This is a genomic window from Massilia mucilaginosa (assembly GCF_011682145.1).
GTDB lineage: Bacteria > Pseudomonadota > Gammaproteobacteria > Burkholderiales > Burkholderiaceae_D > Telluria_A > Telluria_A mucilaginosa.
Map to the genome: position 1 here is coordinate 1 of NZ_WHJH01000030.1, position 55,283 is coordinate 55,283.

General features: G+C 65.2%; 56 protein-coding genes, 1 tRNA gene and 1 pseudogene (1 of these 58 running past the window's edge). 38 read left to right on the forward strand and 20 right to left on the reverse strand.

Annotated elements, in window-relative coordinates:
* Together F2P45_RS21130 and F2P45_RS21135 are read left to right on the forward strand one after the other, a co-directional pair.
* On the forward strand, positions 1-1,748 hold a 1,748-nt coding region (locus F2P45_RS21130; RefSeq protein WP_308613669.1), incomplete at its 5' end, for an RHS repeat-associated core domain-containing protein.
* Positions 1,736-2,164, forward strand: a complete 429-nt coding sequence (locus tag F2P45_RS21135) for a hypothetical protein (RefSeq protein WP_166879600.1) — start codon at positions 1,736-1,738, stop codon at positions 2,162-2,164. The genes F2P45_RS21130 and F2P45_RS21135, both read left to right, overlap by 13 nt.
* 344 nt (positions 2,165-2,508) lie before the next feature.
* Here F2P45_RS21135 and F2P45_RS21140 read toward each other — a convergent pair.
* Positions 2,509-2,593, reverse strand: a tRNA-OTHER gene (locus F2P45_RS21140).
* 63 nt (positions 2,594-2,656) lie between these two features.
* Entirely contained in the window at positions 2,657-2,866 is a 210-nt protein-coding gene (locus F2P45_RS21145) for a DUF3460 family protein (RefSeq protein ID WP_229505207.1), read from the reverse strand.
* Positions 2,867-2,977: 111 nt separating this feature from the next.
* Here F2P45_RS21145 and F2P45_RS21150 point away from each other — a divergent pair, with 111 nt between their 5' ends.
* From F2P45_RS21150 to F2P45_RS21165, 4 genes are all read left to right on the forward strand, one after another.
* On the forward strand, positions 2,978-3,400 hold the full coding sequence (locus F2P45_RS21150) for a hypothetical protein (protein WP_166879607.1): 423 nt from the start codon (positions 2,978-2,980) through the stop codon (positions 3,398-3,400).
* Positions 3,401-3,433: 33 nt separating this feature from the next.
* Positions 3,434-4,243 carry a transporter substrate-binding domain-containing protein gene (locus F2P45_RS21155; RefSeq protein WP_166879610.1) on the forward strand — a complete coding sequence of 270 codons (810 nt, stop codon included), beginning with the start codon at positions 3,434-3,436 and terminating at the stop codon, positions 4,241-4,243.
* Positions 4,244-4,258: 15 nt separating this feature from the next.
* Entirely contained in the window at positions 4,259-4,924 is a 666-nt protein-coding gene (locus tag F2P45_RS21160) for an amino acid ABC transporter permease (protein WP_166879611.1), read from the forward strand.
* A gap of 163 nt (positions 4,925-5,087) precedes the next feature.
* Entirely contained in the window at positions 5,088-7,340 is a 2,253-nt protein-coding gene (locus F2P45_RS21165) for a putative bifunctional diguanylate cyclase/phosphodiesterase (RefSeq protein WP_166879614.1), read from the forward strand.
* Between the two features lie 51 nt (positions 7,341-7,391).
* Here F2P45_RS21165 and F2P45_RS21170 read toward each other — a convergent pair whose 3' ends face one another.
* A complete protein-coding gene (locus tag F2P45_RS21170) occupies positions 7,392-9,068 on the reverse strand; it encodes an electron transfer flavoprotein-ubiquinone oxidoreductase (RefSeq protein ID WP_187367199.1) in 1,677 nt (558 codons plus the stop codon).
* 162 nt (positions 9,069-9,230) lie between these two features.
* Between F2P45_RS21170 and F2P45_RS21175 the strand changes: the two genes are divergently transcribed.
* Positions 9,231-10,007 carry an SDR family oxidoreductase gene (locus tag F2P45_RS21175; protein WP_166879616.1) on the forward strand — a complete coding sequence of 259 codons (777 nt, stop codon included), beginning with the start codon at positions 9,231-9,233 and terminating at the stop codon, positions 10,005-10,007.
* A gap of 221 nt (positions 10,008-10,228) precedes the next feature.
* Here the strand turns inward: F2P45_RS21175 and F2P45_RS21180 are convergent, their stop codons facing one another.
* On the reverse strand, positions 10,229-11,521 hold the full coding sequence (locus F2P45_RS21180) for a WD40 repeat domain-containing protein (protein WP_166879619.1): 1,293 nt from the start codon (positions 11,519-11,521) through the stop codon (positions 10,229-10,231).
* A gap of 101 nt (positions 11,522-11,622) precedes the next feature.
* Positions 11,623-12,183, reverse strand: coding sequence for a PAS and helix-turn-helix domain-containing protein (locus tag F2P45_RS21185; RefSeq protein WP_166879622.1), 561 nt, complete (start codon positions 12,181-12,183; stop codon positions 11,623-11,625).
* Between the two features lie 153 nt (positions 12,184-12,336).
* On the opposite strand from F2P45_RS21185, the gene F2P45_RS21190 reads away from it, so the two are divergent.
* From F2P45_RS21190 to F2P45_RS21255, 14 genes are all read left to right on the forward strand, one after another.
* On the forward strand, positions 12,337-13,035 hold the full coding sequence (locus F2P45_RS21190) for a CoA transferase subunit A (RefSeq protein ID WP_166879624.1): 699 nt from the start codon (positions 12,337-12,339) through the stop codon (positions 13,033-13,035).
* Positions 13,036-13,052: 17 nt separating this feature from the next.
* Positions 13,053-13,703, forward strand: coding sequence for a 3-oxoacid CoA-transferase subunit B (locus tag F2P45_RS21195; protein WP_166879626.1), 651 nt, complete (start codon positions 13,053-13,055; stop codon positions 13,701-13,703).
* A gap of 312 nt (positions 13,704-14,015) precedes the next feature.
* A complete protein-coding gene (locus tag F2P45_RS21200) occupies positions 14,016-14,657 on the forward strand; it encodes a response regulator (RefSeq protein ID WP_166879629.1) in 642 nt (213 codons plus the stop codon).
* Between the two features lie 326 nt (positions 14,658-14,983).
* Complete coding sequence (locus tag F2P45_RS21205; RefSeq protein WP_166879633.1) at positions 14,984-17,101, forward strand: ATP-binding protein; 2,118 nt, start codon at positions 14,984-14,986, stop codon at positions 17,099-17,101.
* Positions 17,102-17,118: 17 nt separating this feature from the next.
* On the forward strand, positions 17,119-17,535 hold the full coding sequence (locus tag F2P45_RS21210) for a response regulator (RefSeq protein ID WP_166879636.1): 417 nt from the start codon (positions 17,119-17,121) through the stop codon (positions 17,533-17,535).
* A gap of 8 nt (positions 17,536-17,543) precedes the next feature.
* A complete protein-coding gene (locus tag F2P45_RS21215; protein WP_229505208.1) occupies positions 17,544-18,683 on the forward strand; it encodes a methyl-accepting chemotaxis protein in 1,140 nt (379 codons plus the stop codon).
* A gap of 40 nt (positions 18,684-18,723) precedes the next feature.
* Positions 18,724-19,092 (forward strand): response regulator, encoded by a 369-nt coding sequence (locus tag F2P45_RS21220; RefSeq protein WP_166879640.1) that lies wholly within the window; start codon positions 18,724-18,726, stop codon positions 19,090-19,092.
* Entirely contained in the window at positions 19,089-19,391 is a 303-nt protein-coding gene (locus F2P45_RS21225; protein ID WP_188130195.1) for an STAS domain-containing protein, read from the forward strand. Before F2P45_RS21220 ends, F2P45_RS21225 begins: the two co-directional genes overlap by 4 nt.
* A 12-nt stretch (positions 19,392-19,403) precedes the next feature.
* Positions 19,404-21,512 (forward strand): chemotaxis protein CheA, encoded by a 2,109-nt coding sequence (locus tag F2P45_RS21230; protein ID WP_166879643.1) that lies wholly within the window; start codon positions 19,404-19,406, stop codon positions 21,510-21,512.
* A 76-nt stretch (positions 21,513-21,588) separates the two neighbouring features.
* Entirely contained in the window at positions 21,589-23,262 is a 1,674-nt protein-coding gene (locus F2P45_RS21235; RefSeq protein WP_166879645.1) for a methyl-accepting chemotaxis protein, read from the forward strand.
* An 11-nt stretch (positions 23,263-23,273) separates the two neighbouring features.
* Positions 23,274-23,804, forward strand: a complete 531-nt coding sequence (locus tag F2P45_RS21240) for a chemotaxis protein CheW (RefSeq protein WP_166879648.1) — start codon at positions 23,274-23,276, stop codon at positions 23,802-23,804.
* A complete protein-coding gene (locus tag F2P45_RS21245) occupies positions 23,805-24,635 on the forward strand; it encodes a CheR family methyltransferase (RefSeq protein ID WP_166879651.1) in 831 nt (276 codons plus the stop codon).
* A 4-nt stretch (positions 24,636-24,639) separates the two neighbouring features.
* A complete protein-coding gene (locus tag F2P45_RS21250) occupies positions 24,640-25,119 on the forward strand; it encodes a chemotaxis protein CheD (protein WP_187367200.1) in 480 nt (159 codons plus the stop codon).
* Positions 25,116-26,195, forward strand: coding sequence for a protein-glutamate methylesterase/protein-glutamine glutaminase (locus tag F2P45_RS21255; protein WP_166879653.1), 1,080 nt, complete (start codon positions 25,116-25,118; stop codon positions 26,193-26,195). Before F2P45_RS21250 ends, F2P45_RS21255 begins: the two co-directional genes overlap by 4 nt.
* A gap of 1 nt (position 26,196) precedes the next feature.
* Here F2P45_RS21255 and F2P45_RS36795 read toward each other — a convergent pair whose 3' ends face one another.
* Positions 26,197-27,462, reverse strand: coding sequence for a M56 family metallopeptidase (locus F2P45_RS36795; protein WP_166879655.1), 1,266 nt, complete (start codon positions 27,460-27,462; stop codon positions 26,197-26,199).
* Positions 27,459-27,842, reverse strand: coding sequence for a BlaI/MecI/CopY family transcriptional regulator (locus tag F2P45_RS21265; protein WP_166879658.1), 384 nt, complete (start codon positions 27,840-27,842; stop codon positions 27,459-27,461). Before F2P45_RS21265 ends, F2P45_RS36795 begins: the two co-directional genes overlap by 4 nt.
* A 222-nt stretch (positions 27,843-28,064) precedes the next feature.
* Between F2P45_RS21265 and F2P45_RS21270 the strand changes: the two genes are divergently transcribed.
* Positions 28,065-28,367, forward strand: a complete 303-nt coding sequence (locus tag F2P45_RS21270; RefSeq protein WP_166879660.1) for a hypothetical protein — start codon at positions 28,065-28,067, stop codon at positions 28,365-28,367.
* A 117-nt stretch (positions 28,368-28,484) separates the two neighbouring features.
* Here F2P45_RS21270 and F2P45_RS36800 read toward each other — a convergent pair whose 3' ends face one another.
* The 6 genes from F2P45_RS36800 to F2P45_RS21295 form a co-directional block, all read right to left on the reverse strand.
* The gene (locus F2P45_RS36800; RefSeq protein ID WP_267877367.1) at positions 28,485-28,610 is read right to left on the reverse strand and encodes a hypothetical protein; all 126 of its coding nucleotides are present in this window, start codon (positions 28,608-28,610) and stop codon (positions 28,485-28,487) included.
* 5 nt (positions 28,611-28,615) lie between these two features.
* Positions 28,616-29,569 (reverse strand): carbohydrate kinase family protein, encoded by a 954-nt coding sequence (locus tag F2P45_RS21275; RefSeq protein WP_166879662.1) that lies wholly within the window; start codon positions 29,567-29,569, stop codon positions 28,616-28,618.
* On the reverse strand, positions 29,566-30,027 hold the full coding sequence (locus F2P45_RS21280) for an RbsD/FucU family protein (protein WP_166879666.1): 462 nt from the start codon (positions 30,025-30,027) through the stop codon (positions 29,566-29,568). The genes F2P45_RS21275 and F2P45_RS21280 overlap by 4 nt, the downstream gene beginning before the upstream one ends.
* Entirely contained in the window at positions 30,020-30,814 is a 795-nt protein-coding gene (locus F2P45_RS21285; protein ID WP_166879668.1) for an ATP-binding cassette domain-containing protein, read from the reverse strand. The genes F2P45_RS21280 and F2P45_RS21285 overlap by 8 nt, the downstream gene beginning before the upstream one ends.
* Positions 30,815-30,816: 2 nt before the next feature.
* Positions 30,817-31,776 carry an ABC transporter permease gene (locus F2P45_RS21290; protein WP_166879671.1) on the reverse strand — a complete coding sequence of 320 codons (960 nt, stop codon included), beginning with the start codon at positions 31,774-31,776 and terminating at the stop codon, positions 30,817-30,819.
* An 82-nt stretch (positions 31,777-31,858) separates the two neighbouring features.
* Complete coding sequence (locus tag F2P45_RS21295; protein ID WP_166879674.1) at positions 31,859-32,863, reverse strand: sugar ABC transporter substrate-binding protein; 1,005 nt, start codon at positions 32,861-32,863, stop codon at positions 31,859-31,861.
* Positions 32,864-33,081: 218 nt separating this feature from the next.
* On the opposite strand from F2P45_RS21295, the gene F2P45_RS21300 reads away from it, so the two are divergent.
* Entirely contained in the window at positions 33,082-33,708 is a 627-nt protein-coding gene (locus F2P45_RS21300; protein WP_166879792.1) for a nucleoside/nucleotide kinase family protein, read from the forward strand.
* A gap of 143 nt (positions 33,709-33,851) precedes the next feature.
* Entirely contained in the window at positions 33,852-35,096 is a 1,245-nt protein-coding gene (locus F2P45_RS21305; RefSeq protein ID WP_166879677.1) for an ROK family transcriptional regulator, read from the forward strand.
* Positions 35,097-35,137: 41 nt separating this feature from the next.
* Here F2P45_RS21305 and F2P45_RS21310 read toward each other — a convergent pair whose 3' ends face one another.
* Positions 35,138-36,466, reverse strand: coding sequence for a maltoporin (locus tag F2P45_RS21310; RefSeq protein ID WP_166879679.1), 1,329 nt, complete (start codon positions 36,464-36,466; stop codon positions 35,138-35,140).
* 528 nt (positions 36,467-36,994) lie between these two features.
* Between F2P45_RS21310 and F2P45_RS21315 the strand changes: the two are divergent.
* Positions 36,995-37,519 (forward strand): annotated as a pseudogene (locus F2P45_RS21315) (IS701 family transposase); the annotation flags it as partial.
* Between the two features lie 140 nt (positions 37,520-37,659).
* On the opposite strand, the gene F2P45_RS21320 reads toward F2P45_RS21315, so the two are convergent.
* Positions 37,660-38,013, reverse strand: a complete 354-nt coding sequence (locus F2P45_RS21320) for an energy transducer TonB (protein WP_166879682.1) — start codon at positions 38,011-38,013, stop codon at positions 37,660-37,662.
* A 184-nt stretch (positions 38,014-38,197) separates the two neighbouring features.
* Between F2P45_RS21320 and F2P45_RS21325 the strand changes: the two genes are divergently transcribed.
* Positions 38,198-38,917, forward strand: a complete 720-nt coding sequence (locus F2P45_RS21325; RefSeq protein WP_166879685.1) for an SIMPL domain-containing protein — start codon at positions 38,198-38,200, stop codon at positions 38,915-38,917.
* Between the two features lie 46 nt (positions 38,918-38,963).
* Here the strand turns inward: F2P45_RS21325 and F2P45_RS21330 are convergent, their stop codons facing one another.
* A complete protein-coding gene (locus F2P45_RS21330) occupies positions 38,964-40,265 on the reverse strand; it encodes a dicarboxylate/amino acid:cation symporter (protein WP_166879688.1) in 1,302 nt (433 codons plus the stop codon).
* Between the two features lie 285 nt (positions 40,266-40,550).
* Here F2P45_RS21330 and F2P45_RS21335 point away from each other — a divergent pair, with 285 nt between their 5' ends.
* From F2P45_RS21335 to F2P45_RS21345, 3 genes are all read left to right on the forward strand, one after another.
* A complete protein-coding gene (locus F2P45_RS21335; protein WP_166879691.1) occupies positions 40,551-40,877 on the forward strand; it encodes a low molecular weight protein tyrosine phosphatase family protein in 327 nt (108 codons plus the stop codon).
* Positions 40,878-41,013: 136 nt separating this feature from the next.
* Positions 41,014-41,526 carry a hypothetical protein gene (locus tag F2P45_RS21340; protein ID WP_166879694.1) on the forward strand — a complete coding sequence of 171 codons (513 nt, stop codon included), beginning with the start codon at positions 41,014-41,016 and terminating at the stop codon, positions 41,524-41,526.
* A 2-nt stretch (positions 41,527-41,528) separates the two neighbouring features.
* On the forward strand, positions 41,529-42,662 hold the full coding sequence (locus F2P45_RS21345) for a hypothetical protein (RefSeq protein ID WP_166879696.1): 1,134 nt from the start codon (positions 41,529-41,531) through the stop codon (positions 42,660-42,662).
* 3 nt (positions 42,663-42,665) lie between these two features.
* Here F2P45_RS21345 and F2P45_RS21350 read toward each other — a convergent pair whose 3' ends face one another.
* Positions 42,666-43,448 (reverse strand): 3-hydroxybutyrate dehydrogenase, encoded by a 783-nt coding sequence (locus F2P45_RS21350; RefSeq protein ID WP_166879699.1) that lies wholly within the window; start codon positions 43,446-43,448, stop codon positions 42,666-42,668.
* A 145-nt stretch (positions 43,449-43,593) separates the two neighbouring features.
* Here F2P45_RS21350 and F2P45_RS21355 point away from each other — a divergent pair, with 145 nt between their 5' ends.
* Genes F2P45_RS21355 through F2P45_RS21385 form a run of 7 tightly spaced genes read left to right on the forward strand, consistent with a single transcriptional unit; the run spans position 43,594 to position 50,186 of the window.
* Positions 43,594-44,481, forward strand: a complete 888-nt coding sequence (locus F2P45_RS21355) for an alpha/beta fold hydrolase (RefSeq protein ID WP_166879702.1) — start codon at positions 43,594-43,596, stop codon at positions 44,479-44,481.
* Positions 44,482-44,489: 8 nt separating this feature from the next.
* On the forward strand, positions 44,490-44,840 hold the full coding sequence (locus F2P45_RS21360) for a RidA family protein (RefSeq protein ID WP_166879705.1): 351 nt from the start codon (positions 44,490-44,492) through the stop codon (positions 44,838-44,840).
* 5 nt (positions 44,841-44,845) lie between these two features.
* Positions 44,846-47,086, forward strand: a complete 2,241-nt coding sequence (locus F2P45_RS21365; RefSeq protein WP_166879708.1) for a RelA/SpoT family protein — start codon at positions 44,846-44,848, stop codon at positions 47,084-47,086.
* A gap of 6 nt (positions 47,087-47,092) precedes the next feature.
* Complete coding sequence (locus tag F2P45_RS21370; RefSeq protein ID WP_229505213.1) at positions 47,093-47,896, forward strand: MlaE family ABC transporter permease; 804 nt, start codon at positions 47,093-47,095, stop codon at positions 47,894-47,896.
* Positions 47,897-47,921: 25 nt separating this feature from the next.
* On the forward strand, positions 47,922-48,872 hold the full coding sequence (locus tag F2P45_RS21375) for an MlaD family protein (protein ID WP_166879711.1): 951 nt from the start codon (positions 47,922-47,924) through the stop codon (positions 48,870-48,872).
* Entirely contained in the window at positions 48,869-49,537 is a 669-nt protein-coding gene (locus tag F2P45_RS21380) for a hypothetical protein (protein ID WP_166879714.1), read from the forward strand. The genes F2P45_RS21375 and F2P45_RS21380 overlap by 4 nt, the downstream gene beginning before the upstream one ends.
* A 22-nt stretch (positions 49,538-49,559) precedes the next feature.
* Positions 49,560-50,186, forward strand: a complete 627-nt coding sequence (locus F2P45_RS21385) for a hypothetical protein (protein ID WP_166879716.1) — start codon at positions 49,560-49,562, stop codon at positions 50,184-50,186.
* On the opposite strand, the gene F2P45_RS21390 is transcribed toward F2P45_RS21385, so the two are convergent.
* Positions 50,187-51,998: a DUF4153 domain-containing protein gene (locus F2P45_RS21390; RefSeq protein WP_166879719.1), complete on the reverse strand. Its 1,812-nt coding sequence runs from the start codon at positions 51,996-51,998 to the stop codon at positions 50,187-50,189. It lies immediately after the preceding gene.
* 72 nt (positions 51,999-52,070) lie between these two features.
* Positions 52,071-53,330: a hypothetical protein gene (locus F2P45_RS21395; RefSeq protein WP_166879721.1), complete on the reverse strand. Its 1,260-nt coding sequence runs from the start codon at positions 53,328-53,330 to the stop codon at positions 52,071-52,073.
* A 257-nt stretch (positions 53,331-53,587) separates the two neighbouring features.
* Here F2P45_RS21395 and F2P45_RS21400 point away from each other — a divergent pair, with 257 nt between their 5' ends.
* Complete coding sequence (locus F2P45_RS21400) at positions 53,588-53,986, forward strand: VOC family protein (protein ID WP_187367202.1); 399 nt, start codon at positions 53,588-53,590, stop codon at positions 53,984-53,986.
* Positions 53,987-54,015: 29 nt separating this feature from the next.
* Here the strand turns inward: F2P45_RS21400 and F2P45_RS21405 are convergent, their stop codons facing one another.
* A complete protein-coding gene (locus F2P45_RS21405; protein ID WP_166879723.1) occupies positions 54,016-54,708 on the reverse strand; it encodes a DUF1349 domain-containing protein in 693 nt (230 codons plus the stop codon).
* Positions 54,709-54,896: 188 nt separating this feature from the next.
* On the opposite strand from F2P45_RS21405, the gene F2P45_RS21410 reads away from it, so the two are divergent.
* Positions 54,897-55,283, forward strand: the 5' portion of a protein-coding gene (locus F2P45_RS21410) for a MerR family DNA-binding protein (RefSeq protein WP_166879726.1). It continues 39 nt past the right edge of the window; 387 of the gene's 426 nt are visible here — the first part of the coding sequence; it begins with the start codon at positions 54,897-54,899; its stop codon lies off the right edge, out of view.

The window sequence follows — 55,283 nt, forward strand, 5'->3', positions numbered from 1 at the left end:
TGTTGAGGAAGGAGCAAACGAACGGAGCGGCTTCCCGGCGCTTTGTGACAGCCTACACCTATGGCAGCACGAGCAGCGCCGTGGGCCACGTGACCTCGATGACCTACCCCAGCGGCAATCGCATCGATATCACCTACGACAGCAATGGGAAACCGTCGGCCCTGGGCCTGACGCGCCCGAATGCTGCGCGCACGACGATTCTGAGCGACATCGCGTACCAGCCCTTCGGCGCTGCGCGCTCCTGGTTATGGGGTAATCACAGCGCGGGCAGTCCCAACAAATATGAGCGCCAGTTCGACATTGAGAACCGGCTGGTCAGCTATCCGCTGGGACACCCGGCCGCTGGCGGTGCGCTACGCACGCTCAGTTACGACGCCGCCGGGCGCATCGTTTCCAGCACACACAAGGGTGGCACGCCGGGCAAGCTGGACCAACGCTATTACTACGATGGACGTGATCGCCTGGTCGGTTTTGACAGCGCCATCGGGGGCCAGCGTTTCGAATACGATGCCAGTGGTAACCGCACTAGATTGAAAACCGGTCCCAACAGCTACCTCAACACGATCGATCCGGGCAGCAACCGGCTTATTTCCACGTCCGGACCAGTGCCGGCCAAACGCAATACGTATGACGCCACGGGCAACCTCGTCAACGACGGAACGATACGCTACGCCTACGGCAACAACGGGCGCCTGAGCAGTACCACAGGTGTCGGCGGCGCGGCTGCCCAATACCGCTACAACGGACTCGGCCAGCGGGCTATCAAGTCGGATGCAGCCAGCGCATCAACTTACTTCGTCTACAACGAGGCCGGACAGATGGTGGGCGAGTACAACAGCGCCGGGACGCCGATACAGGAAACCATCTACCTGGAGGGGATGCCGGTCGCCGTGATCAAACCGCGTGCCGGCGGTGCAGAAGAAAATGCATACTACCTCTATGCCGACCATCTGGCGACAGCCCGGGTCATCACGCGCGCCAGCGACAACAAGATGGTGTGGCGCTGGGATGGTGCAAATCCGTTCGGCGAGGACCAGCCCGACGAAAACCCGAACCGCGTAGAAAACTTCGCCTACAACCTGCGTTTTCCCGGACAATATTATGATCGAGAGACGAATCTCCATTACAACTATTATCGCGACTACGATCCGCAGATCGGAAGGTATGTGCAGAGTGATCCGATCGGGCTTGATGGTGGCATCAACACCTATGGGTACGTGAGCGGAAATCCGTTGTTGTACAACGATCCTTTTGGACTTTTTGAATGGCCATCACTTCCTCAGGGTGCCGTAGATTTCTCGGCCGGGATGGGGGATGCCATTCTTTTTGGACAGGGGCAGCACTTGCGTGATCTTTTTGATGTCAGCGGAGCGATCAATATGTGTTCCCCTGCATATAGTAATGGTGAATGGGCTGGAATGGCCGTTAGCGCGTCGACTGGCCTCGCTGGCGGCGTTAAAGCGGCCGGAACTGCGGGCGTCGGCAAGGAGTTTTCGCACTGGATAGCTGCTCGTATGGGCGGCCCAAGAACAATTTTTAACGGAAATTACGTTTCAATCGTAACACACGCACGATCTGATAAATTTCGATACAATTTCATGCCGCGAGCATGGAAGGATGCTAATTCGCCTATGGGACCAGTCATGGCACAATGGACTCGTTTTCCGAACGTATACAAAGGTGCGGCGGCGGGCGCTGCGGCAGGCGCAGCTGGAGCGGAATTGGCGGGGTGCGAATGTCCTCGCTAATCGGATTGGTGAAAAAACTATTCTGGACCCAAGTAGCCTTTTCACGGTTGGAGACCGCAATTTTCGATGCGGTGCAAGGACAGCTGTCCCCTAAAGATGCCGAACTTTGGGGGAGGCAGCTCAAAGCGGTTCATAAGATTTATCGAAGTCCTGATGGCCGGCATGTAAACTGGTGGGTGATGCGGAACGGAAAATCCGCTTTTCCTCAAGAGCTATGCTTTACCCGGACTGATGAATTTAAAGTGGCTGTGGTCGATCTGACGGCAAAACAAGCCAAGGCGAAGTTGCGAGCTCGAGTTTGGTGTGTAAATGGTCATGTATTTTCAATTGAGTACAAGACTCCTTTCAGGGTTTTCGAACAAGCTGCACAAGGCGAATGGGAAGTAAGTTGCCATATTGTGAGCCATCCGTCCTGATCAAGAGCGGGAAAAAATACCAGGTCCTCAGGCACATGCTGCGGGTGCAATAGCGCGGCGCGCGCGTCAAATGCTCGCTTCATGCGCAGCGCCTCCCTGATCAGGTCGGCGGTCTTGTGGTCTTGTGGTCCTGGCGTCGGTCGGTCATCGGCGTATCCTCCTGCCGAGACTTTACACAACCCCACCTGATTAACTTTGTGCGCGCTCAATGGCGCCAAACAGATGGAAAACTTTGGCGGAAATTTGGCGAAAGTGCCGACCTTTCAGCGCTTTTCCAGACAGCATGAATTCGCTAACCTGTTGATTTCATTCGGTCTGGAGAAGTCTGGAGGCGTTTAATGTAGTGCGTGGTCCAGGAATCGAACCTGGTTATCAGTCATTCGGTTTGAAACGCTCCTGACTGGGCTTTACCGGATAAGCGAACCGCGCACTTTCATCATAGCTCGAAAATTCTATAAAGCAATTAGAATTTACTTCTACTAATGAAATGATTCAATCGTACACATACGGCTTGACCGACACCGCGTTCTCGCGCTGCTGGTCGAGCTCATCGAGATCGACGCGGTGATCCCACCAGATATCCCAGCCACGCCGGCGGTCCTCTTCCACTTCCGGATGGCGCGCCAGAAAGTCGTGCATGAATTGATCGAATTCGGACACATAGGCCCTGCTGGCAGGACCGTATTTCTCGGTGTGCTTCATCATCCCTCCTGTTAACGCTACTATGACCACCCACGCGCGCGTTGGTTCCATGTACGCGCGGCTGAAAATGCCGTACGATACGCGCCGTTATCGCTTAACTCTCAGGACGCAATGAACTCAGAAACACCCGCGCCAGCGCCGGCGCCGCGCTTTCGCCCCCGTCCCTGGACCGCCCTGGAAACCCCGCAAGACGTGGAGCTCTGGATCGACGAGCACAACCAGAGCCTGACCGAACACATCGCCCCGCACGAAACCGGCTACGGCGTTTGCTTCACCCTGGCCGTGGGCGGCAATATCTACATGCAGACCAGCGCCGACGCCGTCATCCTCGATGTCGACGACGATGCCGCATGGATCGCGCCGCTGATCATGGCCGCCACCGGCGTCGACGCGCCGCAGGGCCAGCTGTGGATCCTGCCGGACGACAAACTGGTCCAGCTCATCATCGGCCTGTCGACCCTGGTTGCCAGCACCACCCTGGTGGTCGGACACAATTTTGGCGGACGCCACCGTAAGGCCAGCTATTCGCGCTAAACTGCATTTCTTTTCCATAACGTTGCCGCCTCCATGCCCATCTTCTCCCGTCGCCGCCTCGCACTGACCCTGACCCTCGGACTGATCGGCGCCGCCCTGGCCATGCCGGCCGGCGCGGCCGACCTGCTCGCCACCGTCAAGACGCGCGGGACCTTGAAAATCGCCATGGAAGGCACCTATCCGCCCTTCAATTTCAAGGACTTGAAAGCCAACCAGCTGGCCGGCTACGATGTCGACGTGGCCACCTTGCTGGCGGCGCGCATGGGCCTCAAGCCCGAGTTCGTCACTACCGAGTGGAGCGCGATCCTGGCCGGCCTGGCCGCCGGCAAGTTCGATGTGGTGATCAGCCAGGTCGGCATCAATCCCAAGCGCGAGCAAACCTTCGACTTTTCCGAGCCGTACACCTATTCCAACCCGCAACTGATCGTGCGCAAGAATGAAACGGCGCGCTACGCCGGCCTGGCCGAACTCAAGGGCAAAAAACTGGGCGTGGGGCAGGGCAGCGTCTACGAGCAGCAGGCCAAGGCCGTGCCCGGCATCGAGGTGCGCAGCTACCCCGCCGCACCGGAAGCGCTGCAGGACCTGGCGTTCGGCCGCATCGACGCCGCCCTCAACGACAGCCTGATGGTCGCTTACCTGTTGAATCATTCCAAGCTGCCGATCCAGGCCGGCGCGCGCGTCGGCAATGTCGAGCGCATGGGCATTGCCCTCCGCAAAGGCAACCCGCAGCTCAAGGCCGCCTTGAACAAGGCGCTGGCCGAGGCCCAGGCCGACGGCAGCCTGAAAAAGATCTCGGTCAAGTGGTTCGGCAGCGACGTCAGCCGCCCGGCCGCGCAGCCCTGATCCGGGGCGCTGCCGATGGATTGGGCCGGGCTGGCCGAACTGCTGCGCGATGCCGCGCCGTCGATGCTCAAGGGTACCGGCTACACGGTACTCTTTGCGCTGGCCTCGATGGTCGGCGGCCTGCTGCTGGGCTTTCCCACGGCCCTGATGCGCCTGTCGCGCTGGAGGCTGGCACGCGCCCCGGCCGAACTGTACGTCAGCGCCATGCGCGGCACGCCGCTGCTGGTGCAGCTGTATGTGATCTATTACTGGCTGCCCAGCATCGGCATCGACTTCCCGCCGGTGGTGGCGGGCGTGCTGGCGCTCTCGCTCAATGCCGGTGCGTTCCTGTCGGAGAGCATCCGTGGCGCCGTGCTCGGCGTGAGCCAGGGCCAGTGGCGCGCCAGCTTCAGCCTCGGCCTCGGTTACTGGTCGACCCTGTACTACGTGGTGCTGCCGCAAGCCCTGCGCGTGGCCGTGCCGTCGATGAGCAATACCCTGATCAGCCTGATCAAGGATACCTCGCTGGTCTCGGTCGTCACCATTAGCGAGCTCATGCTTGCGACCAAGGAAGCGGTCGCCGGCAGCGCCAATCCCCTGCCGCTGTATATGACCGCGGCCGTGATCTACTGGTGCCTGAGCCTGCTGTTCGAAGCGCTGCAGCGCTATCTGGAACGGCGCCTGAACCGCGCACACCGCTGATCGCCGCGCCGCGCGAATATGCGGCGCGATCGCGGGTGGCGCTCGACATGCCGCCCAAGCCCATGCTAGTCTTGTCGACAGTGCTTCCACCTCCCGCTGTGCGCTGCTTGCGTGCCGCTGCGTGGCAGCTGTCCGCTGGCGTGTGCAATGGGTGCGAGGTGAGATGGACAACGATCACGATCCGGCGGCACAGGGCAACTCCCCGCAAGCGCGCGCCCGCCGCGCCGAGCGCGCCTTGCCCGGCAGCGCTTTCGGCGTCCATGCCGGCCAGCCTGCGCCTGTTCCCGCCGATGCTGTGATCGCGCTGCGCGGCGAGGCGCTGGCGCCGGTCCTCGATATCAACAGCGGCGTGACTGTCGAGCGCCTGCGCCACGAGCAAGACCTGGCGCGCTCGGGCGACCTGTACCTGCTGGCTCCGGTCGGCTACTTCCTGCTCGCCTTCGACACGACCGTGCTGCAGGTGAACCTGGCCGGCGCCACCATGCTCGGGGTGGCGCGCGCCAATCCCGGCCTGCACCATTTCCGCACGTTCGTGGCACCCGCCTTCCTGACCGATTTCGACGGCTTTTTCGCCCGCTCCCTCAACAGCGGCAAGGGCGAAACCTGCCGCATGCGGCTGCGCATGCCGGACGATGGCGGGCTTGACGTCACCCTGCACGGCAGCGCCGACGGCAGCGGCCAGGCCTGCCGCCTCATCGTCGAGCGCGCCGAAGGCAAACAGGCCGCGCTCGAACGCAGCGAAGAACGCTTCCGCCGCATCGTCCACAGTGCCGGCGAAGGCATCTGGGAGATCGACGCCAGCGCCAGCACCACCTTCGTCAACCCGCGCATGGCGCAGATCCTCGGCTACAGCATCGAAGAAATGCTGGCGCGGCCCTTGCTCTCGTTCATGGACGGCGCGGGCATGGCCATGCTCGAGCAATGCATCGCCGAACGCGCCGAGGGCGTGCCGGTGCCCTGGGAATACCGCTTCATCGGCAAGGATGGCAGGGAAGTCTGGACCACCGTGTCGACCAGCCCCATCCTCGACGCCGACGGCGCCTGCCTGGGCGTGCTGGCGCTGGTCACCGACATCACCGAGCGCAAGCAGTCAACCGAGCTGATCTGGCATCAAGCCAACTACGACACCCTCACCGCGCTGCCCAACCGCCACATGTTCATGGACCGGCTCGCGCACGAAACGCGCAAGGCCGATCGCGGCGCCGCCTTCCTGGCGCTGCTGTTCATCGACCTCGACCGCTTCAGGCAAATCAACGAGCGCCTCGGCCATGCGCGCGGCGACCTGGTGCTGGTCGAAGCGAGCCGCCGCATCGCCAGCTGCGTGCGCTCGAGCGATACCCTGGCGCGCTTCGGCGGCGACGCGTTTGCGGTGATTTTGTCCGGCCTCGACCATATCGGCAGCGTCGAGCGCATCGCCCACGCCATGGTGGCCGCGCTGGCCCTGCCGTTCGAGGCGGGCGGCGACAAGGCCTTCCTGTCGGCCAGCATCGGGATTGCCCTGTATCCGCCGGACGCGCGCGACACCGGCCAGCTGGTCGCGCGCGCCGACCGCGCCATGCTCGCCGCCAAGAATGCCGGCGGCCACCAGTTCAGCTATTTCACCCCGGATCTGCGACAGGCGGCGCAGGCGCGCCAGAGCATTGCCGACGACTTGCGCGCGGCCATTGCGCTGCGCCAGTTCGAGATCGTGTACCAGCCGATCGTGTCGCTCCAGAGCGGGGCCGTGCACAAGGCCGAAGCGCTGCTGCGCTGGCGCCATCCGACGCGCGGATTGCTGGGGCCGGCCGAGTTCATCCCGTTTGCCGAGTCGAACGGGCTGATCGTCGAGATCGGCGACTGGGTGTTCCGCGAAGTGGCGCAGCAGGTGCAGCGCTGGCAGCACAGCATCGACCCGTCGTTCCAGATCAGCGTCAACAAGTCGCCGGTGCAATTCCGGCGCGACGCCGACCTGTACCTGAGCTGGCTCGATTATCTGAACGAGCTCGGTTTGCCGGCGCACAGCATCGTCATCGAGATTACCGAAGGGGTGCTGTTCGAAGGGGCGACCCAGGTCATCGAGCGCCTGCGCCAGTTCCGGGCCATGGGGCTGCAGGTGGCGCTGGACGACTTCGGCACCGGGTATTCCTCGCTGTCGCACCTGAAGCGTTTCGATCTCGATTACGTGAAGATCGACCAGTCGTTCGTGGCCACCCTCGAAAACGACGTTGGCGACCTGGCGCTGTGCGAAGCGATCATCGTCATGGCGCACAAGCTGGGGCTCAAAGTCGTGGCGGAAGGGGTGGAAACCAAGGTGCAGCGCGCGCTGCTGGTCGACGCCGGCTGCGATTACGCGCAGGGCTATGTGTTTGCCAGGCCGATGCCGGCGCAGGAGTTCGAAGCGATGGCGGCAGCGGGCGTGCCGCGCTTGCCGCATTGACACACCGCCACCGGTTCCGCCGCCTGCGTGCGGAACCGGTGGCGGGCAGGCTTACATCCCCGGATAGTTCGGGCCGCCGCCGCCTTCCGGCGTGACCCAGACGATATTCTGGGTCGGATCCTTGATGTCGCAGGTTTTGCAATGCACGCAGTTCTGCGCATTGATCTGCAGGCGGTCCTTGCCGTCGTCGGTCTTCACATACTCATACACGCCCGCCGGGCAATAACGCGACTCCGGGCCGGCATACTGCGCCAGATTGACCGACACCGGAATGCTGTCGTTCTTGAGCGTCAGGTGAATCGGCTGGTCTTCCGCATGGTTGGTGTTCGAGATAAACACCGACGACAGGCGGTCGAAGGTCAGCTTGCCATCCGGCTTCGGATACGCGATCGGCGCATAATTGGCCGCCGGTTTCAGGCACTCATGGTCGCCATAATCGCGGTGCAAGGTCCACGGCGCCTTGCCGCGCAAGATCAACTGGTCGATGCCGGTCATGATCGAGCCGAGGTACAGGCCTTTCGACAGCCACGGCTTCACATTGCGCGCCACGTGCAATTCCTCGTGCAGCCAGGATTGCTCGAAGGCGGTCGGGAAGGTCGACAATTCATCGTGCTGGCGCTGCTCGCCCAGCGCCGCGAAGGCCGACTCGGCCGCCAGCATGCCGGTCTTGATCGCCGCGTGGCTGCCCTTGATGCGGCTCATGTTCAGGAAGCCCGCCTCGCAACCGATCAGCGCGCCGCCCGGGAACACCAGCTTCGGCAAGGCTTGCAGGCCGCCGGCGGTGATCGCGCGCGCGCCGTACGAAATGCGCTTGCCGCCTTCGAAGAAGGTGCGGATTTCCGGGTGCGTCTTGTAGCGCTGGAATTCTTCGTACGGCGACAGGTACGGATTCTCGTACGACAGCCCGATCACATAGCCGACCATGACCTGGTTGTTTTCCATGTGATACAGGAAAGAACCGCCATAGGTATCCGACTTGAGCGGCCAGCCGGTGGTGTGGATCACCAGGCCCGGCTTGTGCTTGGCCGGATCGATTTCCCACAATTCCTTGATGCCAATGCTGTACGACTGCGGATCCTTGCCCTTGTTCAAGTCGTACTTGACCATGAGCTGCTTGCCGAGGTGACCGCGCGAACCTTCGGCGAACAAGGTGTACTTGGCATGGAGTTCCATGCCGAGCTGAAAGGCTGGCGTCGGCTTGCCGTGGCGGTCGACGCCCATATTGCCGGTTGCCACGCCCTTGACCGAGCCGTCCTCGTTGTACAGGATCTCGGCGGCAGGGAAGCCCGGGAAGATTTCCACGCCCAGCGCTTCGGCCTGCTGGCCCATCCAGCGCACCACATTGCCCAGCGAAATCACGTAATTGCCGTGGTTTTCGAAGCAGGCAGGCACCATGAAGCCCGGCGTCTGATACGCCTTGCTTTCTGTCAGGAACAGGATGCGGTCTTCCGTGACGGCGGTATTCAGCGGCGCACCGAGTTCTTTCCAATTTGGAATGAGTTCAGTCAAAGCGCGCGGGTCCATCACGGCGCCGGACAGGATATGGGCGCCGATTTCGCCGCCTTTTTCCAGTACGCACACGGATACTTCCTGGCCCTTGTCGGCCGCCATTTGTTTCAGGCGGATGGCGGCGGCCAGGCCGGCGGGACCGCCGCCGACGACGACAACGTCGTACTCCATTGCTTCGCGCGGACCGTATTGTTCGAGGATATTAATAGGCTCTGTCATGGTCTCTTCATGGGATAGAAAAATTTAAGCACGAGTGTGCGGCTTTTTGTCGAGGATTGCAAACTTTGCGCCATTTTACGGACAATATTAGACGCTGCCATCTAATACTGGCAATTTGTGACATCATTATGCTTTCGCAAGACCACCGCACAGGAGCCGATCGTGGGTATTGAAGTAAATTTCGAAGGAAAAATCGCACTCATTACCGGCGCCTCGAGCGGGCTGGGCGCGCGTTTCGCCAAGGCCCTGGCCGGTGCCGGGGCCCAGGTCGTGCTGGCCTCGCGCCGCACCGACCGTCTGAAGGAGCTGCGCGCCGAGATCGAAGCCGACGGCGGTGCCGCGCACGTGGTCACGCTCGACGTGACCGACCTGGCAAGCATCAAGTCGGCCATTGCGCACGCCGAAACCGAAGCCGGCCCGATCGATATTTTGGTCAACAACTCGGGTGTATCGACCACCCAGCGCCTGGTCGACGTCACGCCGGAAGACTACTCCTACGTCATGGACACCAATCTGCGCGGCGCATTTTTTGTCGCGCAACAAGCCGCCAAGCGCATGATCCAGCGCGCCAAGGGCGACCCGAAAAAACAGCACCGCATCATCAACATTGCCTCCGTGGCCGGCCTGCGCGTGTTGCCGCAAATCGGCGTGTACTGCATGAGCAAAGCCGGCGTGGTACAGATGACCAAGGCGATGGCGGTCGAGTGGGGCAAATACGGCATCAATACCAACGCCATCTGCCCCGGCTACATCTCGACCGAAATCAACGAAGAATACTTTGCGACTGAACAAGGCCAGAAACTGATCGACATGCTGCCGCGCAAGCGTCCTGGCAAGCCGGAAGACCTCGATGGCCTGCTGCTGCTGCTCGCCGCCGAGGAAAGCCACTTCATCAACGGCGCCATCATCACCGCCGATGATGGTATGACCGCGCAATAATGTAAAAGTTCGTCAACCCCGGCGCAGCAAACCTCCCCTCCCAGCCGGTGTCTCCCCCCCGGTGTCAGGTCTGACATTGTCAGACCTGACACCGGGGGAGAATGCGCGCCTGGCCGGCCTGTCGCGCGATGACGCCGGCTTTGCCGATACCCGGCGCAGGGCGATCACGGGCGTGCAGCACCGCTTCGGAGCAGGCGGCCAAACCGGCCGCAGCGGTCCGTCTACCAGAGCAGCGGCCGCCCGAAACTGGCCCAGAACAGCCAGCGTTGCAGCTCGCGGTGGCCGCCGGTGCCGATCTGCCACGGCGCGGCCTTGCCGGCGTCGAGCCGGATGGTCGAGATGAACCCGGCGCAGGTCGACACCACCAGGGTGTTGCCATCGGCCGAGATATCCATCGCCATGACGCTCGAGCCGACGAAGTGCTGCCAGTGCTTCCTGCCGTCCGGGCCGAAGGCGCGCAAATATCCCTGCGCGTCGCCCACGATGAACTCGCCCTGGCGGTGCACCGCCGCGTACACGCGCGCGCCTTCCTGCACGGTCGGGGTGCGCGGGTCGTCGTCGTAGAAATCGGTGTCCAGGCCGGGGAAATCCTTCACGTTCACGGCCAGGGTGGCGCCTTCATAAAAATGGCAGGCGTTGAAGATCGCCATCTGGCTGTCGCCGCTGAACGCGGCGTAGTGCGGATACTCGCCCACCGGGCCGATGCTCGATACCATGTTCAGTTCAGCATCGAAGACCTGGTGCGCGCCGTCCTGTCCGCCCACCGCGATCCACTTGCCGTCCGGCGAAATGGCGCCGTGCTCCATGTCGAGCCGCACCGGCAAGCCATCTTCTTCCAGCGACTCGGCGCTCGGCCACAGGCGCCGCGCGCCCCCGGCCGCCAGCACGTAGATGCCGACTGCGCTCACCAGCAGCACGCGCTGGCCGTCGGGGAAGGGGATCAGGCGGGTCGGGCGCGGGCGCTCTTCCAGGTCCTCGCCCGCCAATCCCTCAGGCAGGTCTTCGTGCCCGGTTGGCCACGCCAGTTCGATCACCTTCGGGCCGAGCCAGCCGTCGGTGACGGTCACGCCTTCGTCATTGCAGGTGGCAAAATAGCGCCGGCCCGGGCAGCGCCCGATGAAGTCGATGCCGTCGACATCGGTGCAGGTGGCGCCCTGCAAATGCAGCACCGGTCCATCCTGGTACGGGGCGCCGGCGCGCAGCAGCATGCTGCCGTCGTCCAGCAAAAGCAGTTCCGAACTCTTGATGCCTTGCGCGTCGAGCAGCTCGACCAGCGGCGCGTGCGCCGGCGGCCAGGCCTTGCGGAAGGCGTCGTGCGCGGCCTGGTCCTTGCCGGGCTGGTTGACTTCGCGCAGCGCTTCCAGCCAGTGCGGCAATAGATGCGCCATCGGCGGCATGGACGGCTCCTCGCCGGCCTTGTCCCAGCCGTCGGCCAGGCCGATGCGCACATAGTCGTTGATCGCGCCGGCGTAGCCGAGCACGTGTTTTTGCCATTCTGCCTGGGGAGAAGTCATGCGGTCATTCCTGATTGTGAGCGGATAAGATAAGCTGAAAATATTGGCAAGAAAATATTGCCGGAAATATATTAACAGAAATCCTGCCGGCAACAAAAGTGTCAGCGGCTCACGCCCACCAGTTTATGCACCAGCTCGGAGGAGGTGGATGCGGAGAATTTGCGCATCAGCTTGGCGCGATGCATTTCCACGGTGCGGGGGCTGAGGTCGGTTTCGCGCGCGATCACCTTGCTGGTCTTGCCCTCGACCAGCAGCGCGGCGATTTCGCGTTCGCGCGGGGTCAGTTCGGCCGTGACCGGGCGCTTTTCGCTGACATCTTCGAACGTCCAGACCCCGGCGCCGAGCGGCTCGCGCGCATCCAGGGCGCGCCCGCTCACGTGGCACCAGAACAGTTCGCCGCCGGCGCGGCGCATGATGCGCTCGTCCGAATACACGCCGCGCGCGTTCATCACCGGGATGATGCGGTCGCCCGTGCGCAGGAATTCATCCATGGTCGGATACAGCACCTGGAACGATTCGCCATCGAGCGCGCCGTGCGGGTAGCCGAACATCGAGGTCAGCGCATCGTTGCTGGACTGGATGACGCGGTCGATCGAAATGCACATGCCCACCGGCGCGTGGCGAAAAATGGTTTCGTAATCGATGGCGTATGATGCGGTCATTGGCGGTGTTCAGGGATTCGGCGGCGGTCAACATGGCGGAAAGCAGCCCGTAGTTCTACGGTATTGTGCTTTTGATCCGCGTATTTTATGCTGAGAATCCACTATGCAGTGGAGTATGGAAGATTTTAGCTTAACTATAAAAAGGGACAGGGAATGAACAAAGTTTATCCTGACGCGGCATCGGCGTTGGCCGGCATCGTGAGCGATGGCCAGACCATCGCAGTCGGCGGCTTCGGCCTGTGCGGCATACCGGAAGCGCTGATCCTGGCCTTGCGCAACAGCGCCGTCAAGCAGCTCACCGTGATCTCGAATAATGCCGGCGTGGACGACTTCGGCCTCGGCCAGCTGCTCACCACGCGCCAGATCAAGAAAATGATTTCGTCTTACGTGGGCGAGAACAAGGAATTCGCGCGCCAGTACCTGGCCGGCGAACTCGAACTCGAATTCACCCCGCAAGGCACCCTGGCCGAGAAGCTGCGCGCCGGCGGCTCGGGCATTCCCGCGTTTTTCACCAGGACCGGGGTCGGCACCATCGTCGCCGAGGGCAAAGAAGTGCGCGAGTTTGACGGGGAACAATACGTGATGGAGCGCAGCCTGGTAGCGGACGTGTCGCTGGTCAAGGCCTACATGGCCGACCGCGCCGGCAACCTGGTGTACCGCAAGACGGCGCGCAACTTCAACCCGAACGTGGCGCAAGCCGGCAAGATCACCATCGTCGAAGTCGAAAAACTGGTGGAAGTGGGCGAGATCGATCCCGACCAGGTGCATACGCCGAGCATTTTCGTGCACCGCATCGTGGTCAACGCCACGCCGGAAAAGCGCATCGAACAGCGCACCGTGCGCACCAACTAAGACCACAGGAGAAGAAGATGGCATGGACTCGTGATGAAATGGCCGCGCGCGCGGCGAAAGAATTGCAGGATGGTTTTTATGTGAACCTGGGCATCGGTTTGCCGACTCTGGTGGCGAACTACGTGCCGGCCGACATGGAAGTGTTCCTGCAGTCCGAAAACGGTTTGCTCGGCATCGGCCCGTTTCCGACCGACGATGAAGTCGACGCCGACCTGATCAACGCCGGCAAGCAGACCGTGACGGCCTTGCCCGGCGCCGCCTACTTCAGCTCGGCCGATTCCTTCGGCATGATTCGCGGCGGCAAGATCAACCTGGCGATCCTGGGCGCGATGCAAGTGTCGGCCAAGGGCGACCTGGCCAACTGGATGATTCCGGGCAAAATGGTCAAGGGCATGGGCGGCGCGATGGACCTGGTGGCCGGCGTCAAGCGCGTGGTGGTGGTGATGGAACACGTCGCCACGGCCAAGGATGGCGCGACCTCGCATAAAATCCTGCCGGCATGCGACCTGCCGCTGACCGGCGTGGGCGTGGTCGACCTGATCATCACCGACCTGGGCGTGATCGAGGTCACCGCGGCCGGCCTGGCACTGGTGGAACTTGCTCCCGGCGTGAGCAAGGAGCAAGTGCTGGCCGCCACCGGCGCCGAACTCGACGTCAGCGCGCTATAAGCGCGCTATAACATACGGCGCCAGCGCGGCGCAAACGCGGTTCAAACGAAACAGCACCGGGGTGAACACCGGTGCTTTTTTTCGTGTGTATGGACGGAATGAACGTAGAATTGCCCAAGGGGTTTTGATTGCATTTCTTTCAGCTTTCATCGCAAAGAAATGTAAGTACTGGTTCATCACCGCGCATTGCGCTGGAGAAAACATTACTTACCCATTCATCACGCACGATCGCGCTTCGCCACGCCGCACGCCCGGCGCGCGACCTTGCGCCCGCAGCCGCCGCGCCCACTGCGCCATCCCGCGCCGCAGCCCATGAGCCGGCCGGTCCGCATCCTCCTCATCGACGACCACATGGTGGCGCGCTACGGCCTGCGCCTGATGCTCGCCGGCGCCGCCGAGTTGCAGGTGAGCGGCGAAGCCGACAGCGCCGCCGCCGCGCTCAATCTGCTGCGTAGCGACAGCTTCGACGTGGCCCTGCTCGACATCAACTTGCCCGACAAGAATGGCCTGGAACTGCTCAAGCAGTTGCGCGAGCTGCATCCGGGCCTCGCGGTGCTGGTCGTGAGCATGTATGGAGAGGATATCTACGCGCTGCGCGCCCTCAAGCTGGGCGCGGCCGGCTACCTGACCAAGACCTGCAGCGCCGACAGCCTGGTCGAGGCGGTGCGCAAGGCGGCCGCCGGCGGCAAGTATGTGACGCCGTCGCTGCTGCAAAAGCTGGCGGGCATGCTCGGCGGCGGCCCCGGCGGCGTGCCGCATGACGCGCTCACCGACCGCGAGCTGGAAATCTTCCGCATGATCGCCTCGGGCGAAAGCCTGGTCGGCATCGCCGCCGCCCTGCACCTGAGCCCGAGCACGGTCACCACCTACCGCGCGCGCATCCTCGACAAGATGGACATGAAGAGCAATGCCGAACTGACACGTTACGGCCTGGACCACGGCTTGCTGGGCTGATAAGCCACTGACGCCCTGTAGTGGATCCACTACAGCGGCCCCGGACAAAGCCCCGACAGACGATCACACAAATCCACGATAGCTAGTTTTTTACCCAGCAGCAATACTTGAACCCAAGGCGTAGTTACACGCAGTATGAATCGGGGGCACGATGTCTGTATTGAGGAAAAACAATGTTCGTGTTGATGTGGCGGGGCGGCAAGCCATGCCGTTCGCCCATGGCGCCGGCTGCGGCCAGGGCATGTGGCGTTGCGTCGAACCGACGCTGAGCGCGCCACACGACAGCGTGGTGGCGATCCGTGACTACCTGCGCTGAGGACGCGTCCATGAGCCAGTCCGACTGCGCGATCGCACCCGCCCTGCTGGCCCTGATGGAGCAGGGCGCCGCCGACCAGTACCAGCAGGCGCCGGTCGGCTTCGTGTGCCTGTCGGTCGATGGCTGGATCGGCACGCTCAACCAGACCATGCTCGACTGGACCGGCTACGCGCGCGACGACCTGGTCGGCCGGATCCGCTTCCAGGACCTGATCGGCGCCGGCGCCCGCATCTTCTTCGACACCCACCACGCGCCGCTGCTGATGATGCAGGGGTTCGTGAACGACATCGCGATCAACCTGCGCGGCAAGGACGGCGCCCTGATTCCGGTGCTGGTCAACTCGGTGCTCAAGCGCGACAGCGACGACCGTCCCGTGATGATCCAGATGTCGGTTTCCAACGCCAGCGAACGGCGTCGCTACGAGCGCGAACTGCTGCAGGCCAAGCGCGCCGCCGAGCAGGCCACCGTCACGCTCGAACAGCGGGTCCGGGAGCGTACCAGCCTGCTGGCCGACGCGCTGGCCCACGCCGAAGCGGCGGTGCAGGCCAAGAACGACTTCCTGGCCAACATGAGCCACGAAATCCGCACGCCGCTCAACTGCATCCTCGGCATGGCGGCGCTGGCGCTGGAAGGCGCGCCCGATGCGCGCCAGCGCAATTACCTCGACAAGATCGGCCAGTCGGGCCAGCACGTGCTCTCCATCGTCAGCGAGATCCTCGACTTCTGCAAGATGGAAGCGGGCAAGCTGCAGATCGAGCAGCTGCCGCTGAACATGAAGAGCGTGATCGCCGAGGTGGCCGCCGGCTTCGGGGCGATGGCGCGCGAGAAGGGACTGCTCCTCACCGTGCGGATCGAAGACAAGGTGCCCGAACGCGCCGTGGGCGACGCGCTGCGCATCGCCCAGATCCTCGGTAATTACATCGGCAACGCCATCAAGTTCACCGAGCGCGGCGAAGTGTCCATCGACGCCTGCCTGATGGGCACCGAACGCGAACGCATGCGGGTGCGGGTCGAAGTGCGCGACAGCGGCATCGGCCTGTCGTCCGAAGAGCAGCAGAATCTGTTCCAGCCCTTCCACCAGGCCGACAGTTCCACCACCCGCAAATACGGCGGCACCGGCCTGGGGCTGGCCATCTGCCGCCAGCTGGCCGACATGATGGACGGTACCGTCGGCGTGACCAGCGCGCGCGGCGTGGGCAGCCTGTTCTGGTTCGAGGTGCGCCTGGCCGCGCCGGCGCCGGCCATGCTGCCGGAACTGTCGCGCAACAGCGATCAGGCCGGCCGCTACGAACCGGTCGAGCGCACCATGGCGCGCCTGGCCGGCAAGCGCCTGCTGCTGGCCGAGGACAATCCCCTGAACCAGGAGCTCACCCGCATCCTGGTCGAACGCGCCGGCGCCACCATGGCGCTGGCCGGCAACGGCGCCGAAGCGCTGGTGGCACTGGCCGGCGGCGATGTCGACTGCGTGCTGATGGACGTGCAGATGCCGGTGATGGACGGCCTGAGCGCGGCGCGCCACATCCGCGCCGACGCCCGCCTGAACCACCTGCCGATCATCGCCATGACCGCGAATGCCTTCAACAGCAACCGCGACGACTGCCTGGCCGCCGGCATGGACGACTTTCTGGTCAAGCCGATCGAAGCCGGCCTGTTTTACCGCACGGTGGCGCACTGGATCGACGGGCGCGACGCGCGCCCGGCGCCGCCGGCGGACGAGGGCGAGGACGCCGGCGCGCCCACGCCGGCCGAATCGGGCGAGACCATGTCGCTCAGCGTGCTCGCCGCGCTGGTCGACAACGACCCCGACACCATGAGCCGCCTGCTGCGCATCTTCCTCGACAACGCGGTCAGCACCGCGGGCGAACTCGAAGCGGCCCTCAAGGCCGGCGCGCTGGGCCAGCTGAAAACCCTCGGGCACCGCCTCAAGTCGTCGGCGCGCGCGGTCGGTGCCATGCGCCTGGCCGATACCTGCCAGGCGCTCGAACAGGTGGCCGGGATCGAACAAGCCGTGGCGCTGGTCGCCGCCTTGCCGGCCATGCTCGACGCGCTGCGGCACGAGCTGGCCGCCAGCCACATGGTGCCGGGCGAACCAGTACAGCGGCGCACTGACGCCATACCATCCAACTAAAAATGCGAGTACAGAACATGACCGCCATCTCCACTCCGACCACGCTCGCTGCGTTGCACGTGCTGCTGGTCGACGACGACCCCTTCATGCTCGAACTGCTGGGCAGCATGCTCAACAAAATGGGCGTCATGCGCGTGTCGCAGGCCGCCGACGGCGAACGCGGCGTCGCCGCCCTGGACGGCGGGCGCAGCATGCCCGACGTGGTCATCTGCGACATCCACATGCCCGGCAAGGACGGCTTCCAGGTGATGGAGGCGATGGCCGCCAGCGGCTACAAGGGCGCGGTGGTGCTGCTGTCGGGGATGGACGCGCGCACCCTCAATTCGGCCGCGCTGATGGCGCGCTTCCACCACCTCAATGTGCTCGGCGTGATGACCAAGCCGGTCTCCAGGGCCGCGCTGTCGGACCTGCTGGCCAGGGTCCGGTCCCTGTAGGAGCGATGATGCAAACCTCGACCCTCGATTTTTCCGATTCCCCCGCGCGCCGCCTGCTGGCCTGGCGCCACCTGCCGGCGCTGGCCGCCTGCGCCGCCGCCGCCCTGCCGCTGCTGGGCGACTCAAGCTGGCTGAAGCTGTCGGCCCTGGCCGGGGTGGCCGCCGCCTGCGCCTGGGGCGCCGTGCGCGCGCCGGCGCCGCCGGCATCGATCGACGTCGCCGCCGCCGCCACGCCGGCCCAGGACGGCGCGCAGCTGGCGGCGCTGCTGGGCGACGTGCTGCCGGTCTGGGAACACCATGTGGCGTCGGTGCGCAGCCAGTCCGAAGAAGCCATCGGCCAGTTGCTTACCTCGTTCTCGTCGATCCTGGCGCGCTTCGACGCCGCCGGCTTCCAGGGCGCGCATGGCGAGAGCGGCGGCGGCGACTCCGCCATCAGCCTCCTGACCCTGTGCCAGCGCGAACTGGGACCGGTGATCGCGGTGCTCCAGAGCGTCATCGACAGCAAGGCGGGCCTGCTGGGCCACGTGCGTTCGCTGTCGGACACCATCGCCGAGCTGAAAGAACTGTCGACCGAAGTGAGCCTGATCGCCGCCCAGACCAACATGCTGGCGATTAACGCCTCGATCGAGGCCGCGCGCGCCGGCACTGCGGGACGCGGCTTCGCCGTCATCGCGGCCGAAGTGCGGCGCCTGTCGTCGTCCTCGTCGGACATCGGCAAGCGCATCACCGACCGCATGAACCTGGCCTCGAGCACCATGCGCACCACCCTGGAAGTGGCGGGGCGCGCCGACGAGAGCGACCGCGAAGCGATGGTCTCGTCGGGCCACGTGATGGAAGACGTGCTCTCGCACGTGCGCGAACTGGCCGCCTCGACCGAATCGATGAAGAACAAGGGCGGCGCCCTGCGCGGCGACGTCGCCGAACTGCTGGTGGCGCTGCAGTTCCAGGACCGCATCCGCCAGATCCTCGAAGTGGTCAGCGCCGACATGCTGCGCATGCGGCAGACCGTGGACGAGGGCGCGGCGCTGCCGGGCGCGCAGCAGTGGCTGGGCGAACTGGGAACCCGCTACACCATGGCCGAGGAGCACCACGCGCACGCCGCGCCGGCCGCTGCCGCGGCGGCCGACGACGAAGTGACGTTTTTCTGATTTCAACAACAGCAAGACAACGATAAGACAAGAGGGAACCATGGCAAAGACAATCATGATCGTCGACGATTCGAGTTCGGTGCGCCAGGTGATCGGCATCACCTTGCGTGGCGCAGGCTATGAAGTGATCGAAGGCTGCGACGGCAAGGATGCGCTGACCCGGCTGGACGGGCGCAAGGTGCACCTGATCATCAGCGACGTCAACATGCCGAACATGGACGGCATCAGCTTCGTCAAGCAGGTCAAGCTGCTGCCCAACTACCGCTTCACGCCGGTGATCATGCTCACCACCGAATCGGCCGAGGAAAAGAAGCGCGAAGGCCAGGCCGCCGGCGCCAAGGCCTGGGTGGTCAAGCCGTTCAAACCGGACGTGCTGCTGGGCGCCGTGCAAAAGCTGATCCTGCCATGAGTGGCGCAGTGGACGCCCGCGTGCTTCGGCTGGAGCCGGAACTGACCATCTACAGCGCGGCCCAGCTCAGGCAAACCCTGATCGACGCGCTGGTGGCGCGCGATCCGCTCACGCTCGACCTGAGCGACGTGTGCGAAGTCGACAGCGCCGGCGTGCAGCTGCTGCTGGCAGCCATGCGCCATGCCGGCGCGCAGGGCATGCCGCTGCACCTGGCCGGCCACAGCGCCGCCGTGCAGGAAGCGTTTGCGCTGCTCGGGCTCGATGCGCAGCTCGCGCCCCGTTTCATCAACGCCAACTGAGGCGAGGCTCGCATGACACTCGATGACGCGCTGGTCACCTTTATCGCCGAATGCGGCGAGCTGCTGCAAGACATGGAGGCGGCGCTGCTGTCGATCGGCGATAGTGGAGCGGGAGCCGATGGCGAAGCGGTCAACGCCATCTTCCGCGCCGCCCACACCATCAAGGGCTCGGCCGGCCTGTTCGGGCTCGATCACATCGTCGCTTTTACCCACGTGGCCGAAAGCGTGCTCGACGTGGTGCGCACCGGCGACTGCCCGCTCGATCCGGACCTGGTGGCGCTGCTGCTGTCCTGCCGCGACCATCTGGGCCTCTTGATGGCCACCGTGCAAAGCGAGGGACTGGCCGAAGACCTGTCCCTGACCGAGGCCGGCAAACCCTTGCTGGTGCGCCTGCAGCGCTATCTGGCGCCGTGCGCGGCGGCGCCGCAGCCGGCCAGCGACCTGTGGCACATCTCCCTGCGTTTCGGCCCGCCGGTGCTGTGCAACGGCATGGACCCGATGTCCTTCCTGCGCTACCTCGGCACCCTGGGCGCCATCGAACGCATCGAGACGCTGGCCGACACGCTGCCGCCGCTGGCCGAGATGGACCCCGAATGCTGCTACCTCGGCTTCGAGATTGGCCTGCGCAGCGCCGCCAGCAAGGCCGACATCGAAGGCGCGTTCGAATTCGTGCGCGACGACTGCCACATCGCGATCGCGCCGCCGGCCAGCACGGTGTCGGACGCGATCCGCCAGATCGAAGCGAGCCCGGACACGCCGGAGCGCCTGGGCGACACCCTGGTGCGCACCGGCAGCGTCACGCGCGCCGAGCTGGCCAGCGCGCTGCACGAGCAGGCCAGCGGCGACGGCAACCGGCCGATCGGCGAAATCCTGATCGCCCAGGGCGCCGCCGCCGCGCCGGTGGTCGAAGCGGCGCTGGCGCGCCAGGGCAAGGCGCGCGACGCCCGTGGCCTCGATGGCAGCAGCATCCGGGTCGACGCCGAAAAACTCGACCGCCTGATCAACCTGGTCGGCGAATTGATCATCACCACCGCCAGCGCCAACCTGATTGCGCGGCGCGCCCGCAACGTGCAGTTCCAGGAATGCAGCTCGACCCTGTCGGCGCTGGTGGAAGAAGTGCGCAACAGCGCGCTGCAACTGCGCATGGTGAAGATCGGCGCCACCTTCAACCGCTTCCAGCGCGTGGTGCACGACGTGGCGCGCGAACTGGGCAAGGACATCGCCCTGCACGTGAGCGGCGAAGACACCGAGCTCGATAAGACCGTGGTCGAGAAAATCGGCGACCCGCTCACCCACCTGGTGCGCAACGCCATGGACCACGGGATCGAGCCGGCCGAGCTGCGCCTCGCGCGCGGCAAGCCGGCGGCCGGCGCCATCGCCCTGCATGCCTACCACGACTCGGGCACGATCGTGATCGAGGTGGCCGACGACGGCGGCGGCTTGAACCGCGAGCGCATCCTGGCCAAGGCCGTCGAGCGCGGCCTGGTCGAAGCGGGCCGCGTGCTGTCCGATCCGGAAGTGTTCGCGCTGGTGTTCGAACCGGGTTTTTCGACCGCCGAGAAAGTCACCAACCTGTCCGGGCGCGGGGTCGGCATGGATGTCGTCAAGCGCAACATCACCGCGCTGCGCGGCACGGTCGCGATCGACAGCATCGAAGGCATGGGCACCACGGTCACGGTGCGCCTGCCGCTCACCCTGGCCATCATCAACGGCTTCCAGGTCGGGGTGGGGCGCTCGGTGTTCGTGATCCCGCTCGACATGGTCGACGAATGCGTGGAACTGCGCGCCGAACCGGGCCACGATTTCGCCGACCTGCGCGGCCAGATCCTGCCCTTGCTGCGCCTGCGCCAGCTGTTCGCCGTCGACGGCGTGCCCGGCCCGCGCCAGAGCGTGGTGGTGGTCAAGTACGCCGGCCAGAGGGTGGGGCTGGTGGTCGACACCCTGCTCGGCGAATCGCAGACCGTCATCAAACCGCTCGGCAAACTCTTTCAAAAGCTCGACTGCATCAGCGGGTCGAGCATTTTGGGCAGCGGCGAAGTGGCGCTGATCCTCGACGTGCCGGCGCTGCTGCGCGCGGCTCCCGCAGCGGCGGCGCCTCAAGCCGAGGCGCTCATGAACTGAGTCAGGCCAGCCGCGTCAACGTGTAGTGAGTGCTCTTTCAAGAGACACCGGAATTACCTAAACAAGGAGTGAGATTATGAAATTTGGAAACCTGAACATCGGCGTGCGCCTGGCCGCCGGATTCGGCCTGGTGCTGGCCCTGCTGATCGCCTGCGTGCTGCTGGCCATGAACCGCATGGCCAACGTCCAGGGCAGCCTGGAACGCATCGTCGAGGTCAATAACGTCGAAATGGCGCTGGCCACCGCGATGCGGGTGACCGTCACCGACCGCATGCTGGCCTTGCGTAACGTGGCCTTGCTCAACGATGCCAACGAGATGGCGCCCGAAGTCGAGCGTATCAAGCGCCAGAAAGACAAATACGACGAGACCGAGGTCAAGCTGGCCAAGATGTTCAACGACCTGGCCGACACCTCGCCCGAGGAAAAAGCCTTCCTGGGCCGCATCAGGGAAGCCGAAGCGGCGATCCTGCCGGTGATGGGCAAGGCGCTGGCGCTGGGCCAGGCCGGCAAGAGCGACGAAGCGATCAAGGTCATGATCCATGACGTCCGTCCTTTGCAGAACAAGTGGCTCGGCGAGTTGAGCGGCTTGATCGAACTGGAGCAAAAACGCAGCGACCAGGCCTCGGTCGATGCGCGCAAAAGCTACGAGTCCGCGCGCACCGAGTTGATTGCCCTGGGCGTCGGCGCCAGCGTCGCCGGCCTGCTGTTCGCCTTCCTGATCACCCGTTCGATCACCAAGCCGATCAACGTGGCCGTCGCCCTGGCCGAAAAAGTCGCCAGCGGCGACCTGACCAGCGACATCGAAGTGAGCACCACCGACGAAACGGGCAAGCTGCTGCGCGCCATGAAGAACATGAACGAGAGCCTGGTGCGCATCGTCACCGAAGCGAACAGCTCGGCCGAAGCGGTGGCCAGCGCCTCCGAGGAAGTGAGCGCCACAGCGCAGGCCCTGTCGCAATCGGCCAGCGAGCAGGCCGCCGGGGTTGAGCAAACCAGCGCCTCGATCGAGCAGATGACGGCCTCGATCAGCCAGAACACCGAAAACGCCAAGGTCACCGACGGCATGGCCTCGCGTTCGGCCGAAGGCGCGGTCGAAGGCGGCGAGGCGGTGAAAGCGACCGCCGGCGCGATGAACCAGATCGCCCAGAAAATCGGCATCATCGACGACATCGCTTACCAGACCAACCTGCTGGCGCTGAACGCGGCGATCGAAGCGGCGCGCGCCGGTGAACACGGCAAGGGCTTTGCGGTGGTGGCGGCCGAAGTGCGCAAGCTGGCCGAACGCAGCCAGGTGGCGGCGCAGGAAATCAGCAGCGTGGCCAGCAGCAGCGTGGAACTGGCGCAGCGCGCCGGCAAGCTGCTCGACGAAATGGTCCCGAACATCAAGAAGACCTCCGACCTGGTGCAGGAAATCACGGCCGCCTCGGAAGAACAGTCGACCGGTGTGAGCCAGATCAATTCGGCCATCGGTCAACTCAGCATGGCGACCCAGCAGAATGCATCGAGTTCGGAAGAACTGGCCGCCACCGCCGAAGAACTGAGCGGCCAGGCCGAGCAGCTGCAGCAGACCATGAGCTTCTTCCGCCTGGCGCGCGACGCCGGCGCCGCCACGCGCAGCAAACCGGTCAAGCCGGCCGCACCGGGCAGGCGCGCCACGGCCAAGCCGGCGCCGACCCGCTTCGCCTCCGGCCTGACCCTGGCGCCGGCGGCGGCCGGTGCGCCCGATGAAGCCGATTTCACCAAGTTCTGAGCGGGGGCAGCATGAATCAACTGATCCAGAATCGGGCCAGGGCCGCGGCCAGCGCGGTGCCAGCGGCGCCCGCGCCGACGCAGTACCTGACCTTCACCCTGGGTGGCGAGACCTTCGCCATCGGCATCCTGGGCGTCAAGGAGATCATCGAGTACACCAGTCTGACCGACGTGCCGATGATGTCTGACTGCATTCGCGGGGTGATCAACCTGCGCGGCTCGGTGGTGACCGTGATGGACCTGTCGGTGCGTTTCGGGCGGCCGTCCACGCCGGTCACCAAGCGCACCTGCATCATCATCGTCGAGATCGAAGAGGACGGCGAGCGCCAGGTGATCGGGGTGGTGGTCGACGCCGTCAACGCGGTGCTCGAGATCGCCGCCAGCGACATCGAACCGCCGCCGGCCTTCGGCGCCCATATCCGCAACGACTACATTGCCGGCATGGGCAAGATCAACGGCCGCTTCGTGATCCTGCTCGAAATCGGCCAGGTGTTCGCCGGCCTGCAGACCGACGATGCGGCGCTGGCCGCGCCGGACCAATAGATGGCGGCCCACTCGCACCAGCTTGCGCGGCCCGGCATCAGCCAGGCCGAATTCGTCCAGTTCCAGCGTTTTATCTACAACGCCGCCGGCATCACCCTGTCGGACGCGAAAAAGGCGCTGGTCAGCGGACGCCTGGCCAAGCGCCTGGCGCACTGCGGCGTGGCCAGCTACGGCGAGTATTTTCGCCTGCTCGACAGCGGGGCGCACAAGGACGAGGTGCAGGAAGCGATCGACCTCCTGACCACCAATGAGACCTATTTTTTCCGCGAAGCGAAGCATTTCGACCTGCTGCGCGAACGCGCCCTCGGCACGCAGCGCCCGCGCGGCGACACGTTCCGGGTGTGGAGCGCGGCCTGTTCGAGCGGCGAGGAATGCTACAGCATTGCCATGGTGCTGGCCGAGTGCCTGGGCGAGCGGCCGTGGGAAATCATGGGCTCGGATATCTGCACCAAGGTGCTGCACAAGGCCCGCATCGGCCACTATCCGATGGAGCGCGCGCGCCATATTCCGCAGCCGCTGCTGCGCAAGTACTGCCTGAAAGGCCAGGACACGCAGGAAGGCACCATGCTGGTCGAGGCGAGCCTGCGGCGGCGCGTGCGGTTTGGCCAGATCAACCTGAACACGGCGCTGCCGCAACTGGGCCAGTTCGACATGGTCTTTTTGCGCAACGTGATGATCTATTTTAACGGCGACACCAAGCGCCAGGTGGTCGACCGCATCGGTGCCTTGCTCAAACCGCACGGCTGCCTGGTGATCGGCCTTGCCGAGTCGCTCAGCGACACCGGGGCCATGGTCAAGTCGCTGGCCCCGTCGATCTACGTGAGGGCGTGAATGCATGCTTGAGGCGAGCGTGATCGACATCTTTTTGCAGCCCGGTGATTTTTTCGTCGGCGATGCGGAGTGTCGCGTACGGACCCTGCTCGGCTCGTGCGTGTCGATCACCTTGTGGCAGCCGCAAGCGCGCATCGGGGCGATGTCGCATTTTTTGCTGCCGGGCCGCAGCAAGGGAACGGAGCCGGACGCCCGCTACGGCAACGATGCGCTCGACCTGATGCTCGCCGGGCTGCGCGCGCAGGGCGTGGAGGGCAGCGCATGCCAGGCCAAGATTTTCGGGGGAGGGAACATGTTCCCGAGCCGCCGGTCGGCGCATCCCGCCATCGGCATGCAAAACGGCGCGGAAGCACGCGCGCTGCTGGCCGGGTACGCGATCCCGGTGCTGTCGGCCTGTCTGTACGGCGTCGGCCACCGCCAGATCATCTTCGACATCGCCAGCGGCGACGTCTGGTCGCGCCAATTCGAGAAAGTGGAGCAATGAACCGCATCAAGGTATTGATCGTCGACGATTCGGCGGTGGTGCGCCAGGTGGTGGCCGGAGTGCTTGGCGCCGACCCGCGCATCGAGGTCATGGGCGCGGCGGCCGACCCGATACTGGCGATCGAGTACATGCGCCGCCAGTGGCCGGACGTGATCGTGCTGGACCTGGAAATGCCGAAGATGGATGGCCTGACCTTTCTGCGCAAGATCATGACCGAGCGGCCCACGCCGGTGATCATCTGCTCGACCCTGACCGAGGCCGGGGCGCGCGTGACCATCGACGCGCTGGCCGCCGGCGCGGTGGCGATCATCCAGAAGCCCAAGCTGGGCCTGAAGTCGTTCCTGAGCGCGGCGTCGGACGACCTGACCAGCGCGGTGCTGGGCGCGGCGCGGGTCAATGTGGCGGCGCTGGCCGGACGCCGTCCGCCGGCGCCGGCCGCGCCCTTGCAGCCGGCGGCCAAGCTCAATGCCGATGCGGTGATCGCGCCGGGCGCTTCCGGCACCTTGATCCAGACCACCGAACGGGTGGTGGCGATCGGCACCTCGACCGGCGGCACCCAGGCGCTCGAAGTGGTGCTGGCGGCGCTGCCGCGCACCGCGCCCGGCATCGTGGTGGTCCAGCACATGCCCGAAAAATTCACGGCGGCCTTCGCCGAGCGCTTGAACAGCGTGTGCCGCATCACGGTGGTGGAAGCGGCGCACAATATGCGCGTGCTGCCGGGGCAGGCCCTGATCGCGCCCGGCGGCAAGCACATGCTGATGCGGCGCAGCGGCGCGCAATACGTGGTCGATGTGGTCGATGGCCCGCTGGTGAACCGTCACCGGCCGTCGGTCGATGTGCTGTTTCGCTCGGTGGCCAAGTGCGCCGGGCCGAATGCGACCGGGATCATCATGACCGGCATGGGCGACGATGGCGCCGCCGGCCTGTTCGAGATGCGCAGCGCCGGCGCGCGCACCATCGCCCAGGACGAGGCGAGCTGCGTGGTGTACGGCATGCCCAAGGAGGCGGTCAAGCGCGGCGGCGTGCAGCACACGGTGGCGCTGGACGCGATCGCGCGCTCGATCACGGCGGTTTAGGCTACTTGAGGCTCCACACGTATTGCATGTCCATCCAGGATGGCACCGGCTTGCCCTTGTGCGTGCCGGCGCTGAACTGGCATTTCATGATGCCCTCGCGCGCGGCTTCGTCGAGCAGCGCATGGCCGCTCGATTGCTTCACGCGCGAGGCGGTCACGCGGCCGTCGGTGCCGACCTTGAACGAGAGCGTGACCGTGCCAGTATGTTCAGCCAGGAGCGACGCCTGCGGCCATCGCGGCTTGGCGCAGCTGGAAAAATCGGCCACCGGCTTGACACTTGCCAGCACCGGTTGGAGGCTGGCGCGCTCGGTGCTGGCATGCGCGTACAGGCTGAAACAGGCGGCGGCCAGTCCCAGCGCGGGCAGGGCGGCTTTCCAGTCGAGCGCCTGGCGGTGCGGCTTGACCAGGCGCCGCACGCGCGCCACCAGGTCGCCGCCGCTGGCCGCCACGGCCAGGTGGTGTCCCGAGAACTGCAGGCGTTCGAGTTCCGACAGGGCGCGCGCCAGGCGGCGCGGTTCGCCCAGGTGGCGCGCCGCCAGGTCGTCGGCGATCTGTTCGCGTTCGACCCGGATGCGGCCCGAAATCCACCACACCGCCGGGTGATAGAACAGCACGATCTCGGCCGCGTTCTGGCCCAGGTTGACCAGGTAGTCGAAGCGCCTGACGTGCGCCATTTCGTGCGCCAGCAGCGCTTCGAGCAGGTCGGCCGGCATGCCGCTCATGAGCGAGGCGGGCATGAGCACCAGCGGACGGAGCGAGCCGATGGTCAGCGGGCTGTCCAGGTTCCCGAGCACGCGCACGCGCACCGTGCGCGTGACGCCAAAGGACGCGGCCATGCGCCCCGCGCGCGCCTGCCATTCGGGGCCCGCCAGCGGGGCGCCGGTGGCGTGCCGGATCCATGCCAGCCCGGCCGCCATGCGCAGCGCCAGCAGCGCGGCGCACACCGACCAGAAACCGACGATCCACAGCAGCTGATCCTGCAGCCATGCGGCCAGGCCGGCGTCGCCGCCGCGCGCGGCAGCACTCATCCGATCGCTGAAACGCATGCTTGCCACGCCGGCGCCGCCGTCCTGCAGGCGCAGCGTCAGTTCGGCGGCGGGCCACAGCACGCAGGCCAGCAGCGCCGCGCAGGCGAGGTTGTAGCGGTATTCGGGCCGGCTGTTGCGCATCAGGGCCAGCAGGATGGCGCAGGTAGAGCCGATCAGCAAGCCTTGCCAGGTGAAGTGAAGCAGGGTCCAGCCGATGCTGTCGATCAGGGACGCCGTCATTTGTCTTCTTCCTTGAGCATGTTTTCGATCTCTTCGCGCTCTTTCTTGCTGATGCCGCTGCGCAGGGCGGCCATGACCAATGCCTTGGCCGAGCCGGAAAAGGCTTTCTGGATCAGGTCCTTGAGCAGGTTGGTCTGCAGCGAATCCTGCGCCTGCGCCGGCGCGTACACGTGCGAGCGCTCGCTTTCGTCGCGGATCAGCAGGCCCTTGGTGTGCATGATCTGCATCAGGCGCAGCACCGTTGCGTAAGTCACGTCGGGCCGTTCCTTGAGGATGGCCTGGTGCACCTGCTTGGCGGTGGCCGCGCCGAGTGGCCACAGGGTTTGCAGAAGATCGAGTTCGGCCGCTGTCGGCTTGGGCGGGGCGGGAAGTGTCGGCATGGCGCGGTACTGGTTGAATGACAGGCCTCAGGTTAGCGCATCTAGACTTTCGTGTCTAACGAAAAATCCGGCCGTCCCGGAAAATGCCGCTTGTCCTTCGCCTCCCGCGATCCCGTCCTAGACAGCATTGTCTATAGTGTGGGCGAGATTTGCTTTGCCAGCGGCAGGGATGGGAAGTACCATGCCTGTGCAGTCCATGCAAACCACACGAAAAGGGATCGAATGAAGAGCGCTCATTTTGCGTTGGCGAGCATTGGCGTTGCCTTGCTGGCTTACGCGCTGGCGATTCTCGTCACGCGCGGGACGTTGTCGGGATGGACCGGCGGCTGCGGCGACTTCGGCATGCGCTGCGTGGGGCAGGGCGTCATCGTGCTCGGTATGGGATGCCTGGCCGGCGTGGTGCTGGCCGCGCTGGCGCTCGCACCGGCCGCTACGCGCGGCTGGCTTGGCTGGATGGCGCTGCTGATGAATGGCTTGCCGCTGGCCGCGATCGGCGTGGCGGCGCTGCTGATCGCGCTGCGCTAAACGGCGCAGCGTCCCGCTGATACTACAGTTGTAAGTTTTCACCTCGGCGCTTGTAGTGGCAGGCTATGGCCACGGCCTGGTGCCGCCGTCGCCAGAGAGAGCACCCAATGACGGCGATCAGACCGGGGACGTACCTCCATGCGCAATATGCCGGTGCCAGCCGTGCCAGCTGCGCACTTCATACTGGTCCAGCCCGACTTCACCCTTGGCCGCCTCGAAGCATTCCTCCACTGTCCAGCGCATGCCCGCTAGCCGCACCATCTCTCGCGCAAGAAGGCCGCCACCTCCGCCGCCGCCGGCGGATTGCAGCCTTCACGCGTAGCGTTCAGGCTGGCGGCAGCGACAGCGTAGCGGCCCGCCCGTTCCAGCGCCGGCCCCGCGACGCTGTCCAGCGCCTCGGCCGACAGCAGGCCCTGATTGCCCAGGCTGGCGACCAGGCCGGCCAGAAAGCAATCGCCGCAACCGACCGTATCGACCACGGCCAGGCCTGGTGGTGTCGCGATGCTGGCCGACGCCGTTCGCGTCAGCAGTACCGCGCCTTGCGCCCCCAAGGTCAGCGCAATCAGGCGCACCGGCAAGGTGTCGAACAGGGCGCTTGCCAAGGCCAGCGGGTCGCGCCCGCCGAAGCCCAGGTGCACCAGGTCTTCCTCGCTCACCTTGATCAGGTCGGCGTGCCGCAGCACCGCCCGCACGCCGGCTGCGTAGCGCGGCAGGTCGGCGCAGGCCAACGGCCGCATGTTGGCATCGATCGAAATCAGGGCGCCCGTGTCGCGCGCCGCGAGGATCAGCGTCAGGGTGGTGTCGAGGTCGTCCGGCACCAGGGTCAGGCCACCGGTATGGAACAGGCGCGCGCCCTGCGGCAGCGCCGCGCAGGCCTGCCGCGGCGTGATGTCGCGGTCGGCCACCCCCTGGCGGTGGAACGCATAGCTCGGCGTCTTGTCGGCATCGAGGGTGACGATGGCCAGCGACGTGGGGCATGCGCTGCGCTGCCTGCTGCCCAGGGTCACGCCGGCCCGCTCCAGGAGATCGGCGAAACCTTGCCCGAAAGCGTCCTGCGACAGCGGATTGAGATAGGTCAGCGCCAGCGACTGGCGCGCTGCGGCCAAGGTGAAATTGCAGACCGAACCGCCGAGCGCGGCCGCGAACCTGCCGTCGGGCATTTGTATCATGTCCACCAAGGCTTCGCCGAAGGTCACGATCATGGCTGCTCCTGATGGGGGGAGGCGGCGATCACGCCTTTGCTGAACAGAAAATTGGCGTAAGGCTGCATTTCCCCCGTCTGCACGATGGCGTAGGCCCGTTTCACCAGTTCGTAGAAGGCAAAGCGTTCGACCGCTTCGCACTGCCCCGGCCCGGCCTGGGCCGCGCTGGCGCACAGGGCGATGACGTCTTGCTGCAAGGGTGAGCGATAGTGCGGCGGCCGCTCCCCGACTGCCATGAAGGCGACCGGCTGGCCGGGCAGGTCGAGCGGGAACACCGACAGCACGGCGGCGCAGGCGCGCTCCAGGCCGACGCCGGGCAGGCGCACCACGGGCTTGCCCCGGCCCAGGGTGGTGGCGGTGAAGTTGGCGTCGACCACGGCCACGGTGTCGCCATGGCCCATCTCGGCCAGCACCTTCAGCAGGTCGGGGCTCAGGAGCGGATCGATATTCTTAAGCATGGGCCAGCTCCGCAAGCTCGCTCGGTTCCTTGGCGCCGGTCATCACCGCCACCGTGTCGGACATGCTGATCTGGCGCGGGTTGACCACCGCCACGCGCTTGCCCAGCCGCTGGATATGGATGCGGTCGGCAATCTCGAACACGTGCGGCATGTTGTGACTGATCAGGATCACCGGCAGGCCGCGCTCGCGCACCCGGCGTATCATGTCGAGCACCATATTGCCTTCCTTGACGCCGAGGGCGGCCGTCGGCTCGTCCAGGATCACCACGTGACGCGCGAAGGCGGTGCTGCGCGCCACCGCCACCCCTTGGCGCTGGCCGCCCGACAGGGTGCCGACGGGCTGGTTCATGGAGCGGATGCCGATCTTCAGGTCCTGCATGTGCGCGGCCGCTTCGGCCAGCATGCGTTTCTTGTCGATCAGGCGCAGGTATTTGCCGAGCAGGCCGGGACGCAGCAGCTCGCGCCCGAGGAACAGGTTTTCCGCGATCGTCATCGCCGGCGCCACCGCCAGATCCTGGTACACGGTCTCGATGCCGTGGCGGCGCGCGTCGATCGGCGACTTCATGCGCAGCTGCTGGCCATCCAGGTGCAAGCTGCCTTCGTCGGGCACCAGGGCGCCCGACAACGCCTTGATCAGGGAGGATTTGCCGGCGCCGTTGTCGCCGATGATGGCCAGGATCTCGCCGGCGCGCAAGTCGAAATCGGTGCCGTCGAGGGCGGTCACGCCGCCGTAGCGCTTGACCAGGCCGCGCGCCTGGAACACGACCGGTGCAGTGGAGATGGACATGGTCAGCCTTTCTTATGCGTCAATTGGTCGGTGGCCACGGCCAGGATCACCAGGATGCCGGTCACCAGGATCTGGTAGACCGAGGGCACGCCCATCAGGGTCAAGCCGTTGCGGAACACGCCCACGATCAGCACGCCGACGAAGGTGCCGATGATGGAGCCGCGTCCGCCGAACAGGCTGGTGCCGCCCAGCACCACGGCGGTAATACTGTCGAGGTTATCGGTCTGGCCGCCCTGCGGGTCGCCCACGCCCATGCGCGCCACCGACAGCAGCGCGGCGATGCCGTAGAACAGGCCCGCCACCATGTACACCCCCAGCAGCACGCGGCCGGTGGCGATGCCGGTCAGGCGCGCCGCCTCGGGATTGTTGCCGACGGCGTAAAGGTGGCGTCCCGGCGCGGTCTCGCGCAGGAACAGCCAGGTCAGCACATACAGCGCGAGCATCAGCACGGTGCCGTAGGTGACCACGGTGCCGCCGAGGTGGAAGGTATTGCCGAAGAACGTCATCGCATCCGGGATGCCGGTGACGGTTTGGGATTGCGAGTAAATCTGGGTGACGGCGAACGCGATGTTCATCGTTCCCAGGGTCACGATGAAGGGCGGCAGCTTGATCGAGGTGACCAGGGCGCCGTTGACGAAGCCGATCAGCACGCACACCAGCATGCCGCACAGGATCGCGAGCGAGGGCGGCAGGCCGTAATCGACCGCGAACTTGGTCGTGACCACGGAGCCGAGCGCCATGGCCATGCCGCAGGACAGGTCGATCCCGGCGGTCAGGATGATCAGGGTCTGGCCGATGGCGATCACGCCCAGCACCATCACCTGCTGCAGGATCAACGAAAAATTCTGGCCGCTCAGGAAGCGGTCGCTCTGGGTGCTGAAGAAAACGATGGCGGCGAGCAGGGCCATGACGGGGCCGAGCACCGTCATGGCCGGCAGCGCCTGTTTGATACGGGAGGTCATAAGCGTTCCTAGGTAGGCGAGCAGCGTGCCCGCGCAGTCTGTACGGGCCGGGCAGGGGAAGGGTGGCGGTGCCACCCCTGGATTATTTTCCCCAGCAGGAAGTCAGGCCGAAGGCGCTATCCTTGCTGTCCTGGGCTGCCATTTTCTTGTCGCTGATCAGGGTGACCCCGGTATCGACATAACCGCTGATTTTCTTGCCGGTGTTGGCATAGTCGACTCCGGCCGCGACCGCCAGTTCGGCCATCTTCAGGGGATACTGTTGCGCGGTCGCGGCGATGATGCCGGCCTTGACGTCGCGCACCCCGGTGCAGCCGCCGTCCACCGAGACGATCATCACGTCCTTTTCCCGGCCGAGCGCCTTGAGCGCCTTGTACGCGCCGGCCGCGGCCGGTTCGTTGATGGTGTAGACGAGGTTGATGCCTGGGTTCTTCTGCAGGCAGTTTTCCATCGCGGTCTGGCCCTTGCCCTGGTCGCCGTAGCTGTCGGCCATGCACACGACGTTGGCAGGCTTGGCCAGTTGCACCGTTTTAGCGCTGATTCCAGGTGCGCCGAAACCGGCCAGGAAGCCGTTGTGGCGGGCGATGCCGACCGGATGGCCGGGGAACAGGTCGAGCGTGGCGATGCTGGCCTGCTTGCCGTTGAAGGCGGCCTTGGCGTATTGGCCGATCAGCAGCCCCGCCTTGTAGTTATCGGTGGCGAACAAGGCATCGGTCGCGTCCTGCGGGTCGGCCGGGCTGTCGAGCGCGATCACCAGCACGCCTTGGGCGCGCGCTTTCTTGATTGCCGGCACGATCGCCTTCGAATCGTTGGGAGCGATTAAAATCGCCTTGGCGCCGGCCAGCACCATGTTTTCGATGGCCGTCACCTGGCCCGCGTTATCGCCATCCGACTTGCCGGCCGCCGTCAGCAGCTTGGCGCCCTTGGCGCTGGCGGTGCGTTGCGCGCCTTCCTTCATCTTGACGAAGAAGGGGTTGGTCTCGGTCTTGGTGATCAGGCCGACGATGGGTTGGGCGGCGGCGGCCGTGGCGAACGTGCTGGCGGCGGTGGACGCGATCACGGCCAGCGCGATGCGGTGAGTTGGTTGCATGCTGTCTCCTGAAATTTTTATATGAAGGGCCGGTGAGCGGCGCCACGACAAATATAGTATGAGATAATTAATAAATCAAGCTGTTTTATTTAATCGTGGCGAACTTGCCCGAAGCGCGCTAGGATGACGGTCCAGTGAGCGCCGCGCCGGCTGCCAGCGCAAGGCTGCTTGTTCATTCACTTGTTTATCGCCAGAGGAATTCTTTGAGCACTCCCCCCATGCACGATGCCGCGCCCGATTCCTTGCTGGCGCTGCTGCACACCAGGCTGGCCCTCGAACCCGGGCGCCGCCTGATCCTCGGCCTGGCCGGCCCGCCCGGCGCCGGTAAATCGAGCTTGGCCCAAGCGTTGGCGCACGCCCTGCCCGGGCGCGCAGTGGTGGTGCCGATGGACGGCTTTCACCTGGCCGGCAGCGAATTGGAGCGGCTGGGGCTGGCCGCGCGCAAGGGCGCCGCAGACACCTTCGACAGCGCCGGTTACGTGGCGCTGCTGCAGCGCCTGCGCCAGCGCCGGCCCGGGCAGGTGATCTATGCGCCCGATTACCGGCGCGACCTGCACGAAGCGGTGGCGGGGGCGATCGCGGTCGCGCCGGAGTGCGAACTGGTGATCACGGAAGGCAATTATCTATTGCTCGACCAGGGCAACTGGAGCGAGGTGCGCGCCTTGCTCGACCTGGCCTGGTACGTCGATCCCGATCCGCTGCTGCGCAGGCAGCGCCTGGAACAGCGCCATGTGCGCTTCGGCAGCAGCGTCGAGCAAGCGCGACTATGGATCGAGCAGACCGACGAGCCGAACGCGCGCCTGATTGAATCCACGCGCCGGCGCGCCGACTTGCTGCTGCGCTGAGGTCGCGCGCGCGTCGCGCCGGGCGGCAGGTTGCCAATGCCGGCGCGATGGTGCAGACTCGCGGTCTGATGAGTTTTATCTATGTCTATTTAACCAATATCTCTATCACCGAGGGCCGCTTGAACGCGCCCGGGAGCGCCTACATGCAGGAAATTTCACCGTCAGCGCTCGCTGATGACGGCGCCAGTGCCGAGCACCTGCGCCCGCGCGGCTCTAACCAGACCGGCATGCGCCAGTTTAACGAGCGCGTCGTGCTGCAGGCGATACGCCTGAACGGCAGCATGCCGAAGGCGGACCTGGCGCGCCTGACCGCGCTCAGCACCCAGACTGTTTCGCTGATCATCAACCGCTTGTACGAAGACGGCCTGGTGATCAAGCTGGCGCCGCTGCGCGGCAAGATCGGCCAGCCATCGGTGCCCATCGCGCTCAATCCCGACGGCGCGTTCTCGATCGGCGTCAAGATCGGCCGGCGCAGCCTGGATGTGCTCCTGCTCGATTTCGTCGGCACCGTGCGCATGCGTTTTTCGCTCAGCTACCGCGTGCCCGATCCGGACGAGGTCTTCACCGCCATCGCGCGGCAGGTCAAGCTGATGCAGGCGGCGCTGGAACCGGCCCAGCGCGGCCGCATCAACGGGATCGGGGCGGCCGCGCCCTTGTCGCTGGACCGCTGGCAGGGCTTGATGAAACTCGCACCCGACCAGGCGGCGCGCTGGAACCGGCTCGACATCGCGCGCCGCATCGAAGCCGATACCGGCCTGCCGGTGCAGTTTGCCAAGGATACGGCGGCGGCCTGCGTGGCCGAACTGGTCGCCGGACGCGGCCGCAGCATCAAGAGCTTCCTGTATCTGTTCGTCGACACCTTCATCGGCGGCGGCCTGGTCATCGACAGCAAGCTGCACGCGGGCTTGCATGGGAATGCCGGCGCGATCGGTTCGCTGCCGGTCGGGGTGGCCGCGCGCGGCGCCGAAGCACCGGCCCAGTTGCTCAGTACGGCTTCATTGCTGGGACTGGAACTGGCGTGCGAACAGGCCGGCATCGATCCGATGGCCGCCTACGACGAGCGCGCGACCCAGGCGCCGTGGGCCGGGCACAGCGCGGCCTGGACCGAGCAGGCGGGGGCGGCGATCGCGATGGCGGTCACCAGCGCCACTTGCCTGCTCGACCTGGAGGGCGTGATCATCGATGGCTCGTGCACGCGCGCCTTGCTGGACCAGTTGATGGGCGCCGTCGCCAGGTCGCTGGAGAACTATAACTGGGAGGGCGTGGAGCGGCCCCAGGTCCTGGCGGGCATGATCGGCTCGGATGCCCGCGCCCTGGGCGGGGCGTTGCTGCCGCTGTACGCCAGCTTCGCCCCCGACCGCGACGTGTTCCTGAAGCTCGACGCCTGAAGCGCGTCGCGGGGCAGGGGCTGGCGGCCCCTGTTTGCCGCTTAAAACCAGACCTCGGCCTGGACCCCGACCGTCGAGCCGTTGTTGCTGTTGCCGAAAGCGCCGCTGGACGACAGCGCGCTGCCCGGGCTGGCAACCGAGGCCGCCGCGCGCGCCGCGTCGTTCCACCTGGCATAGGTGTAGAACAGGCGCAGGTCGGGACGGGCATTCAGGCCGGGGCCGGCGGAAATGGTGGGGGCGATGGTCAGCTTGGTCAGGCGCCGGGTCGGACCGGTGTCCGGCTTGACGCTGTCGATCCCCACGTCCGCGTTGAGCTTGATATGACGGGTGAGGCCGTACACCACATGGGCCCCCAGGCTGGTCCAGGTCTTGTTTTCGGTCGAGCCGACCAAGGTCCGGGCGGCCGTGAAGCCCTTGTCCTTTTGGTAGATCGCCACCAGTTCGGCGCCCAGGCGCGGCGTGAACTGCGCGTACGCGCCTTCGACCAGGCGTACCCGGCTGACGCGCCTGCTGTCGGTCAGGCGGCCGATCGCGCCGATGGCCGAATCGGCGCCCCCGGTGCCAGGGCCGACGCCATACTGGAGCGCGAACTTGTTCCAGCCATCGCCGGGGAGGCCAAGCTGGCGATGCTGCAAGGTGATCCCGTAACCATTGTGCAGTTGCTCCTTATCGACCTTGTTCGAGCCCTGGGCATCCTTGACGATCAGGCTCAGTCCCAGTTCCAGGGTGCCGTTGCGGTTGACCGGCACACCGCGTAGCTGGAAGTCGTGACGGCTGGCCGAGTTGCTGCCGTTTTCGGCCAAGGCACCGGCCGGCGGAAACTGGCCGGTGGTGGTCGGGATCAGATTGTCCTTTCGCAACCATGCATAGCTGAATTTCGCGTGCTGGCCCAGCGGCACATCGCGGATGCCGCCGCCGAAGCCCTGGCCGCTCCAATAGAAGAAGTCGTTGGGGCCGAGCGACTCGCGGTTGTAATAGCGGCGTCCCATCCAGGCGCTCGCGCCATTCAGCTCGGGCAGTTTCTCGCCCTCCACGTAGACCTGGGGCAAGCCGACATCGGTGCCGCCGCCGGTGCTGTTCGGGTTGTGCAGCGACAGCATGATGTTGCCCTTGAAGACAGTGCCGTCCTCGGTCGTCAGCACGTCCTGGTTGAATTCGAATTCGCCATAGGTTTCGCACTCATTGCCCAGGCGGTATTTGCTCATGGCGCCGTCCAGCTTGAAGCAGGCGGCGCCGCCATGGTCGGAATTGGACCCGGCCAGCGCCCGGAAATACCCTTTGTAATCGAGCGCCATGGCGCTTGGGCTCAATGCGCCGATGGCGGCGGCCAGCAGCAGGTGGCGCGGTGCGGGGATGATGTTCTTGTTCATTTGTTTCGTCTCCATTTTTCTTCGTCTCCATTTTTATGTCAGGCACTTTGATGGGCCTGGTTTGGGGTGGCGCCCGTACGGCAAGCGGCGCCGACGGGTTTGCTGCGGGTAGTGCTGTGGTTCGTGCTGCGATGTTGCGGTCTGCTGGCCAAGGTCGGGGCGGCAGGGCGCCTGCCAGCTCGGGTAGGCGTTTTCGATGCTGCGGATAGCGAGGGCGAGCGCTACCCGCCGCGCGCAAGGCGCAGCAGGTCGGACTAGCGGAAAGGGGGGGGGGGCGGCGGGCCGCCGTGTTTAGCTCGGCGGGCTGGCGCCCGGGGCCGGTGGTTTCAGGTGGGATGCAAGCCGGCTCGATGGCGAGCGCGGCTGTTCGCAGTCAGGGGATCGATGCATGGTGTTGTCTCCGGTGGGGCGGCTCGAGTGGACCCGACATTTCTTCGGTGTCGGTGTTGCATCCTCAATGTATTATGCGCACCGTTACTTATTAAACCAACTGTTTTTATTTAATAGGATGGGACGGTATCGATTTGCCGGACGCAACTGGCGCAAAGAATGATCGAACGCGCCGTGGCGGCACCGGTGCCGTTTGCATGGGTCAGCGGGGACGAACTAGATGGTGACAACCGCAGCCTGCGCGTATGGCTCGAACAGCAGGATCTGCACTTCGTTCTGGCTGTGCGCGGAAATCGGTACGTATGGCCGGAGATGGGCGTACCGGCGACGGCGGAACAGTTGGCCACAACGTTGGCGCAGCAGGACTGGACGAGGCTGTCCGCGGGCGATGGCGCCAAAGGGCCGCGCCTGTACGACTGGATGAGAATCCCGTTGCCGTCCTGGCAGATGGCGGGCGAGCGCTGGCTGGTGGTGCGCCGCAGTCGTTCTGATGGGAAGCTGGCCCACCATGTGTGCTACGCCGCGCCGGGAACGCAACTGCAGGAGATGGTGCGGGTAGCGGGCATGCGCTGGACAGTGGAGGAATGCTTCGAGGCGGCCAAGGGTGAAGTCGGGCTCGACCAGTATGAAGTGCGCAGCTGGCACGGCTGGCGCCGGCATATTGCGCATGGAGGTATGTCCCCGCTCTGATCGCCGTCATTCGGTGCTCTCTCTGGCGACGGCGGCGCCAGGCCGTGGCCAGAGCCTGCCACTACAGGCGCCGAGGTGGAAACTTACAACTGTAGTACTAACGCTGCCGGCGTTTACAGTTTCCAGACATACGCGACGTGCGCCCAGCTTTCCACCGGCTTGCCCTTGGCGCTGGCGGCGCTGAACTTGCACAGCTTGAGCGCCTGGTGCGCCGCGTCGTCGAGCGCCGGATGGCCGCTTGAGCTCTCCACCTTGCTGTCGGCCAGCTTGCCGTCGGCGCCGACCAGGAAGGCCAGTTTGACCGTGCCCGCGTGCTTTGCGGCGCGCGCTTGGGCCGGGTAGACCGGCTTGGCGCAGGATGCCAGGTCGGCCTTCGGTTTGCTGCCGCCAGCCGGCGCGGCATGCGCGCTGAAGGCGGTGCAGGCCGCAACTGCCAGTACGGCCATCGAATTGATAAATGGGGTCATGCGATCTCCTTCGGTGGCGTCGTGCGCCATGGTTTGGGCGGGTGCCTGACTTATAGATTAATCTGTCTAGACACAGTTGTCTATAACTTTCTTCTCCTATTCCCACTGGCGCAATTTTTATAGACAGCAATGTCTACATTGCGTATTCTGACGTTCTCTTTTCAGATCAATCCTCGGAGAACCCATGCTCAAAACGATTGCCGCCGCCGGCGCCCTGACCTTGTTGCCGATGGCCGCGCAAGCGGCCGGCTTGCCCGATTATCCTTTCATTCATGTCAGCGGCGTGGGCACGGCGATCGCCATGCCGGACCTGGGGCAGATCGATTTCGAGATCAGCGCCTTCGACGCCGATCCGGCGCTGGCGGTGGGCGTGGTCGAGGCGCGCGCCACCGAGATTCGCGCGGCCATGGCGCAGGCGGGCGTGCCGCTGGAAGATGTGGAGATTCGCGATGTGCGCAAGGACTTTCGCAAGCAGGATCCGGCCGCGGCGCCGGCGCCGGTGCAGTACGACATCCGCGCCGGGGTGCGCATCAATGTGCGCAACCTGACCCAGTGGCGCGCCGCCGCCACGCCGCTGCTGACCATGCCGAACCTGGATGGTTTCATGATCGTGTTCGATACGACCCAGCGTGAAAAGATCGAGATGGAGCTGGCCAACGATGCGCTCAGGATCGCGCGCCGCAAGGCGGAGGGAATTGCGGCGGGACTGGGAAGAAAGCTGGGAGCGGCGAGCGCCGTCAGTACGGGGGACTTGAAGAACCTGACGCGGGCCATGGGGCTGGCGCCGAGCGAGGCTGGTTCGCGTTCGTCGTCGCAGAAGATCGGCACGGAGCGCGCCGACCTGCTGACGGTGATGTCGCTGAAATTCGCCCAGCCGGTCGACGTGATCTATCGTTTGAAGTAGCCGGGTTCCCGCAGGGTGGGTTGTTCCCTGCGGGAGAGGGCGAGGGTCAGGCGGCTTTGCGAAGAGGGACCATGTCGCTGTCGTCGTCAATATGGGTGGGATTGGCCAGTTCGCGCTTCATGCGCTCGTGATCGAGTTCTTTTTCCCAGTGCGAGACCACCACAGTCGCTACGCCGTTGCCGACAAAATTGGTCAGTGCGCGGCATTCGCTCATGAAGCGGTCGATGCCGAGGATCAGCGCCATGCCGGCCACCGGGATGGTCGGCACCACGGCCAGGGTGGCGGCCAGGGTGATGAAGCCGGCGCCGGTGATGCCGGACGCGCCCTTGGAGGTCAGCATCGCCACGCCAAGGATGGTGAGCTGCTGGCTGAAGGTCAGGTCGGTGTTGGTGGCCTGCGCCACGAACAGGGCCGCCATGGTCATGTAGATGTTGGTGCCATCGAGGTTGAACGAGTAACCGGTCGGCACCACCAGGCCGACGACCGATTTGGAGCAGCCGAGTTTTTCGAGCTTGCGCATCAGGGCCGGCAGGGCGCTTTCCGAGGAGCTGGTGCCGAGCACGATCAGCAGTTCTTCCTTGATGTAGGCGATGAAGCGGAAGATCGAAAAGCCGGTCATGCGGGCGATCAGGCCGAGCACGATGAACACGAACAAGGCGCAGGTGAGGTAGAAGGAACCCATCAGCTTGGCCAGCGGCAGTAGCGAGGCCAGGCCGAATTTACCGATGGTGAAGGCCATCGCGCCGAAGGCGCCGATGGGAGCGACCTTCATCACGATGCCGACCACGCCGAAAATCACATGCGACATGTCGTCGATCAGTTTCGTGATCGGACGTCCGCGCTCGCCCAGCATCGACAGCGCGAAGCCGAACAGGATCGCAAACAGCAGCACTTGCAGGATGTCGCCCTTGGCGAAGGCGTCGACGACGGTGTTCGGGATGATGTTCATCACGAAGTCGAGCGTGCTCTGGTTCTTGGCCTTGGCGGTGTATTCGGCGATGGCCTTGGTGTCGAGCGTGGCCGGATCGGCGTTGAAGCCGTCGCCCGGACGCACCACGTTGGCGACGATCAGGCCGATGGCCAGCGCGAAGGTGGAGACGACTTCGAAGTACAGCAGCGCCTTGCCGCCGACGCGGCCGATTTTCTTCATGTCCTGCATGCCGGCGATACCGGCGACGACGGTACAGAAAATCACGGGGGCGATGATCATCTTGATCAGTTTGATGAAGCCGTCGCCGAGCGGCTTCATGTCGACCCCGAGTTTCGGGTAGAACACGCCGAGCAGCACGCCGCATACGATGGCGATCAGCACCTGCACATACAGGATCTTGTAGAAGGGTTGTTTCATGACGGTGTCTCCGTTCGATATTTGAGTATCTGTATCTTTATCGAAATCCGGCACGTCATCTATTGTGGATATCCGCAGAGTGCAAAGTTTCTGTGTGTAAATATAGAATGATTGATTTTCGGCAACATTCACCGCGATTGGCGGGAGCGCAAAACAACAGCGTGAATGGCGTCGGCAGGGGCTTCCTTTGATGGGAGGGGAGCGGCCCTGGCAGGCGAGTCGGACCGCAGCGTCTGGTTGAATGTGGGGCGTGGGATAATGTTGGATTGGAATTGAAGGGAACGCATGCAGCGAGCATTGTTTATCTGCAGCCAGAACCGGCTGCGCAGTCCGACCGCGGAGCAGGTCTTCGCTAGCTGGCCCGGGGTCGAGACCGATTCGGCCGGCCTCGGCGGCGACGCTTCGGTGCCGCTCTCGCCCGAGCAGATCGCCTGGGCCACCATTGTGTTCGTGATGGAAAAGGCGCACCGGCGGCGCCTGGGCGAGCGCTTCCGGACCCATTTGAACGGCAAGAAGGTGATTTGCCTCGATATTCCGGACAACTACACTTACATGCAGCCTGAACTGGTCCGTATTCTCGAAACCAAGGCGGGCAAGTTCCTTCGACAATGAAAACGATCCTGTTAAGCGGTTTCTGCTGCTGAGCACCAACGCATGGTGGGCTGGTGACTGTTAATTGCGCATGCGGCCACGCCGCACGCGGTATAGTTGTGCTTTCGACCCTGCGTCGGCCAACCGGGAATCCGCCATGAGAATACTCCGTCATTTACTGCTCGCCGCCGCCATTGCGCCGGCCATCGTGCACGCCGCACCCAAGGCGAAGCAGGCACCGAAGCAGGTGGCCTCGTTCTTCCCCCAGCTCGACCTGGGCCGCTTTTTGGCCGACAATTTCGACCTGGCCTCGGTGCGCAGTTCGCTGGCCGCGCGCCGCACGCCGGAGTTGCGCACCTTCGCCGATTTCGGCATGCTGCCGACCAATAGCGGCGACGATGGCGTGACCTTCGACGGCGAACGCTGGCTGTACCAGCTGCGCGTGGTGCGCCGCGCCGACATCAACAACGACGGCATCGAAGACCTGGAAGTGTGCTTCACCGACCGCGCCAAGGGCGCCAGCTACGACTCCTCGCAAAGCCTGCTGGTGAGCCGCTATTCCGACGAAACCTACGCCGTCGCGCTGCGCTACGAGTCCGATGCCTGCGGCCCGGCCAAACGCGAAAAAGCGAGTACCACCCTGACCGTCCCTTCAAGCAAACCGCAATAACGATGACCAAACCTGCTACCCGCACGGCGCTGCTGCTCGCCGTGCTGTTGCCGCTGATGCCGATGCGGATCGCCGGCGCCGCCACTCCCGCCACCCGCGCCAACACCAGCGCCAGCGCCAGCGCGCCACTCGCTGCGGCGCACCTGGAAGCGGTGCGCTACATGCTGTCGGTCGTCAATGGCGAAACCATCCTCCAGGCTGCGGTCAAGGAAAACAGCGCGCTGCGGCCGGTCCAGCAAGAGCTGTTCCGGCACCTGTTCAGCAGCTCTACTCCCCAGCGCATGCAGGAGCTGATCGTGCGCACGCTGGCGCGCCATCTGAGCCAGGAAGACGCGCGCAGCATCAGCGAGGCCTACGCGACCGCGCCAGGACAACGCGCCTTGCGCACGCCGGCCGACGACGTGGCCGCGTTCAATGCCTTGCCGCCGGCGCTTCTGCTCTCCAGTGCTGTCGGCGCGGCGCGCGCCGACATCCAGAAGACGGCCGATGAGTGGGGCGCCGAGGCCCTGGCCAAGATCACCGAGAAAGCGCTCTCGATGATGCAGATCGAGGTCGACTCCCTGTACAAGCGCGCCGCCTACACCGAGCCGTTGCTGTCCAAATACTGGAAGAGCATGGCGGGGGTGGTGCCGGTCGACCAGCTGGCGACCGCTCAAGCCGCCGGCACCGCCCGTGCGGTCCATGCGGAGTGGACTTTCCTGCAAACGGTGCGGGAAATGGAGTGGAGCAAAATGCTCACGCCGGACAACCTGGCATCGGCCGGGCAGGTCGCCGCCTGCCAGCGCAAGCTCGACGTCGTGGAGGTCGGCGCCGGCCGCTATCTGCACGCGCGGCGCGACAACCTGCGCCAGACCGACGATACCCTGAACCAGATCGATATGCCGTTCGAGAGCAAGGCACTGGCCGATGCCGCGCAAGCGCTGGTGCGCGAAGCGGCGGAGCTGGACAGTTTTGAGAAAGGCCAGGCCGCCCTGATCGCGGCCCACCGCGCGATCCTCGCGTTTGCCGCCGAGCGACCAGGCAAGCTCAGCGTAAAAAACGACAAGCTGGTCTTCGCCAACAAGGCCGACCAACGCACTTATGCGGCACTGAGGAAAAAACTCGGCGAGGCGCGCGCGTCGGACGGCTTCAAGTAGGCTTTACTGCGCGGCCCAGCCGCCATCCATGTTCCAGGCCACGCCGCGCACCTGGTTGCCGGCCGCGCTGCACAGGAACACGGCCAGCGCGCCGAGTTCCTCGGGCGTGACGAATTCGCCCGAGGGCTGCTTTTCGCCCAGCAGGGCCTTCTTGGCTTGCTCGTTGCCGATGCCGTCGCGGGCGGCGCGGTCGTCCACCTGTTTCTGCACCAGCGGCGTGAGCACCCAGCCCGGGCAGATGGCGTTGCAGGTCACGCCGCTGCCAGCCGTTTCCAGCGCGGTGACCTTGGTGAAGCCCACCAGCCCGTGCTTGGCCGCCACGTAGGCCGATTTCTGCGCCGAGCCGACCAGGCCATGCACCGACGCCAGGTTGATGATGCGGCCCCAGTTCTTTTGCTTCATGCCGGGCAGCGCCAGGCGCGTGGTGTGGAAGGCCGAGGTGAGGTTGATGGCGATGATCGCATCCCACTTCTCGGGCGGGAAGTCCTCGATATTGGCCACATGCTGGATGCCGGCGTTATTGACCAGCACATCGACGCCGCCGAATTGATCGGACGCGAAGCGCATCATGGCCTCGATCTCGCTTGGCTTCGACATGTCGGCGTTGTGGTACGCCGTCCGTACGCCGAATTCGCGTCCCAGGTCGGTGTGCAGTTTGTCGATCTGCTGGGCGTCGCCGAAGCCGTTGAACACGATGTTGGCGCCTTCCCGGGCCAGCGAACGCGCGATTCCGAGGCCGATGCCGGAGGTGGAACCGGTGACCAGTGCGGTTTTACCGCTCAACATACCTGATTTCATTGTGTCCTCTACAGAAAGAGTTTGGGGGGGATGAGGTAGAATTCTAAACGCAGTAGACAAACAAGCATATCAGGGAAGATGGAAGCATCCGATTAACAGTGGCGGCCTTGATAACGCCCAACCAGGAGCCGGCATGATCGAAGCAAGAATCAAATCCGTTCAGTGCATCTCGCCGGCCGGCTTGCACCAGATGTCCTACAAGGAGTGGGGCGACGCGGCCAATCCGCGCGTGCTGGTGTGCGTGCATGGCGTCACGCGCGTGGGCGACGACTTCGACAACCTGGCGCGCGCGCTGGCCGGCCACTACCGCGTGGTGGCGCCGGACGTGGTCGGGCGCGGCCGTTCCGGGCGCTTGGCCAACCCGCAGCTGTACCGGGTGCCGCAATACGTGAGCGACATGGTGACCCTGATCGCGCGCCTTACCGACGGCGAGGGCACGGGTTCCGACGGCGTCGACTGGTTCGGCACCTCGATGGGTGGCCTGATCGGCCTGGCCCTGGCCTCGCTGCCCGGCACTCCGGTGCGCAAACTGCTTCTCAACGACATCGGCCCGACCCTCGACCCGGCGGCGCTGCTGCGCATCGGCGACTACATCGGCCAGGAGCTGCGCTTTCCGACCTACGCGGCGGCCGCGCAGTTCGTGCGCGAGGTCTCGCAGTCGTTCGGCGAGCACACCGAAGACGAGTGGGACAAGCTGGCGCGCGACGTGCTGCGCCAGGAAGCCGACGGCCAGTGGGTGCGCCATTACGACATGGGCCTGGCGCTGCCGTTCCGCTCGGCCACGCCGGAGAGCACGCGGGCCGACGAAGCCATGCTGTGGGCCGCCTACGATGCGATCCGCTGCCCGACCCTGCTGGTGCGCGGCGAGCACTCCGACCTGCTCTCGCGCGCCACCGCCGCCAGCATGGCCGCGCGCGGTCCGCGCGCGCGGCTGGCCGAGATTCCGAACGTGGGCCATGCCCCGACCTTCATCCACGACGACCAGATCGCCGTTGCACGACAATTTTTGATTGGTACTTGAAAGACATTATGGAAATTACACGACTGCACGTAGGAAAACGCCTGTCCGAAGTGGCGATTCACAATGGCACGGTCTACCTGGCCGGCCAGATCGCCGAAGACACCGGCGCCGACATCGTCGGCCAGATGCGCGAAGTGCTGGGCCACGTCGACCGCCTGCTGGCCGAAGCGGGCAGCGACAAGAGCTGCATCCTGATGGCCCAGATCTTCATCGCCGACATGGCCGATTTCGCCGGCATGAACACGGTGTGGGACGAATGGGTCGCCTCGGGCCACACGCCGCCGCGCGCCACCGTCGAAGCCAAGCTGGCCGACCCCGCATGCCTGGTGGAGATCGTCGTTACCGCAGCCCTGCGCTAAGCCGCATGGTCTCGATTGCAGCACTCGGGAGCACAACGGCCGAACTGGTACAGGGGCTCAGCGCGGAAGATTGCGCCCGCGTCGAAAGCGCGCTGGCGTATGCCGGCGACGCCTACAAGGACCTGGCCTGCGCCTCGGGCCAGAACGCCTTCGATTTCGCGGTCGGCGTGGCCAGCACCCTGGCGTATTTAAGAAGCGATGCCGAAACCCGCATCGCCGGATTGATGTTCGAGCTGACGGTGCTCGATCCGAAGGCCGTGGAAGGGCTGGAAGCGCGCGTCGGACGCGAGGCGACCGACCTCGTGACCGGCGTGCGCCAGCTGATCCGCCTGCGCGACATGACGGTCGGCCACCAGACTGTCGGCCGTGGCAAGAACGCGGCCCAGCAGGCCGTGGCCCAGGTCGAAACCCTGCGCAAGATGCTGCTGGCGATGGCCACCGACATGCGCGTGGTGCTGGTGCGCCTGGCGTCGTGCGTGACGACCCTGCGCTATTTTGCCGACATCAAGCGTTTCGACGAGCTCACCTGCGCCTACGGGCGCGAGACGCTCGACCTGTACGCGCCGCTGGCCAACCGATTGGGCATCTGGCAGCTCAAGTGGGAGCTGGAAGACCTGTCGTTCCGCTTCATCGAGCCCGATACCTACAAGCGCATCGCCAAGATGCTCGAAGAAAAACGCATGATGCGCGAAGGCTTTGTGCAGTCGGCCATCGTGCGCCTGCAGAACGAACTGGCGGCGGCCGGCATCACGGCCGAAGTGTTCGGGCGGCCCAAGCATATCTACAGCATCTGGAGCAAGATGCGCGGCAAGGAGCTCGATTTCACCGAGCTCTATGACGTGCGCGCCTTCCGCGTGATCGTGGCCGACGACAAGACCTGCTACACGGTGCTGGGCGTGGTCCATAACATCTGGACCCCGATCCCGAAAGAGTTCGACGACTACATCTCGCGTCCCAAGTCGAACGGCTACCAGTCGCTGCACACGGTGGTCACCGCCGACGATGGCCGTCCGCTCGAAGTCCAGATCCGCACCCAGGAAATGCACAACTTCGCCGAATACGGCATCGCCGCGCACTGGCGCTACAAGGAAGAGGGCGGATCGAACTTCAAGGGCCATGCCTACGACGAAAAGATCGCCTGGCTGCGCCAGCTGCTGGCCTGGAAGACCGACGTGGCAGATGCCGTCGTCGGGCAGGAAGAGATCCAGCGCGAGTGGGTCGAAAAGCTCAAGTCGACCACCCTGGACGACCGCATTTTTGTCCTCACGCCGCAGGCGCGCGTGCTGGAACTGCCGGTCGGCGCCACGCCGATCGACTTTGCGTATCACCTGCACAGCGAAGTCGGGCACCGCTGCCGCGGCGCGCGCGTGGACGGCATCATGGTGCCGCTCAATACCGCGCTGAAAAACGGCCAGACCTGCGAGATCATCACCGCCAAGGGCGCGCCCGGCACCGCCGGCCCGTCGCGCGACTGGCTCAATGCCGACTACACGGTCGGCACGCGCACGCGCGCCAAGGTGCGCGCCTGGTTCCACGCGATCGACCTGGAGGAAACCCTGGCGCACGGCCGCGCCATGGTCGAAAAGTCGCTCCAGCGCGAAGGCAAGACCGCCGTCAACCTGGAGCAGCTGGCGCACAAGCTGGGCTTCGCCAAGGTCGACGATCTGTTCATCTCGGTCGGCAAGGAAGAATTCAGCCTGCGTCACGTGGAGCAGGCGCTGCACGACACCGGCGAAGTGGTGGTGCCGGAAGACGCGGTAGTACTCAACAAGAGCCGCGCCTCGAGCGTGGAGCAGGGCGCCAAGTCGGGCGTGCTGGTGGTCGGCACCGAAGGCTTGCTGACGGCGCTGGCCAAGTGCTGCAAACCGGCGCCGCCGGACGGCATCGTCGGTTTCGTCACGCGCGGCAAGGGCGTCTCGATCCACCGCGCCACCTGCAAGAACTTCGCCGAAATGCGCGCCAAGGCGCCCGAGCGGGTGATCCACACCGACTGGGGCCGCGCCGGGCACGACACGGTCTATCCGGTCGACCTGTTCATTCTCGCGGGCGACCGTCAGGGCCTGCTGCGCGATATCTCCGAAGTGTTCTCGCGCGAGAAGATCAACGTCATCGGCGTCAATACCCAGAGCGCCAAGGGGCAGGCGCGCATGACGTTTACCGCCGAAATCGGCTCGACCGCGCAGCTGCAAAAAGCCCTGGGGGCGATCATGGAGGTGGGCGGCGTACAACAAGCGCGGCGGCAGTAAGTGGCGATGCTGCCCAAGTCGTTCCTGTACTCCAAGCCGCGCGAATGGGGCCGGCACGCCTGGCGCTTTTTCTTCAGCTGGTGGTACATGGTGTACCTGGGGGCGGTCGCGCTGGTGATGGCGTTTTCGCCGTCGACCTACAACCGCAGCAACCGGCTGGCCACCTCGCGCTACATCTACACCAGCACCTGGCAGGTGCTGCCGTGGTTTACCTTGCTCGCGGCGCTGGTCAGCCTGGTGCTGATCCGGGTGGTGGTGGTGACCTCGCAAAGCTACGGCCTGTCGCGCTACGCGCTCGAGATGGTGGTGCGGGTGCTGGTGCTCGAACTGATTCCCCTGACCGCCGCCATGTTCGTGGCGCTGCGCGCGGGCCTGGCCTTCAACGCCGGCGACGCGCTGGCGCTGGCCGCCGCATCGACGCCCGACCGTTCGCGCCAGGCCCAGAACCGGCTGCGCCAGGACCTGGTGCCGCAGGTGATCGCCAACGCCTTCGCGGTCCTCTCCCTGGCCATGGTCAGCAGCGTGATCGTGCTGGTGCTGGCCTACACCAGCGTGTATGGCCTCTCGCCGTGGGGGCTGGGCGACTACACGCGCACGGTGGGGCGCATTTTCAACCCGGCGGTGACCATCGGCTTCGTGCTCAAAACCGTGTTCTTCGGGCTGTCGGTGGCGGTGATTCCGAGCGCCGCGATTCTTGAATCCCACCGCTACGGACGCACCTCCTCGTCCACCGTGCAGCCGGGCGCGGTGCGCCTGCTGTTCGTGCTGCTGCTGATCGAAGCCGGCTCGCTGGCCGTCAAATACATATAGCTGGAACAAACAAGTGGAAACCAATATGAGCCAGGCAAATACCAATCCGGACGACGCGCCGGCCGAAGCGGTCGCCAACGTCGAAGTCAAGGCGGTGCTGCTGCTGGTGCTGATGAGCGCCCTGATCGCCGCCTTCCTGCTGTACGTGATGTACGCGCGCGGGGTGTTCGAGAGCACCCAGCGCCTGGTGCTGCTGTCGGAGGATTCGGACGGCGTCATTCCCGGCATGGACGTGACCTTTTCGGGCTTTCCGGTGGGCCGGGTGCAGCGCGTGGAGCTGGCGCCCGACGGCAAGGTGCGCATCCTGGTCGACGTGCCGCGCAAGGACGCCAAATGGCTCAAGACCTCGAGCGTGTTTACCGTGGAGCGGGGACTGGTGGGCGACACGCGCATCAAGGCGTTTTCCGGCATCCTGACCGATCCGGTGCTGCCGCCCGATGCGGTGCGCACGGTGCTGCGCGGCGACACCGCGGCCGAGATTCCGCGCCTGGTCGCCAGCGCGCGCGCCTTGCTGGAAAACCTGGAGAACATGACGCGCAGCGATTCGGCCATCAACACCAGCCTGGCCAACATCCAGGCCGCGACCGGGCGCCTGTCGGGCAAGTACGGCTTGCTCGGCACGGCATTGGGCAGCGAGGGCGAGGCCAAAAAGCTGCTGCAAACGCTCGAACATGTCGACACTCTCCTGATCAAGGCCGACCAGCGCGTGTTCGGCAAGCAGGGCGTGATGGACGAGGCGCAGCTGGCCATTGTGCAGTTGCAGGCGGTGCTCAAGGACGCCAGCAACAGCCTGAAAAAAGTCGATGCGGTACTGGTCGAAGCGCAGGCCGTGGGCGCCAATGCCAAGGTGGCGACCAAGGACCTGGGCGCGCTGCGCGCCGAGGTCGACGCCAGCCTGCGCAAGGTGACGCGCCTGATCGATGAAATCAACCGCAAGTGGCCCTTTGCACGCGAGACGGAGCTGAAACTGCCATGAAGACCATCTACCTCGCGGCACTGACCGCCGCCGTCCTCGCTGGCTGCGCCGGCAATCCGCCGCCGCCGGCCTGGAAGGGCAACGCCGGCAGTGCGCTGGCCAGCTTCAGCGACGCCTGGCTGCGCGGCGAGAGCGCCATCGCCGCCACCGAATTCGCGCGCGCGCGCGCCGAGATGGCCAGCACCGGCCGTCCCGACCTGGTGGCGCATGCGGAGCTGGTGCGCTGCGCCACGCGCGTGGCGAGCCTGGAGTACGACAGCTGTCCCGCCTTCGAAGCGCTGGCGCAGGACGCCACGCCGGCCGAACGCGCCTATGCCGCCTATCTGGCCGGACGCTGGGACGGCCTCGATGCGGCGCTGCTGCCCGAGCAGCACCGCGCTGTGCTGGCGACGGCGCGCGCCAGCGACGGCAAGAGCGTGCTGGCGCCGATTGCCGATCCGCTGGCGCGCCTGGTCGCCGCCGGCGCCCTGATGCGCCAGGCGCGCATTGCGCCGGCCGACATCGTCGTCGCCACCGATACCGCCTCCGAGCAGGGCTGGCGCAGGCCGCTCCTGACCTGGCTCGGGGTATCGCTCAAACGCGCCCAGGCAGCCGGCGATACGGCGCAAGCGGCACGCCTGCAGCGCCGCATCGACCTGGCCGGCGCCACGCCGCCGGTCCCCTGATTTTGTTGACTGAAAAGGCTGTATGAATCATTCCCTGCGCAGCATCGCCACATGGAGCATGCTGGCCGTGCTGTTATCGAATACCGCTTGTAACGCCAAGGAGATGCCGGACTCGCGGCGCGACTATCTGCTGGCGCACGACCATGGCTGGATCGACCTGGTGGTCAAGGCGCCGGCTACCGCCCCGGCTGGCGCGCCGGGTTTCAAGCCGGGCGAGGCCTGCTCGGTGGGCTTGATGATCAACGGCGACATGCTGCTGTTCGAGAGCGCCAACCTGGCCGACGCCGGCAGCGCCGGCATTCCGGTGGGCTTTCGCTTCGTGGCGCCGGCCGGCAAGCTGGACGCCGCGCTGCACCTGCACGGCTGCGTCAAGGATGAACTGGTGCTCAAGCTGCCGCTGCAACTGACGAAAGACCATCTGGTCGCGCTGACCTTCGACGGGCTTGCGCTCACGGCCGGCGAGGCGACCCCGTTCGAGCCGACCTCGCTCGAATGGGTACGTACCGAAATGCTCAGGATGCAGGCCAACGCCCAGGCCGGCGACGCCGCCACCGGCAAGCTGACCACGCTCGCCACGGCCAGCGTGGCGCTGAACGCTTTCGGCCTGCTGGCGCTGCTGGGCTACGCGTGGAGCCGGCGCCGGCGCTGATCAGTCCTCGGCAGCCTTGTACCCTTCGGTCAGCTGGGCGCAGGAGGTGAAATTGCCTGGGCCGGTCGCATCGAACTGCAGCGTGGCGCCGGCGATCTCGATCTGCCGGGTGCGCGGCACCACCAGTTTGTAATCGCCTTTTTTGAGACGTTCGGCAAACTGCGGGCAGCGCGTCATGGTGTGCATCCTGGCGATGACGGTCCATTTGCCTGCGGCCGATTCGGCAAACACGGCGGGCGAGGTATAGGATTGGACACCGATGAACAACAGTTCATCCTTGCCGTCGGCGTCGAAATCGATCACGAACACATCGCACAGCGCTTTCGCGTGCGTCAGGCAATCAGGGACGTCTGAGGTGCGCTTCCAGTTCGATAGCGGAAAGCTGTCCGGCAAGCGTGCCGATGCCGGCCACACGTTCAATTGTTCGACCGGCTTGACGGTGTGCTGTTCGACGAAGCGATCGCCGGTGTCCGGCGTTTCCAGGGTGATTTTGGCGCGCTCCGCGACCAGCGCCGCCTGCGGGCCGGTCTTGCCTTCCTTGAGGCGGAGCAGGGCGGCGGCGCCATAGCGCTTCGATGCGGACTTGAGGAAGTAGTAGTCGAACTTCTCGGCGCTGACGGCGCCGCTGGCGAGGCGCGCGATCTGGCTGTTGACGGCGATGCGGTCCGGGTCGGCCAGCGGCGAGATCAGCGCGGTCAGCACGGCGATGGCGGCATAGGCCGTAGCCAGGTTGACCGGCGCCATGCGGCGCAGCCAGACGCCTGTGCCGAGCGCCGCCCACAGGTAGCCGAACGCGTAAAAGCCGGCCACCAGCAGCGCGGCGGCGGCGAAGATGCGGTCCGACGTCCAGCCATGGTCGCCCACGCGCAGGGCCAGCGCATAGGTGGCGATGGCGGTCAGCGGCAGCAGCAGGACGCAGGCGATGCGCGCGGCCAGGCGCACCAGGCGCGCAACCGAGTCGCCGACGGCGCCGTTCTGCCAGGCGGCGTTGATCAGCACCACCAGCAGCGCGTCGGCCGCCAGCAGCGCCAGGGTGGCGTGGCGCGTGGCCCACAGCGCATCGAGGCCGGTGAAGGGCAGGCACAGCACAAAACCGCCGATCAGCAAGGTGGCCACCGGCAGCAGCCATGACATCAGCACCAGCAGCAGGTTGCGGATGCCGTGCACGATGGCGGGCCGCACATCGGTCAGGTGCAGGGCGCAGGCAAAGGCGCAGCACAGCAGCGGGGAGACGAATAGCGGGGACTTCATCAGTTCCGACAAGAAGCTGATCTTGACCAGTTCGAACAGGGTGGCGCCGAGCCACATGGCCAGTTGCAGCGCGCCCGTGAAGAAGGCCGAAAACACCAGCTGGATGAAGAGCTTCCAGGCGATGTCGAAATGGGTGGCGTAGCTGGCCAGGCGGCGCCGGTCCTGCGCCGCGGCCAGCACCAGCGAGTGGCCGATGAACAGGATGACCACGCAGAAGAAGAACACCAGCGGCAGCGTGCCGGGCCAGCCCGACACTCGTTGCGCGGCGTCGACGACAGGCGTTTCGCGCCAGGAGGCATGCCAGCCGATGCCGGCCAGCATGCACGCCGCCAATGCGCACCAGAGACCGAGCAGCCTGGCCCGCAGGTGGCCGAGGCTGGAAATGGCGAGCACCGGCACCAGCGCGCCGGCCAGCAGCGCCGAGGAGCGAATCAGCGGGGCGAACAGGTCGTTCTGCGTGAACAGCAGGTACAGGAACAATCCCTGCGCCAGCCCGATGGCGGCGCGCGCCATCCCAATGGGTTTCGAGGTTTGCGGGACGGCGGCGGGGGAGGTGGGCATGATGGAAAGGCGGTGATGGCTGGTCGGGAATGGCAGCGCCGCCCGCGCACGGCGCGGCGCTGCCGCTTGTGCTTACTTGTGCTTGAGCGTCCAGGCCCCCGGTGCGGCGGCGCCGGCCAGCTGGCCGCTCATGTCGAACAGGGCGGCCTGGCCGGACTGGGTTTCGGTGGTGCCGCCGGCGACGCTCATGTTCAGTTTGACCACGCCGGCCTTGTCGACGCTGCCGGTGACGGCCGTCGTGCGCGCAGCCGCCTTGCACGATCCGGTGATCACGCCGCTAAAGCCGATGTTCAGGTCGCAGATGCCGTACCAGGCGCCGAAGTTACCGCTCCACGGGCCGGCGTAGCGGATCGGATCGAGGAATTCGCGGTTGGTCGAGGCCTGTCCGTAGCTGACCAGCTCGGTCGCGCTGGAGAAGCTGACGTCGCCCGAACCTTTCGACGTGGTCCGGGTGTTGCACGCCACCATCAGCCCAGTGATGATGTCGCGCCAGCAGGTTCGTTCGACCCAGTAGTTAACGTAGACGTTGGCGGTGCGCAGGTCGAGATTGGTTTCGTTGGAGACCATCTTGAGCGTGGAAAAAGTACCCGCCGGAACGGTTTTGCTTTCGATGCCGACCACCGTGCCCTTGCTGGTGAGCGCGCGCGCGGTTTCTTCCTTCGAGCACGGGATGCTCATGGTGCTGGCGAAGTCGAAGCTGTCGCCGACCGAGGCGCTGGCGGGCGCCTGCATGGCGGCCGGTGCGTAGGTGGCGGTGCAGCCGGCGTACGAATTGCTGGACAGCATGCCGCCCTTGGCGTCGAACTTTTCGATGGTTTGCGCGCCTTTTTCCTGGCTGACCGAATCGGCGTTTTCCCAGCCGCCGTCGGCGTTCACCTTCGTGATGGCCTGGGTGACGGATACCTTCCAGCCCATCGTGACGTCGGTGTAGGTGACAAAGTCGCCCACGGTGCGGGCCGGCAGGGTGTACGGGCCGCCGCTTGCCGGTGGCGTGACCGGGGGGGGCGTCGGGGTCGGTGGCGTCGGGACCAGGACCGGTGGCGTCGGCACCGTCGGCGTCGGAACAGGCGTCACGGCGACCGGCGGGGTGGTGGGCAGTTCCGGCACGGGAACCTGCGTCACGGGCGGCGGCGGGGTCGGCGTTGGCGTCGGGGTGACGGGAACCGGGGGCGGCTCGCTTGGCGCAGGCGGCGTGACGGGCGTCACCGCTGGCGGTGCGACGGGTACCGTGGGAAGTGCCGGTGCCGGTGCCGGTGCCGGTGGCGCATCGCTGCCGCCGCCGCATGCCGTCAGGGCCGTTGCCGAAATCAATCCAAGTAGTCGCATCCGCATCGCAGTCATCCTTTTTTGTCATTATATATATCTCTTCGGTCAACTATAAAAACAAATGTTGAATAAAGAGCATCGAAGGGCGCGATTATACCTGTTGCATAGTCTCAAAAATTGCTGAGAATGCTGTTTGGCTGTTTTTGCAACAATATTGGCCGAAAGAAGCGTTTTTTTCTTCGCGCACGTCGAGCGCGTGCCTGCTCGTTCGTCGTAGGGTAGAAGCACGCTACTGTCGATTCACTTTTCAATACGGAGACATCATGAACAAACAAGTCATCTTCAACCTGCCGGTCGGGGACCTGGGCAAATCGAAGGCATTCTTTGCGGCACTGGGCTTTGGCTTCAATCCGCAGATGAGCAGCGACAGCGCGGCGTTCATGAACATCGTGGACGGCAGCATCCACGCCATGCTGATGAGCGAAGACTGTTTCGCCTCCTTTACCAACAAGGGCGTGGTACGGGCGCTGGAGGCCAACGAGGTGATCATTTGCCTGAGCTGCGAGAGCGCGCGGGAAGTCGACAGCCTGATCGCCCGGGCCGCCGCGGCGGGCGCGCGCATCCCGCACCCGCCCGAGGATCATGGCAATATGTACGACCAGGGCTTCGAGGATCTCGATGGCCACCTGTGGAACCTGGTCTGGACGGCGGGCGATGCATGAGTGTGACTACCCGCCAAGGCCGGGCTTGATCATTCGCCCTGCCAGAAGTCCTTGAAAGTCGCATTCCTGAACTTGATATCGGAAAAGCGGGCGCGCAATTCCTCGCCCATGGGCGATTGCGCCGAGAAGCCGACTTTGACGGTGGCCGCGCCCGGCAGGCTGAAGGTGCGCACCATGCTCCAGCTGGTCCCGTCGGGCGAGGTATAGAACACGAACATGTCCTTGCGCCGCACCACCTTGAGGTAGACCTCGCTGCCTTCCCGGGTGCCGTGGTGAGCGTCATCGCCCACGCCCTTTGCCACGGTTGTCGAGATGCCCGGCTTGCCCGTTTTGGCCAGTTCGAACAGCAGCTTTCCCCAGGTCGCCTTGTCGCCGTAGACAATCAGCGCGGCGCCGTCGAAGGGCTGGCCGAAGCTGGCGCTGGCTTTGGCGGAAAAGATAAAGTCGCCGGCGGGCTGGAACAGGACGCGCGGGGTCTTGTCGGCCATCTCGGTGCCGTCCGTGTTGAGGTAGAGATCGCTGCCATTTTTTGCCACCAGTACCAGCGTCCCGGCCTGCACCTGTGCCGCGCCCTGATCGGCGCGCAGCTCGAGCGCAAATGGCAGGCCGGCGATCGCCGGCGCCGGCTCGCCCGGGGCGGGGGCGCTGGCCTGTGCTTGCAGGGCGAGCAGGGCCGCCGCCAATGCGACTGTAGCAACTACCGATGCCGGACCGCTTTTCATATCGAGATGCCCATCGTGGTGAGGGTGGGGCGCGCGCTGGGGTGGCGTGCCGAACAGTGATTGGAATCGATTCCAATCGCTGTCTCAAAGGTAACATGCTCGCTTCCTCCTTGTCAATATTCGCCTTCGGCGGCCGTCGGGGATACACTGCTGCCGTGTTTCTTTCATTCGACCATCGACAGACCAGCATGTACATCAGCGAATTAGGGCGCCGGGCCAAGGCCTCGCCCAAGGCCATCCGGCTTTATGAATCCCTCGGCTTATTGGGCAAGGTGGGGCGCAAGGGGACTTACCGGGTCTATTCCGAACAAAACCTGCGCCAGGTCCAGCTGATCCGCCAGGTGCAGGCGCTCGGTTTCAAGCTGGCCGAGATGGGGCCGCTGCTGGTGGCGGTGCAGGGTGCGCCCGACTGGGCGCGGCTCCTGGTGGTGGTGGAGCAGCGCCGCGCGCAGGTAGCCGCCGAGGTGGCGCGTTTGCAGGCGCTGGAACGCGCGCTGGGCGAGGTCGGCGCCGAAATCGGTGCCTGCCTGGCCGCGCCGCTGCCGTCGACCCTGGCCGATTGCGTCGACCAGGCC

Coding starts and splice junctions, on each gene's coding strand:
- F2P45_RS21135 (WP_166879600.1), top strand. CDS start 1,736: ATGTCCTCGCTAATCGGATTGGTGAAAAAACTATTCTGGACCCAAGTA.
- F2P45_RS21145 (WP_229505207.1), bottom strand. CDS start 2,866: ATGAAGCACACCGAGAAATACGGTCCTGCCAGCAGGGCCTATGTGTCC.
- F2P45_RS21150 (WP_166879607.1), top strand. CDS start 2,978: ATGAACTCAGAAACACCCGCGCCAGCGCCGGCGCCGCGCTTTCGCCCC.
- F2P45_RS21155 (WP_166879610.1), top strand. CDS start 3,434: ATGCCCATCTTCTCCCGTCGCCGCCTCGCACTGACCCTGACCCTCGGA.
- F2P45_RS21160 (WP_166879611.1), top strand. CDS start 4,259: ATGGATTGGGCCGGGCTGGCCGAACTGCTGCGCGATGCCGCGCCGTCG.
- F2P45_RS21165 (WP_166879614.1), top strand. CDS start 5,088: ATGGACAACGATCACGATCCGGCGGCACAGGGCAACTCCCCGCAAGCG.
- F2P45_RS21170 (WP_187367199.1), bottom strand. CDS start 9,068: ATGACAGAGCCTATTAATATCCTCGAACAATACGGTCCGCGCGAAGCA.
- F2P45_RS21180 (WP_166879619.1), bottom strand. CDS start 11,521: ATGACTTCTCCCCAGGCAGAATGGCAAAAACACGTGCTCGGCTACGCC.
- F2P45_RS21185 (WP_166879622.1), bottom strand. CDS start 12,183: ATGACCGCATCATACGCCATCGATTACGAAACCATTTTTCGCCACGCG.
- F2P45_RS21190 (WP_166879624.1), top strand. CDS start 12,337: ATGAACAAAGTTTATCCTGACGCGGCATCGGCGTTGGCCGGCATCGTG.
- F2P45_RS21195 (WP_166879626.1), top strand. CDS start 13,053: ATGGCATGGACTCGTGATGAAATGGCCGCGCGCGCGGCGAAAGAATTG.
- F2P45_RS21200 (WP_166879629.1), top strand. CDS start 14,016: ATGAGCCGGCCGGTCCGCATCCTCCTCATCGACGACCACATGGTGGCG.
- F2P45_RS21205 (WP_166879633.1), top strand. CDS start 14,984: ATGAGCCAGTCCGACTGCGCGATCGCACCCGCCCTGCTGGCCCTGATG.
- F2P45_RS21210 (WP_166879636.1), top strand. CDS start 17,119: ATGACCGCCATCTCCACTCCGACCACGCTCGCTGCGTTGCACGTGCTG.
- F2P45_RS21215 (WP_229505208.1), top strand. CDS start 17,544: ATGCAAACCTCGACCCTCGATTTTTCCGATTCCCCCGCGCGCCGCCTG.
- F2P45_RS21220 (WP_166879640.1), top strand. CDS start 18,724: ATGGCAAAGACAATCATGATCGTCGACGATTCGAGTTCGGTGCGCCAG.
- F2P45_RS21225 (WP_188130195.1), top strand. CDS start 19,089: ATGAGTGGCGCAGTGGACGCCCGCGTGCTTCGGCTGGAGCCGGAACTG.
- F2P45_RS21230 (WP_166879643.1), top strand. CDS start 19,404: ATGACACTCGATGACGCGCTGGTCACCTTTATCGCCGAATGCGGCGAG.
- F2P45_RS21235 (WP_166879645.1), top strand. CDS start 21,589: ATGAAATTTGGAAACCTGAACATCGGCGTGCGCCTGGCCGCCGGATTC.
- F2P45_RS21240 (WP_166879648.1), top strand. CDS start 23,274: ATGAATCAACTGATCCAGAATCGGGCCAGGGCCGCGGCCAGCGCGGTG.
- F2P45_RS21245 (WP_166879651.1), top strand. CDS start 23,805: ATGGCGGCCCACTCGCACCAGCTTGCGCGGCCCGGCATCAGCCAGGCC.
- F2P45_RS21250 (WP_187367200.1), top strand. CDS start 24,640: ATGCTTGAGGCGAGCGTGATCGACATCTTTTTGCAGCCCGGTGATTTT.
- F2P45_RS21255 (WP_166879653.1), top strand. CDS start 25,116: ATGAACCGCATCAAGGTATTGATCGTCGACGATTCGGCGGTGGTGCGC.
- F2P45_RS36795 (WP_166879655.1), bottom strand. CDS start 27,462: ATGACGGCGTCCCTGATCGACAGCATCGGCTGGACCCTGCTTCACTTC.
- F2P45_RS21265 (WP_166879658.1), bottom strand. CDS start 27,842: ATGCCGACACTTCCCGCCCCGCCCAAGCCGACAGCGGCCGAACTCGAT.
- F2P45_RS21270 (WP_166879660.1), top strand. CDS start 28,065: ATGAAGAGCGCTCATTTTGCGTTGGCGAGCATTGGCGTTGCCTTGCTG.
- F2P45_RS36800 (WP_267877367.1), bottom strand. CDS start 28,610: ATGCGCTGGACAGTGGAGGAATGCTTCGAGGCGGCCAAGGGTGAAGTC.
- F2P45_RS21275 (WP_166879662.1), bottom strand. CDS start 29,569: ATGATCGTGACCTTCGGCGAAGCCTTGGTGGACATGATACAAATGCCC.
- F2P45_RS21280 (WP_166879666.1), bottom strand. CDS start 30,027: ATGCTTAAGAATATCGATCCGCTCCTGAGCCCCGACCTGCTGAAGGTG.
- F2P45_RS21285 (WP_166879668.1), bottom strand. CDS start 30,814: ATGTCCATCTCCACTGCACCGGTCGTGTTCCAGGCGCGCGGCCTGGTC.
- F2P45_RS21290 (WP_166879671.1), bottom strand. CDS start 31,776: ATGACCTCCCGTATCAAACAGGCGCTGCCGGCCATGACGGTGCTCGGC.
- F2P45_RS21295 (WP_166879674.1), bottom strand. CDS start 32,863: ATGCAACCAACTCACCGCATCGCGCTGGCCGTGATCGCGTCCACCGCC.
- F2P45_RS21300 (WP_166879792.1), top strand. CDS start 33,082: ATGCACGATGCCGCGCCCGATTCCTTGCTGGCGCTGCTGCACACCAGG.
- F2P45_RS21305 (WP_166879677.1), top strand. CDS start 33,852: ATGCAGGAAATTTCACCGTCAGCGCTCGCTGATGACGGCGCCAGTGCC.
- F2P45_RS21310 (WP_166879679.1), bottom strand. CDS start 36,466: ATGAACAAGAACATCATCCCCGCACCGCGCCACCTGCTGCTGGCCGCC.
- F2P45_RS21320 (WP_166879682.1), bottom strand. CDS start 38,013: ATGACCCCATTTATCAATTCGATGGCCGTACTGGCAGTTGCGGCCTGC.
- F2P45_RS21325 (WP_166879685.1), top strand. CDS start 38,198: ATGCTCAAAACGATTGCCGCCGCCGGCGCCCTGACCTTGTTGCCGATG.
- F2P45_RS21330 (WP_166879688.1), bottom strand. CDS start 40,265: ATGAAACAACCCTTCTACAAGATCCTGTATGTGCAGGTGCTGATCGCC.
- F2P45_RS21335 (WP_166879691.1), top strand. CDS start 40,551: ATGCAGCGAGCATTGTTTATCTGCAGCCAGAACCGGCTGCGCAGTCCG.
- F2P45_RS21340 (WP_166879694.1), top strand. CDS start 41,014: ATGAGAATACTCCGTCATTTACTGCTCGCCGCCGCCATTGCGCCGGCC.
- F2P45_RS21345 (WP_166879696.1), top strand. CDS start 41,529: ATGACCAAACCTGCTACCCGCACGGCGCTGCTGCTCGCCGTGCTGTTG.
- F2P45_RS21350 (WP_166879699.1), bottom strand. CDS start 43,448: ATGTTGAGCGGTAAAACCGCACTGGTCACCGGTTCCACCTCCGGCATC.
- F2P45_RS21355 (WP_166879702.1), top strand. CDS start 43,594: ATGATCGAAGCAAGAATCAAATCCGTTCAGTGCATCTCGCCGGCCGGC.
- F2P45_RS21360 (WP_166879705.1), top strand. CDS start 44,490: ATGGAAATTACACGACTGCACGTAGGAAAACGCCTGTCCGAAGTGGCG.
- F2P45_RS21365 (WP_166879708.1), top strand. CDS start 44,846: ATGGTCTCGATTGCAGCACTCGGGAGCACAACGGCCGAACTGGTACAG.
- F2P45_RS21370 (WP_229505213.1), top strand. CDS start 47,093: ATGCTGCCCAAGTCGTTCCTGTACTCCAAGCCGCGCGAATGGGGCCGG.
- F2P45_RS21375 (WP_166879711.1), top strand. CDS start 47,922: ATGAGCCAGGCAAATACCAATCCGGACGACGCGCCGGCCGAAGCGGTC.
- F2P45_RS21380 (WP_166879714.1), top strand. CDS start 48,869: ATGAAGACCATCTACCTCGCGGCACTGACCGCCGCCGTCCTCGCTGGC.
- F2P45_RS21385 (WP_166879716.1), top strand. CDS start 49,560: ATGAATCATTCCCTGCGCAGCATCGCCACATGGAGCATGCTGGCCGTG.
- F2P45_RS21390 (WP_166879719.1), bottom strand. CDS start 51,998: ATGCCCACCTCCCCCGCCGCCGTCCCGCAAACCTCGAAACCCATTGGG.
- F2P45_RS21395 (WP_166879721.1), bottom strand. CDS start 53,330: ATGCGGATGCGACTACTTGGATTGATTTCGGCAACGGCCCTGACGGCA.
- F2P45_RS21400 (WP_187367202.1), top strand. CDS start 53,588: ATGAACAAACAAGTCATCTTCAACCTGCCGGTCGGGGACCTGGGCAAA.
- F2P45_RS21405 (WP_166879723.1), bottom strand. CDS start 54,708: ATGAAAAGCGGTCCGGCATCGGTAGTTGCTACAGTCGCATTGGCGGCG.